The sequence below is a fragment of the Paenibacillus sp. FSL R5-0744 genome, from assembly GCF_037972555.1.
GTDB lineage: Bacteria > Bacillota > Bacilli > Paenibacillales > Paenibacillaceae > Paenibacillus_AQ.
The window spans coordinates 1-57671 of the sequence record NZ_CP150228.1 but is presented as its reverse complement, the minus strand read 5'-3'; the positions used below and the strand labels follow the sequence as shown (position 1 = coordinate 57671).

The following is a 57671-nucleotide window of genomic DNA, read 5'->3' as shown; positions in this document are numbered from 1 at the left end:
TAGCATAGAAAAGGAAACCGCTGCTACCAATGAAACGAGCAGTACTTTCCATGATTTTTTTTTATTTAACGACATTGTGTAGTTCTCCCTTCGATTTAAAAGACTGTTTAGCTTCCTTAAGAAACTGTTCAAGCAAGTCAAGCAGCTGTTTATCACTTAAGTCTTTCGACTTTACTCGGATACTGGCTTTAGCATCTCTATCGAATTGTACACGTCTTTCAAAGCTATTTCCAACTTTGGCGAGTTTGGCCGTATCCAGAGCGCCAAGACTTCCCTCATAGAAATTCAGGGTAACATCATCACCACGTCTGATCATGGAATCAATACCATACATTTTTCCATACACTTTTAGACGAGCCACAGTTAATAGATTAACAACTGCTTCAGGCAGTTCTCCGAACCGATCCAAGAGCTCATCCTCAAGCTCAGAAGCATCATCGAAGGATGTTACTGCCGCAACTTTTTTGTAGATTTCAATTTTCTGGATACTGTCGTAAATATACTCGGACGGCAGATATGCGTCAATCGACAAATCAATGACGGTATTGCCCTCTTTGAGCGAGGTGTCTTCCTCTCCAAGCACAGTAACCTTACGCTTGCGGATCTCCTCCGCCAGCATTTGTGAGTATAGATCAAATCCCACGGATGCAATAAAGCCATGCTGTTCTGCACCAAGTAAGTTACCGGCACCACGAATAGATAAATCCCGCATCGCTATTTTGAAACCAGAACCCAGTTCCGTAAATTCCTTAATAGATTGCAGCCGCTTCTCTGCCACTTCAGTCAGAACCTTGTCCCGCTGGTAGGTAAAATAGGCGTACGCAATCCGGTTGGACCGGCCTACACGTCCACGTAATTGATAGAGCTGAGACAAGCCCATCTTATCGGCATCATGCACAATAAGTGTATTTACGTTAGGAATATCTACACCCGTCTCAATAATACTTGTGCTGACCAGCACATCGTATTCTCCATCAAGAAAATCAAGGATCGTCTTCTCCAGCTCCGCTTCCGACATTTGGCCATGTCCGATGCCTACCCTAGCCTCAGGAACAAGCATAGAAATTTGAGCGGCCATTTCTTGAATGCCCTGCACACGATTATAGAGATAGTAGACTTGACCGCCACGAGCCAATTCACGCTCTACAGCTTCCCTCGTAAGCGTCTGACTATGCTCAACAACATAAGTCTGCACGGGGAAACGGTTCTCAGGCGGCGTCTCAATAACAGACAAATCACGCACTCCCAGCATCGACATATGCAATGTACGAGGAATTGGAGTTGCTGTCAGGGTAAGAACATCTACATTCGTTTTTAACTTCTTCAGCTTCTCTTTATGAGTCACGCCAAATCGCTGTTCCTCATCCACGATCAATAAACCTAAGTCCTTAAATACAAGGTCCTGAGACAATAAACGGTGAGTACCAATAACCACGTCAACCATTCCTGCCCGAACGCCTTTAATCGTCTCATTCTGCTCCTTACGGCTGCGGAAACGACTTAGGACCTGAATATTTAGCGGATAATTTGCGAAGCGTTCCCGGAAGGTCTCATAATGCTGCTGAGCTAGAATCGTTGTCGGTACCAGTACAGCCACCTGTTTACCTTCAATCGCTGATTTAAAGGCTGCTCGTATAGCTACCTCCGTTTTACCATATCCAACGTCTCCACAAAGGAGCCGATCCATTGGACGATTCTGTTCCATATCCTTCTTAATCTCTTCAATCGCTCGAAGCTGATCCCGAGTCTCCTCGTAAGGGAACATTTCTTCAAATTCACGCTGTTCCTGTGTGTCCTTCTCAAAACCATACCCTGCTGCACTTTGGCGTTCAGCGTACAGTTTGATTAGATCATCAGCAATATCCTGAACGGAAGAGCGGACCTTATTGGTCACCCGCGTCCATTCATTACCGCCTAATTTATATACTTTCGGCTCTTTATCTTCTGAACCGACATATTTCTGAATCAAGTCAATTTGCTCAATCGGAACCGAGAGCTTATCGCCACCCGCATATAAAATATGCATATAGTCGCGATGAATACCGCTGACCTCCAGCGTGCCGATCCCCATATACTTACCGATACCATGGTTCTGGTGAACGACATAATCACCAATTTTCAGCTCAGTATAACTCTTGATCCGTTCAGCATTATCTATCCCTTTTGAGATCTTTCGTGCCTTCCGCTGCTTCTGAGAGAACATCTCTCCTTCAGTGATAACGGCTAAATGAATAGAAGGCAGCTCAAAGCCTGAACCCAGGTTTCCTTGTACGATCGTTGGCTCATCAATGCCGTAGTCGTAAAGGACTCTGCGCACACGTTCAATCCGTTCTTCACTGCTCGCAAGCATCATTACCTTTACACCAGACTTCTGCCAACGCTCCATTTCCGATTTAAGCACATTCATCTGACCATGGAAATCCTGCATCCCACGACTAATAAACCCAAGAATGTTCTGTGGTTGAATGTGTGGGACCTGGCGCAAAAAGATCGACATAAACAGGCTTTGGAACGGACGTTTGTACATCACAACATCTGTCTCAACAGAGAGATCCAGATCCGGCAATGTTTTGCCGTTTTGCATCAGATGGAGGTTCCATTCCGATTCATCTCTTTCGAGCTGTTTCGCCGTTTCAAGCAGTCTTGTCGGCTCATCGAGAATAAGGATCGTATCCTGGGCCATGTAATCAAATAAATGAGAGCGTTCAGGGTATAAAAGACTGATATATTTATAGATTTCAGGAAAATAGGTTCCTTCGCGCAGCATTTCTAGCTCGCGTCCAATTTCTTCTTTTAGACGCAACTTAGCCTGCCGATCCGCCATTTTCTCAAGCTGTCGTTCCAGCATAACCGATGCTTCAGCAGAAGCAGATTCCTGGCGAAACCTGCTCGCTATAATCTCTTTAGCCGGTGTGATCTTCACACTTCGTACTTTATCAATAGAACGCTGATCGACTGGATCAAAAGTTCTGATCGAATCAACCTCATCATCAAATAACTCAACACGATATGCCAAAGGAGAAGTCATTGGATAAAAATCAATAATTCCTCCTCTTACGCTCAGTTCACCGCGATTCTCAACCCGCTCTACTCTTTCATAACCCATTTCGATCATGGACATCAAGAATTCATCCAGAGCAAGCGTTCCATCCTGAGAAACCGTAACCTGTGCCTCTGCCATAACCTCTGGTGCAGGGAGCAGTCTGCGCACTCCCGAGTAGGGAACTACAACAATACCACGGAAGCCCTGAGCACATTTGGTCAGTACATCAATACGCTGGGCTAATGTCTCTGGACTTGAGACAGCCGCTTCCGCAGCCACAAGTTCATTAGCAGGATAGAGCAGAACTCGTTCCGGGGAAAGCGCTTCCTGTAAATCATCGGCCATTTTCTGAGCCGAAAACATATTATGAGTCACCACAAGCAAGGGACGAGCTGTCTCTTCATGCAGTGCTGCAAGCATGATCTGTCTAGCTGAACCTGTAAGCCCCGATATGAGCTGCTCTTTCATACCTGCAGCTACACCCTGGGTGATAGACTGGAAATCGGGATCCTTGGAAAAAGCTTCTATAATACCTTGTAACAACAGGCGCACCTCTCTTACTAAACAGGCTAACGGAAGCCAAAGCCACCGTCACCTATTATGATTGGAATCGAAAAGAAGCCTCAGCTGTAACGCCAAGGCTTGCGGATGACGATAGAGACAGGCGCTATCACCTACTGAAGCGGACTCGTCAGCAGGCTAAGCTCCGGATTATGCTCTAAAGCCTCCTTGCAATAGTCGCAAGTCACCTTTACCGTGATCTCACCTTCTGAATTATACGCTATTATATCTCTGCGCTCCGCAGGGGTCAAGGAATGAAGGCCCAACTGCATTTCTGTTACATCACTTCTATTAATGCTGCCTAGAGATGTCTTGCAGTGCCTACATACATAGTTTATTGCCATCTATATGCCTCCTGAAGGTACTATATACCTTCAGTATGTCCGGGGAGCATCATCTTTAGCCTCATAACCAACAGAGTTTACAGATCAACCATTGAATTTAGCCATCGTCTGTTCGAATGAATTCTGTAAGCTGAACTCCAGTGCATCACAAGTATTAAGGATCATCTGCTTCAGAGGATCGCCTTCCTTTTTAGGAAAAGAAGAGAGAACATAATCCACTATTGCAAAACCCGGTTCAGGGCGAGAAATACCCATGCGTACCCGATTAAAGCTTTGTGTACCTACATGCTGAATGATCGATTTAATTCCGTTATGCCCGCCAGCACTACCTTGATAACGCAAGCGAATTTTTCCGATTTCGGTATCCAGATCATCGTAGACGACGATCATATCTTCTAGTTTAACTTTGTAATAATCCATATAAGCGCGAACGGCCTCACCGGACAAATTCATAAAGGTCATCGGTTTAATCAATACGGTTTTGACTCCCCCGATAACCCCTTCACCGATCACGGATTTACATTTGCTTTGGTTGAAGGAAATCCCGTTCTGAGCCGCAAGCTCATCCAATGCCATAAAACCAACATTATGCCTTGTTTTCGCATATTGTGTTCCCGGATTTCCCAATCCGACAATCCATTTCATTATCGAACCTTTCCTTTCCATCGGGCTCTCCGGCAAGAGAAGTCCGTTTTTGGTACAATAGATCTTATCTACATATCTCTGTGCAACCAGAGCGAAATTATACTCCGAAGACAGGTGATAACCTATGCTACATCAAAGTGGAATCTTAACACATCAGCGCGATTTTCAGTACCATATCCAATATGCTGTGCCTGTGGAAATATACAGAGGCGACGTGCACATTGACATTGGTGTATTGACAGCAGTGGACGAAGGATTCGTGGAGCTGCAAGGGACACTCTATAACCGCAGCATATTCACCTTCGTCTCCCGCGCCGGGTATTGAAGCCAGCGCTTCTACCTGCATCACGCCGATAAGGGTTACATCTCCGAGAGTGGAGGTGTAACCCTTTTGTACAATATAAGAATGTATAAGTTTCACGCTATACATTATCCTTATATTTCTCGCATAAACGCTTACCGTCCTTTGGGGACGCCGAAGGCGTTTTTGCTTGCTATTTATTGATTATATTTATTCAATTTCAAACAATTTACTAATCGACAACTCTTCATGAACGCGGATAATTGCCTCACCCATAAGTGGAGCCACGGACAACACTTTGAGTTTAGAAGTTGGGTTCGCGCTGCGAATTGGAATCGTATCTGTCACGATAATCTCTTTAATTGGAGAATTCTCCAGACGTTCATGTGCAGGACCAGACAATACTGGGTGTGTACAGCAAGCGTATACTTCCTTCACGCCGCCTTCCATCAAAGCATTAGCACCAAGTACAATGGTTCCAGCAGTATCGATAATATCATCGATCAGAATGGCTGTTTTACCTTCAATATTACCGATAATGTTCATGACTTCGCTGACATTCGGCTCTGGACGACGCTTGTCTATAATTGCAAGCGGAGCGTTCAGGAAATCAGCAAGCTTTCTTGCACGTACTACACCGCCGTGATCTGGCGATACGACAACTGGGTTCTCGATTTGTTTGGAACGGAAATACTGAGCCAGGATAGGAACTCCCAGCAAGTGATCCACTGGAATATCAAAGAATCCCTGAATCTGCATAGCATGGAGGTCCATCGTAATTACACGGTGGGCGCCGGCTTTTTCAATCAAATTTGCTACCAGCTTGGCCGTAATAGGGTCACGGGAACGAGCTTTCCGATCTTGACGAGCGTAACCATAGTAAGGGATAACCACATTGATGCTTTTTGCGGAGGCGCGTTTGAGTGCATCCACCATAACTAAAAGCTCCATTAGGTTGTCATTAACCGGGCCGCAGGTGGATTGAACAATATACACATGACAACCCCGAACGCTCTCTGACAGCTTGACCTGAATTTCTCCATCGCTAAAACTTGTAGTATGCGATTCACCCATCGGAATTCCGATGTAATCAGCGATTTGACTAGCAAGCTTTGGGTTGGAGTTACAGGTGAAAATCTTTAATTTGGAATCACAATAAGTCATAAAATTTAAACCCTCCGTGACGGAATTTAGCTTTCCAAAGGCGCCGGCGCGGAAATATAAGTCCGTCCGGCGCTTCTTAGCAACGCTTTACGATGGACTCGAGTGGTCTTTCTTCGCTTTTGCACGGGAACGGATCTTCTCTGCATATCCCGGTTTATTCTCCTGCCGTACTCTGGCAACAGCCAGATCGTTCTCTGAAACGGAACGCGTAATTGTCGAACCAGCTACAACAAAAGCCCCCTTGCCCACAGAAACCGGTGCAATAAGGTTAACGTTACTGCCGATAAAGGCATCGTCTTCAATTGTTGTCGTAAATTTATTATACCCGTCGTAGTTAACAGTAATCGCACCGCAACCGACGTTTACATTCTTACCCACAGATGCGTCGCCAATATAGCTAAGATGCGACACCTTAGAACCGTCACCAATCGTAGCATTCTTGATCTCGACGAAATCTCCAACCTTCACTTCTTCTCCAAGTATAGAACCTGGACGCAAATAGGCAAAAGGCCCAACGGTAGTCCGTGCGCCAACTTGTGCTTGATTCAATACGGACTGCTTAATCGTCGCGTCGTCCATGATCTGACAATCTTCGATTTCACTTGCCGGTCCGATCACACAGTTCTCACCGATTACAGTTTTACCCTTCAAGATGGTTCCTGGATAGATCGTTGTATCCGACCCAATGACTACATCTGCTCCGATATATGTGGAGGCAGGATCGATTATGGTTACGCCACCCAGCATATGTTTGCGGTTGATACGTTGACGCATAATACCTTCCGCATCAGATAAAGCTAAACGGTCATTAACACCAATAGACTCGTTAGCATCCTCAGTCTGGAATGCTAGAACAAGATCACCTTGCTCACGCAGAATACTGATAACATCTGTCAAATAATATTCCTGTTGATTATTGCTGTTAGTAACCTTCTCTAAAGCCGAAAATAACTTGATGTTATCAAAGCAATAAATTCCTGTGTTGATTTCATGAATAGCTGCCTGTTCGGCATTACAATCTTTCTGTTCTACGATCTTCATTAAGCCGCCATCTTCACTACGTATAATCCGTCCTAATCCAGATGGATCATCCATTACTGCGGTTAATACAGTCGCTGCCGCCTGACGCTCCTCATGCAGAGCCATCAATCCTATCAGCGTCTCCGATGTAATAAGCGGAGTGTCACCATAAGCAACAATCGTCGTTCCTTCTTCACCACCGAGCAAATCCTTAGCTTGTTTGACAGCGTGACCAGTACCGAGCTGAGTTTCCTGCAGCACGTATTCCGCACTTTTCCCTACATAGGCCTTAACCTTCTCTGCGCCATGCCCAACAACAACAACGGTGCGCTGGCATCCGGTCGCTTCTACTGTATCAAGCACGTGCCCTACCATTGGCTTACCGCAAACGGGGTGCAGCACCTTATATAATTTAGATTTCATTCGCTTGCCTTGACCTGCGGCAAGAACTACAGCCATTCTTTTCAAGAATGCCAACCTCCTACTCTTGAACTCACTACTGAATATATCTCATTCCGGGCAAAAAGAAAAGAGAACCATGAAGTCATGGTTCTCTTTTCTATAAACCCCATGTTAGAAAAGCATTTATCGCTGCCTTTCGAAGATGTCGTCAAATCCTTCACTAGCGCTAGCTTTTCTTGCAAGATCAAGCTGCTTAAGTCATGAAGTATATTCGGTATGATCTTATCAAAAACGGCGGATCCTACGCCACCCAAAAGGTAGCCGTCTTCCGAGGCAGCCTAAGCTCCCTCTTCAATAACTTCTTCTTCTTCAGTAGCGGCGCGATCGTACTCGGCCAGAACCGCGGATTGAATCTTCTCGCGTGTTCCCGAAGAGATCGGGTGAGCGATATCGCGGAATTCGCCATCCGGTGTACGCTTGCTGGGCATTGCAACAAACATCCCGTTATTACCATCGATGACGCGAATGTCATGAACAACAAACTCGTTATCGATTGTAATGGATGCGATTGCTTTCATTCTCCCCTCAGAGTTAACGCGGCGGAGTCTGACATCCGTAATTTGCATGTGTGTGTTCACCACCTTTTTCCATCAGAGACTTGGTGTATAATTCCACACAGCAAAGCGAATTCCTTCTTTTTGATTCCATAAAATACCTAAAAAAGAAATATATTTTTTAGGATCTGTTGTTTTCGACACGCATCGGGTGATTTTCTTAATATCCCTTACGTTTTCGACAATTTCCACGCTTTTTGAAAACAACGAAACGCCAATCTATCAAGAGGAAAAGTAGTTACCCGGATGCGCGGAAATCCGCCGCTCTTTCGAGTCTACCTCGCTTAGTTTCACTAAAGAAACATAGTCATGCAACAGTCGCTCTTCCGTCTCTACTGCACCTGATTCGACCAACACACCCACTCCAGCAACTTCGGCATTGAACTCACCGAGTAAATCAACCATCCCTCGAACGGTCCCGCCTGCCTTCATGAAGTCATCTACAATGAGTACCCGTGATTTCTCCTTGAGTGCTCGTCTAGAAAGAGACATGGTGTGTATGCTCTTATGTGATCCAGATACATAATTAATGCTTACTGCTGAGCCTTCTGTAACCTGATGATCACGTCGTACCAGCACCACTGGCAAGCCGAGCTGTGCTGCAGTTGCATAGGCTAGCGGAATCCCTTTAGTTTCTACTGTCATCACCACATCGATTTCCGATCCATAAAAGGCCGTTGCGATGATCTTCCCTGCTTGCTCCATCAAAGATGGCAGTCCAAGCAGGTCCGACATATACAAATAACCACCAGGCAATATCCGATCTGTCTGTTCCAGCTGCACACATAAACGTTTAACAAAAGAGAGCGCCATTTCTTTAGGCATCACAGGAATATAACGTACTCCACCTGCTGCACCGGCTAAGGTCTGAAGCTCTCCAATGCCCTCACCTTCAAATACTTCTTTTATGATCGCCAAATCTTCACTGATGGAGGACTTAGCCGCTCCATACCGATCGGCAAATATAGACAGCGGCAGTAGGTCATGTGGCCGCTCAAGTAAAAACTGAGTCATGTCTACCAAACGTTGGCTTCTTTTTAATTTCTTCACGGAATGCTCCTCGCCAAAACCGAATATTTTATGAAAAATATATCACTTTTGTACGGGTTTACACAAGAGAAGCATACTAATTGAGTGATCTCACTGCATAGACTTCCTTGCAGAACCCTCGCAGTCCATTATAAATTCTTGCTACTTTAGACTGCTTGGACACTAAACCGAACACTGTAGGACCGCTGCCGGACATTAACACTCCGTCTGCTCCGAGCTTAACCATCGCCTCTTTGAGCTGCTGGACCTCTGGATGCAGCTTTAGGGTAACATCCTCAAGCACATTGCCCAGATGATTACACACGCCCCCAAAATCTCCAGCTTCGATCGCGTCCTGCATCTTTCGAGCCGAAGGATGAACAGCTATATTATTGCTCCGCACACGTCCGTATACTTCCGCAGTCGATACATTGATAGGTGGCTTAGCTAATACTACCCAGCATTGCGGAGGGTTCTTAATCGGCGTCAGCTTCTCGCCACGACCTGTTGCCAAGGCAGTGCCACCTGTAACGCAGAAAGGCACATCTGAGCCAAGCTCAGCGCCAAGCTCCTGCAGCTCCTGCGCAGGTATACCTAGGCGCCACAGTCGGTTCAGACCACGTAGGGTAGCCGCTGCATCACTGCTGCCGCCAGCCAGGCCAGCTGCGACCGGTATTCTTTTATCCAGATGGATATGTACACCACTCTTCACGTTATAACGCTCTTTAATAAGCCTAGCCGCTTGAAAGGCCAGGTTCTTCTCATCTAGAGGAATATAACCCGCTTGACTTGATATTATAATAGTATCCCTTGGCAGCTCAGACAGCTCTAAACGGTCTGCTAGATCTACCATGGTCATAATCATTTCCACCTCATGAAAACCGTCAGCACGCTTGTGCAGCACATCCAGCATCAAATTAATTTTAGCTGGTGCCTTCTCATACATTTTCAAGGCGTTCACCCACCTTCAGCTTTTCCCGTAAAAACAACTTAACATATTATATGAAAAACTTCTAATGAAGTCCAATAATAAAAGGGTGTCGCCAGTTAGACGCACCCTTTTTCGTTAAATAATTGTTCACACGCTAAAGATTAAGATTTCCGGGCAGCCTCTTCAGCGAGCTGAATCGCTCTTTTTACCATATTACCTGCATCCTTCGCCCGTATTCCTCCCCAGCCTTCACGTTCCACAGTTTCGTAAAAACCAAGCTCCTTGGCTAACTCTGTCTTTAGTTCTTCCGACATCATGCCTCGTTTTCTGCGGCTCATTACGGAATTCCTCCCTTATGAAAGAAAATGATAAACCGATTGCTCAATTAGTATGCTTGCTAAGAACAAGGATCATTCACTGAATATTAACCGCCAAAAAAAAAGAAACGGTCGTCCTTTTTGAAGGACAACCGTTTCTGATACAAATAAAAAACAGCCTCCAAAGGAAGCTGCCCGTGAAACATTAAGCTTTAATATACATAATCCGCATCTGCCCATCGTCTTCACATACTGTGATTTCCACAGATTCAGTAAGGATATCGGCATAGCTATAGGAGACTCGCTTGAATGTTTGCTGCTCCTGATCCAGTTTGACAATAAATACAGAAGGGTACGTTTCTTCCAGGACACCGGTGCGTTCTACGGTTTTACGACGACCTCCGTTTGCACGCAACGTGATCTTATGACCGACGTGAGCTTCGAGACTGCGTTTGATTTCCAACAGCGCGTTATTAGCCATTGCCTGACGACCACCTCTTTTCTTGTCCATTATACAACTTCCCCAGGTGTTTGTCAAAGCAAATAAATAATTATAGATGATGAATATTTGGTTGTCAACGGAATTTTTTTGCGGAGAATCAGAGGCGAACTAATAGCCTTGTTATCTGTAATAGGTTTACCACAAAGCAAGAAAAATAACATTGTCGATCTTTAAAGATAACTACCATTTCACACAAGCATAATCGCCTTTGGCGTCCCTATAAGGACGGTTAGCGTTTATGCGGGAAATATAAGGATAATGTATAGCGTGAAACTTATACTTTCTTATATAAAAAAAGGGTTAAGCTCATCGCTCACCCTTTCTTCGCGTTACTCTATTCGGCCACTTCAAATTACCTATTAGCTTTGAAAATAGACCTGTACCTGTCGATTAAATTGCGGAAGGTGTCACTTTTAGTGCTGACAGGTTCTGCAGACGCGGCATCCCAATACGGAAGCTGCCACGGGTCTCAATACCGCCGATTCCCTGATTACCACTAATGGTGTTGTTCAAAACCTCACTCAGATTCACCGTATCCCTAATGGGCGTGAACGACGATTTTGCCGCTACATAAACTGGGTCTAGGGCATGGATCAATATCCGTCCAGGAGAACTGGCGAAGTTCGCCCCTGCCCCCAGCAGTGCTTCAAAATGTGACTGACAAGCACCTGCAACAATCGTCAACGCATCAAAATTTCGCTCATAATCCCTAGCTACCCTAATAGCAGCTACGAAGTTTTGCGAATTTTTATAGCTGCTCAGACTGTGAAGATCGTAAGTATGCTGTTGCTTCAGCACCCCGTCATGACCGGTAATCACCACAATATCTGGACGCACGCGGGGCAGCAGCCGGTATAAAGTGTCAGCCATTGCGGACTCATGAACATGATGACCTTCAGCAGGGATCCGCAATTGCTCGTATAAGCTAAGGCTCTTATTCAAATACGCTGGATCGCCATCCAGATGCAGTACTTTCCCCGGTACTTCAAAATAAGCAGCTTCCTTGGGCGATGGAGCCCATGCTCCTTCTGATAGAGCGCTCCCGCTCCGCTGACTTTGCTCCTGTCGGTCTTTCCGCAGCTGTGTCAGTGATTCATTCGCTTTAATCTGTGCCTGCTGTCCTCGTTCCGTAATTCGGGTAGGAGGCACTTGAACCAAGTCATTCAGAGGAGAATCCGCCAACAGACGGAAATCTGTGCCTTTAATGACGGCTCTGTCCTGCACAATATGATCTACACGAAAAGTCAAATCTCCGCCATAAGATTTACGAACGACCAAGTCTCCTAAATTCATTACAACCACCACCTCTACCCCATCGTATGGGCAAAGGCCTCAGTTGGTTCATAACTAGCTATGTTTTTAGCTTATTCAATTCCAGCAGCCAACAGAACACCGCTCAATCGGGCGTATTCTTCTAGACTTAACGTTTCTCCACGACGGGTTGGTTCAATACCAGCTTCTGCGAGTAAAGCCTCCAGACGCTCACGTCCCTCTTCCGGGAAGTAACGAGCCTTGAGATTGTTAGCAATCGTCTTGCGACGCTGTGTGAAAGAAGCTTGGACGACCTCAAAGAAATGCTTCTCACTCTCAACTTCTACCGGTGGACGCTCTCTTACCTTTAGACGGATTACAGCGGACTCCACATTAGGTTGAGGAATGAACACCGTACGCGGCACAATGCAGACGAGCTCAGGCTCGCTGTAGTACTGCACGGCAATGCTAAGGCTCCCGTATTCCTTTCCTCCCGGAGAAGCGGCCATACGCTCCGCAACCTCTTTCTGAATCATTACAACGATGTTATCAAGCGGAAGCTTCTCTTCGAGCAGCTTCATCAGAATCGGAGTAGTTACATAATACGGCAGATTGGCAACTACGCTTACCTTGTTCACGGATGCAAAATCTTCTTTGAACAGCTCCTGCAGATTTACATTCAGAACATCATCATTACGAACCTTAACATGCGGATAAGGGGAAAGTACGTCCCTTAAAATAGGAATCAGCCTACGGTCGATCTCCACAGCAGTCACCGCACCAGCGGTTAGCGCCAAACGCTCCGTCAGGGCACCAATCCCAGGACCGATTTCCAATGCCCCTGATTCACTATCTAGCCCAGCAGCGTCAACAATCTTGTCCAATATATTTTGATCAATCAAAAAATTCTGTCCTAAGCTCTTCTTGAACTTGAATCCATAACGTTGAATAATTTCTTTCGTCCGTTTTGGAGTCGAAATTTCCTCTCTACCACTCATGAAGTAATGCCCCCCTGATCAATTTGGGCGAGAGCTCCGGCAAATTCCTCCCGCGTAATTCCAAACATCGCCAGCCGCTTGTACAGCTGCTTGCCATTACAATATCCGATTCCAAGCAAATTACCAAGTGCCATACGTCTTTCAGCTGCCCGAGGGTGTACAAGCATTCCAGCGGCCATTAGATCATCAAGTCCGATTAAAGCAGGTGCACCTTCAAAAGAGGTATGTACATTCCGCAGCGCATGACGAATCGCTTCTGGAGAAGCGTTCTCCACACCGATATCTCCCTTGCGGGTTGCGTCCTTCTCCGGAATGAAGGCATGCTTACAGCCCGGCACCTTTGCGGACACGATCTTACGAATTCGTTCACCTGCGTGATCCGGGTCAGTAAGGATAATCACTCCTCTACGCTCCATAGCAAGCGCGATCTTCGCAATTACGGTCCGGTCCACAGCCGAGCCCCCTGTTTCGATCGTATCTGCTTCAACAGCGCGTTTAACAGCGACGGTATCACTCTTACCTTCAACGACAATTAATTCCTTAATCATATCTCTTGACTCCTTCCAAAAAAAGCAAAAAAGAAGAGGTTTCGCTCCTCTTCTTTTGGTTAAAGAATGTATAAGTGATGAGCGGTTGCTCTGCGATCAACGAAATGATCATCTGGCGTTCCTTAACGGTTATCATCACTATAGCTTATCAAAGAATAATTTGCAAAAGCTTCAGCCTAGTTTAACTCCGGCTTCACAGGTCCAATAACATAAACGGTACGTGATTTACGACCGAAATTACGGACATGGCTCAGTGAATCGTAATAGACATCTACTTTATTGCCTTTAATGGCACCGCCAGTATCTTCTGCTCGGCGGAACCCAAGTCCCTCGATATATACCCACCAGCCAATAGGGATTACATTCGGGTCTACCGCAATTGTACGACCTTCCGTTACGCGTGTTCCGGAGGCAGTTTTGGTACCAATACCTGGCTCTTCTGATGAATAAGCTGTCATGGAGACGTTCTTAATCATCTTCTTGTACTCAAAGTCTACGCCAGCCTTGCTTGTGACGTTATTAGTCTTGGCGCTAACCTTAGCCGTTTTTGAAGTGGTGTTTGATTTGGAAGTTGTTGTAGTCTTAGCTACAGCCGGCTTAGGAAGTGCTTTGGTACCAACGGCAATAATCTTATCTTTCGTTACCGTTTGTACTTCCTTACCAATCATGCGCATAGAGGCCAGTTCTCCGTCTTGGTAGATCTTCTCAATATGCTGAATCATGACGCCTGGTTTGCCTGCCTGTGCCACTCTAACTGTTCCCACAGTAAGGGAGGGGTCTGCTGTCTTGATGACTCTGAAGGGTAAGTTAGTTGTTCGCTGTACGGTCTGTTTGTTGATGCGAACAATCTTAACCTCCATGTTTGCAGAAATGGTGGTGTCTAACGAAGGGAAAATCTTATCATGACCTTCTAGGGTAATGCCCATTTTCTCAATTGCTTTACCAATTGTGTCTTCGGTCGTATATAACGTTTTTGTTGCTCCATCCGCAGTAAGACTAATTTTCTGCGCACGATTGATAACGACACGGTCACCGTCTTTTATTTCATCACTCAGACCTAAAGATAGTTCATCATGCGGCTGCAGCGAAATTTGCTCTTTCTCCAACACATCACCAAGAAGCGCTTCCCGCGTTTCAAGCGTCTGTGTTTGCCCGTCTATTACTAAAAATAATTGTTTGTTACTTTGACCGTGTACGTACAGCAGAATAAGTAGCGCGATAGCGACTGAAATCACGCCTGCAAGTAAAAGTACGCGAGTATTTACTTGCTCCCACCGTAATGCGAAAGACCTGCTGGATGACTGCGAATCATGGGATACTTCTGGTTGGAATACGCCCATTCTCTCCATCCTCCTTACATAGCCCCGTCGTCAATTGTATATCATGAGGACTGAATTCCTTTGACGAAACTATTTGAGATTGTCACAGGACACGCACGTAATAACTTAGCGTCTCCTGCTCATGGATCGCCTGCTCGGCACAGCTACTCCCACCCCTGTTATATAACAGTATGTGGGCAACATTCTATTTATTCAAAAATAAAAAAGCCTAAAAAGAGTTCAACTGAGGACTCTTTCGTGGCTTCTCCAATATCAGAATAGAGAATGCTTGTGCACGAGGTTGCCTCTCTTACTTGCGCTTACGGGGTTAGCTGTCGGGTTCGGACGAAAGAGAGACGCCCTATTTCAGGTCACCCGCTCATGGCGGTTGCCCTTAAATTCACCCCAAAGACCACGTGAAGAAATCAAATACTGTCCTACGGCACGTCTAAACCGTATTTAAAATACAGGCATGCGGCAGGTCAATATTGGTTCCCCCGTTCTCCATACGGAGACTCAGCGAGACGATCCATGAATCAATGGCTGTCACTATAACACAGCTCACATCACTGAAAAGATGATATCCTGTTTTGATGCATGTTGTAAAGGACGATTCAACCACGTTTACGCAAAAATATGGTTAAAATATTGTAATATTCAGCCGTTTTTATATTAAAAAAGTTTAATATATCGGCCATTCTCTATTTTTCGCCTGTTTTGCTCCCGTTTTCACTCAATCCCAAATCGTTCCAGTGCGTTCGCATACGTTATTTTAGCCAATTCTTCCCATGTTAACCCTTTAATTTCAGCTGCTGCCTCTGCTACAAGCTTCACATGAGCGCTCTCATTTCGCTTCCCGCGGAAGGGGTGTGGAGTCAAATATGGAGCATCGGTTTCGATCAATAATCGGTCTAGTGGGGTCTGCGCAAGCACTTCTTTTGGCACTCTTGCATTTTTGAACGTAATGGGTCCTCCAAAGGATAAATGAAAACCAAGATTCAAGCACATTTTAGCTGTTTCCCAGCTTCCTGAGAACGAGTGCATCACGCCTCCAACCTCATTTGCTTTTTCCTCCCGTAAAATCCGTACAACATCCTCATGGGCATCACGATCATGAATACAAATCGGCATATTTAATTCACGGGCTAGTCCAATTTGCTTGCGAAAAACTTCATGTTGCACATCCTTGGGAGAAGTATCCCAGTAATAATCCAGTCCGATTTCACCAATAGCCACTACTTTTTTATGACTGCATAGAGAAGCGATCCAATCGAGATCTCCTTCTTTCATATCAATCGCATCCTGAGGATGCCAACCCACTGCCGCATAAATATAATCATAAGATTCCGCCAGCTTCATCGTTGAGGGAATCGTCTCCCGATTAAATCCGATATTAATCATCTTGCTAACTCCTGCTTCTACAGCACGGGCGATAACTTCTTCGCGATCCTCGTCGAATTGAGGTGCATCCAGATGCGTATGTGTGTCAAACAGAAACATTTTAACCCTCACTCCTTGTTCTTTTTTAAATATAAGACAATATAAGTTTCACACTATCCGTTATATCTTATATTTCTACTCTTCTTGTCAAATATCCCATATTTTCTTGTATTATTTTGCAAAAATCTCTGCAATAGAAGCAGGCAATCGCGTAAGCGCATTTCTCAACTTATCCTGAGGAAAATAAAGATGATATCTGCCACGGTGAATGCCGCTAATAGAACGCACAATATCCGACACCTCTGAAATTTCCCGCAGATGATCATGCCGATCAAGCAGCAGAATTTGTTTATTGTCAAAAGCTTCTCCCGGACGGAACACATCATAGGGCAGATCTGTCGGAAAATCAATCTCCAAATCATATTCTGGGTGAAGTCCCGCTGCCGAAAAACTGCTGCGAATTTCAGTAATCATATCTGTATCGAGATTCTCCACCTCAACATATTTATAAAGTTTACGATGAATAAAACGGGTACACAAGTCGCTTAGTAGCTCATCTTTCTCAAGCGTCCACTGCATAAAAGCCGTCTGTACCAGTGCTTCATCTAGCATTAAATATTGCTTCACTGTCACCTCACCACGGAACAAATCCTCCAGCGGATTAATCATGAAACTAAAATTGTACCCCTCTTGGAAAAGCTCCTTGGCTCTACGAAAAATTTGTCGCAAAATAATTTCTGAGCTACGTGTCACCGGATGAAAATAGACTTGCCAGTACATTTGATAACGCGACATTAAATAATCTTCAATGGCATGCATTCCCGATTCTTTTACAACAATTCGACCATTATAAGGACGCAGCATTCTTAAAATCCGATCAATGTCGATAGTTCCATAGTTTACACCTGTATAGTACGCATCACGCAGCAAATAATCCATGCGATCAGCATCTAGCGGACTGGAAACCAGATTTACAACAATTTCGTGCTCATAAGTTTTAGCGATTACAGAGGCTACTTTTCGAGGGAAATCCTCCTCCACATCACGCAAGATCTCAGTAATCTCTGTGTCCTCCAGAATAATTCGACAAGTCCAATCCTCATGATTCATTTCAAAAGCTTCTTCTATAGAATGGGAAAATGGACCGTGTCCCAGATCATGCAGCAAGGCCGCACACAAGGTGAGCAGACTTTCTTCAGGAATCCAATCCTTATACCCGCTTCGTTCAAATTGCGAAATAATTCTACGTGTAATTTCGTACACCCCTAGGGAATGAGAAAACCGACTATGCTCTGCGCCATGAAAAGTAAGATACGAGGTACCCAGCTGGCGAATACGGCGTAAACGCTGAAATTCCTTTGTATTTATTAGTCGCCAAATAATAGTATCCTGCACATGGATATAATTGTGAACCGGATCTTTGAAAACCTTTTCTTCTGTGAGCGGCTGCTTCATGAGATCAACTCCTTTATTAAATTTAATATGATTTTAACCAATATAAGTATATAATAAGTAATTATGTCGTACTTTGTCGAATAGTGACGTTTTTAGTCTTGGTAAATCGACAAAGTTTATTTTTTCACTTTTTTTAGAATTCGTGATTGTTATAGGGAATTCAAAGTTTTCGTGAAAAAGCACTTATTCAACAGATGAAAAAAGGTTGACTGTTTTGGGAATCGTTGGTATTATAAATATCATAAAACAGTGAACAATGTCGAATAATGACGTTTTTGGAACATTGAGAGGAGTAACGATTGTTATGATGAAATCAACAGGAATTGTAAGAAAAGTAGACGAACTTGGACGGGTAGTTATTCCCATTGAATTGCGCCGTACTCTTGGCATTGGTGAAAAAGACGCACTTGAAATTTACGTTGATGGTGAGCGCATTATGCTTAAGAAATATGAGCCTGCCTGCATTTTCTGCGGCAACGCTGAGAACGTAACTTACTTCAAAGGAAAAATAGTTTGTCATGAATGCATTTCTACTATCCCTACCCCTGTGACAAACTAAAATAAATAGTATATAATAGAACTAATCAAATTGTTAATTCTAACCTTTTCATATCTCCTTGACCTCCCGTGACCGCGGGAGGTATTTTTTTTCTGCAATCACCTGTGTTTCCTGCCCAAAAGGTGTCTACAAGGATTAACTCCCCTCATGACACCTAATAATGATAGGGAATGCGGTGAGAGCATGAAGCAAATCGAGTTTTTACCATGATCTGGTCTATCTTGGGCTTCCTTTTGGGAACCACCTTCAGGCTAGAATCTCGTCAGCTTCGTAATACCCCTCCGCACCTTGTTAGCCTCTTAGAATTAGAATCCGTCAATAACACTTACTGCTGCTCCGTTTTATCCAGAAGTGCGTTATAAATATCCCGCTTTGAAACACCACGATCAGAGGCTGCTTTTTTCATAGCTTCTTTACGCGGCATATCTGCTGCTTCGTAATGAGCAACATGTTCTTCAATATTTAACTGGCGCCACCAAGCCGATTCCGCCATATCAGCATCTTCCTTGCTCTCGCCTTCAACGACAATGACATACTCACCAAGCGGTGGATGTTCAGCGAGCCAATCCGTACATTCCTCGATCGTCCCACGTAGGAACTCCTCATATCTCTTCGTCAGTTCACGAGCAAGCACAATTCGCCGATTGCCAAATGCTTCATGGAGATGAGCCAGTGTCTTCACCACGCGATGTGGAGATTCGTAGAACAGTATAGTCCCTTGCGCCGAACGAAGTGGACTTAATACCGCACGGATATCTTTACGTTCTCGAGGTAAGAAGCCGATAAAAGTGAACGTAGTCGTAGGCAGACCAGAGGCAATTAATGCTGACAAAGCTGCGTTAGCTCCGGGTATAGGAATTACTGGTATACCGTGACTTATGGCAAGGGCTACAAGGTCTGCACCAGGGTCGGAAATGGCTGGCAAACCGGCATCGCTGACGAGTGCCAAATTTTTTCCTTCTATTATATAGCGGATAAGTTCAGGTCCACTGGCAGCCTTATTATGCTCATGATAACTGAACAACATAGAGGGTGTAATTTCAAAATGGCTCAACAATTTCCGAGTTTGTCTTGTATCCTCAGCTGCAATAATATCGCATTCCTGCAAAGTGCGGACAGCACGATAAGTCATATCCTCTAAATTACCGATGGGTGTTGCCACTAAAAAAAGTGAACCTGTTGATTCCTGCTTATGTGTATTGTTATTGTTCTGAAAACTGCTTTGGCATGATATTGTCATGATTTACCCTCTTTAGCACCATAGTAGATGTCCATAATTTCTGGACAGTATTGATTGTCCTCATTATATACAATGAGTGGTGGATGTAAACGAACCTCCGGCTTACCATCACGTATCGCTTCAATTAATACCATATTAGCTTCCAGATGCGCACGTGGATGTACAAAGCGAATAATCTTAGGCTCGAGCCTATATTTTCTCATAAGACTAATAATATCGACCAACCGTTGTGGCTTGTGAACCATACTTACCTTTCCACCGGTGCGAACCAGTCTCACACAGGCTTGAATGACCTCCTCCAGCGTACACCCGATTTCATGACGAGCCATAGCCTGATGAGTGTTCAGCTTGAGGTCACTGCCGTTAAGCGGCATATAAGGAGGATTGACTGTTATTGCATCATATACGCCATGCCCTGCAACTTTATATAACTCACGTAAATCGCCTTCATGGATCACAACCTGATCCTGTAGCCCATTTAGAGCCACGCTACGCCGAGCCATATCCGCTAAACGGGGCTGAATTTCAATCCCTTCTATAGAAGCTTTAGTTCGGGTCGTCATCAAAATAGGAATTACACCATTTCCAGTACAAAGATCCAGGACTCTCCCACGAGGTGGAACGCTGGCGAAACGCGCAAGCAGTACAGCATCCATAGAAAAGCTAAATACTTCGTCACTTTGAATAATTCGCAAGTCATGCGTTAATAAATCATCCACCCGCTCCGTCGGCAACAAAGGAACAGATATATCGTTAAAAGAATTTGTCATGTAGTAATCTCCTAAATGTTTTGTTGAGCTAAATTCAAAAAAAACCGTAGGATCAATCTCCTACGGCTGGATATCCTCATTTATTAAGAAAAGAAAGACAGAACAGACAATCACCTTCCGTGCGTAAATGTCCAAAATAAACATTACAGATGTGAAAGCCTTCATGGTAAAGCCGGGCCAAGTTGTCATAACCTTCCCCGACAACCTCTTCTGTTCCCTCTCCGGCAGCTAAAAGAGCTTCCGCCTCCGCAGAATCTACGGTAGGATCCAAAGGTGCATCCCGCTTTAAAATTTTGCGAAGCTGTTCATTCTCCAGAGTTAACCTCTGATTAGCTTCCATCAGTTCTTTTACCGTCTGTTTCCATTCTCCAAGATTGGCGCGCATCGTTTCCATCTGTGCTTCCATATCCTGCATGTGTGCAAATATATTTTTCTTCTCCAAGTTTCCACCCCGAAAGTAACCTTATAATGGTTTACTTGACGACAACATCATCCATTGGAAGTTCCTTAACTTTGCCCACTTCAAACAACTGTACATGAACCGTACGGCTTCCGGCATTAAGTCCTACTACTTTGCCATCACCCAATGAGGTCACGACAATCTTGCCGACCGCTGGCATTTCTTCCTTTACACTCTCATAATTGTCATGCTCAAATTTCAAACAACACATCAGACGTCCACAAAGTCCTGAAATCTTCGTCGGATTAAGTGACAGGTTCTGATCCTTCGCCATTTTAATGGATACGGGTTCAAAATCCCCTAACCAAGATGAACAACAAAGTACTCGCCCACAAGGTCCAAGTCCACCTAGCATTTTAGCCTCATCACGCACCCCAATTTGCCGTAGCTCAATGCGGGTCCGGAAGATACTTGCTAGATCTTTAACCAATTCTCTGAAGTCGACCCGTCCTTCGGCCGTAAAGTAAAATATAATCTTATTACGGTCAAAAGTAAACTCTACATCGACGAGCTTCATTTTGAGACCATGGTCGCGTATTTTATTTAAACAGGTGGTAAAAGCCTCTTTAGCGGCCCCTTTGTTCTCTTCAACTACGCGTGCGTCGGTTTCTCCGGCAATACGCATCACTTTTTTGAGGGGCAAAACTACGTCGGACTCTTCCACCTCTTTTTTGCCTACGACAACTTTACCGTATTCAACCCCACGTGCTGTCTCCACAATAACATGTTGATCCCGTTCAATCGGAAAATCAAGTGGATCGAAATAATATATTTTACCCGCTTTTTTAAAACGGACACCTACTACGCTGTACAAAAATTAACCCCCTTGTTTGCCGGTAAAAGGAATCTATGGGCATGTCCGCTCCCTGATGATCCATGCTTCCTTCCTCGTCTGTTAAAACGATATTTCCAGGTAAAGCGACATCCGGAGGATATATCATAACTAATCCTTTAACTTTCCAGTCGGATTAAAAACTGCTCCAGACACAATTGGGCATTGGCATTGGATCGCAGCTTCTTAGTGCTCTCTGCAGCAAATCCCATATAAGCCACCCATTGTTCCGCACTCCGCTCACGGGCATGCCTGGAAATAAAGTCTAACTGATCTATGAAAACGATACTCTCATGCTTACGATACAGGAAGTAAAGCATATCTTTAAACCACAGATGGAACATGCTGAAGAAGATATCCAAATGTTCAGCGAGTCCGGTCTTGAACAGCTTCTGCCCAGCAGTTGCTACAGCGGAGCTGCCCTTGCCTAAGGACTCCTTAGCTAATTGTAACATTACATTTCTCATTTCTGCAAACCAATTCTGTTCCAAAAGTTTCCTGCAACCATCAAGTCCTGAACTAAGTGATACTGCACATCGAGCTAAGGGTATGGGAACGCCCTCACTTGCCAGAGCTTGGAGCATAATATCCGGGTTTAACGGACTAAATGGAATCCGCTGAGTCCGCGACTGAATAGTTGGCAATAAGGAACGGCTATTATCAGAAATTAAGATTCCAACAGCCGGAGCTGGTGGTTCCTCCAGAAATTTCAGCAGACTATTGGCAGCTTGTACCGTCATTTTGTCTGCTCCATCTATAATATAAACTTTCGGATTCACACCCTCTGACCGATAGGAAAAGACGCGCTGCAGCTCACGGATTTGATCTATTTTAATACTTGCTCCATCTGGCTGCAGCAGTGACAAATCAGGGTGGTTTCCATGCTCTACTTTGCGGCACTCCAGGCATTCCCCACAGGCATCGTCCTTGCTCTGGGTACAAAATAAAGCTTGGGCAAACATCAGCGCCGTTTTCATTTGTCCACTGCCTGCCGGCCCTGTAAATAAATAAGCATGACTCACAGCTTCTTTGCGCAAGGCATTTTGGAGTAGCCGCTTGGCGTTCTCCTGGCCTACTATATCATGAAAAGGCATAATTTCCTCCCAAAACTTTCAAACATAAGCGCCTTTAGCGTCCTTATAAGGACGGTAAGTGTTTAATCGAGAAATATAAGGCTAAAGTATAGTGTAAAGCATATACTTTCTTATATTTTAAAAAGAAAGGTTGATTAACAACCCACGGATTTCTCCAACGCGTCCTAACAGATCGATCCGGCCTTGCTCACTATTCAGCAAATCATCTGCCATTGATAGCAAAGCCGAATCAATTTCCTCAAGCAGCTTGTAACGCTTGCCACGTCCACGTCGATCCCATCCGCGTGTTTCCTTCAGAATGACGCCTCTTCGGGCCGTTTCCTCCAGAAATCTTTTGATCATCATCCGGTAGATGGTAAGCTCACGAATCGTCATAGACTTAGATAAACGATCGCCTTGAGACTGTATTTCTTTGATCTGGCGATTCAGTTCATCTTTGGTTTTCTGCTCACTTTGCTGCTGAAAAACATCAGAGAACGTTTTTTGCTGAACGGGTTTGTTAGCCCCTTCTGCATTTGGCATCTCACTCTTCAAGGGCCTATACCCCGGATTGATCTTCAAAGGTTATCTACCGCCCTTTTTATAAATGGCTTGCTAATCTATATTATACTTAATAATGTTCAAAACGATCTACAGGAAGTACGAATACAGTAGCTCCACCCACTTGTACCTCAACAGGAAGTGGCAAATACGAATCCGTTGTTCCACTCATCGGTGTTACAGGAGTGACTAACTGCTCACGCACTTTACAACTGTTTCGGATTACGGTCAATACGGATTCAATCTGACTGTCTTCTACCCCGATCATAAATGTCGTATTCCCCGCTCGTAGAAATCCACCTGTACTTGCAAGTTTAGTAGCACGGAAATTGGCTTTGACTAGCTCGCTGGACAACCGGTTACTGTCTTTATCCTGGATAATTGCAATGATCAACTTCATCTTCGCATTCCCTCCCAATACTTTTATGGTGTATTACTACTTAGAGTTACTCGTAGTAACCCTTACTTCATAAGCACACGCCTAATTATATGTCACTTCTCTTAGTATATTAGACAAAACACCCTAAAAACCCTTTAATACTCTCTCTTCAAGAGTTCTCACGATATCTTGTTCTACCATATGAATGGGGCGATTAGCATCCAGAACTACTATTCTGTCCGGATTGGCCTGGGCTAATAATTGATAGCCTTCACGGACCTTCTTATGAAAAGAAAGGCTCTCCAGATCCAGACGATTCACTTCCCGTTCTTGATTCGCTGCAATCCGTGACAACCCTATCTCTGGGTCTACATCCAGATAAAAGGTTAGATCCGGCATACGGTTCCCTATCGCAAAACGATTAATACTCCATACCTCTTCTATTCCGAGTCCTCTCGCATGTCCTTGATAAACGAGGCTGCTGTCTACAAAGCGGTCACAGAGTACAGTAAGCCCTTCTCTAAGAGCCGGTTCAACGACTTCGGCGAGATGTTGGCTTCTTGATGCAGCATATAGTAATGCCTCTGTACGCGCATCCATAGCTGTATGGGCAGGATCTAGAATAATGGAACGAATCTTCTCAGCAATCTCAACGCCACCCGGTTCACGGGTAATTCGATAAGGCATGGACCGGTTCTGTAAATAGGCCGTTACTCTACCTAGTACCGTTGTTTTTCCGGAGCCTTCGCCCCCTTCTAATGTTATGAAGAAACCTTCTTTTCCCACTTATGCTTCTCCGCCCTTCTGAATGTTGTATACCTCAATACGCTGCAAGACCGGATCAGCACAAGCCTGAAATTTGGCGCCTCCTTTGGCTAAACCAGCCAGCCTTCTTTGGATCTGATCTGTGATCACTTCACCCGGATATAATACCGGGATGCCTGGTGGATAGGGAATAACCATCTCTGCCGCCACTCTACCCACGCAATGTTCAAGATCAATACTTTCAATCTCATTGGCCGACACCGGCTTCAATGAGAAGTGAACAGGATCTGAGATTTGTAAAGAATGGAAATTGTTCCACGTGGAAATATTGCGAGCGCCTGATAAGTCGGGGGCGTTCGGTGATTCGGAAGGTTCCTCCGAATCTATTTCCCGCAGCGCCTGCAGCAAATGATCTGCATCTCCAGCCTTCGATCCAAGGCTGAACAGCAGCACTACGTGCCGGTCATCGCTCATCTCCGGCACGCAGCCCTTTGCCTCGAGCTTGCGCTGCAGCTCGAAGCCGCTCAGGACCCCGGTGGCGTCATAAATGACGACTTTAAAGGGGTCCTGTGTCACGTACGCCGCCAAAGAATCAGGCGGCGTATTCGGGTGCAGCGGCTCTGCCGGCTGCACTAGTCCGTAGCGCGGCAGCTCCGCGAGTCCGCGCCGCAGAACGTCCACGGCGGCCAGCCCCGCCGTGAAGGCACCCTTGCCCCGGCTGTGCAGCAGCCGCCGGGCAAGATCCAGCGACGCCATCATAGGATATGATGGGCTGGAGCTCTGCACCATGGCGAGCCGCTGCCGGAGCAGGGCGCGGTTGAGCCGCGACCCTTGAACATGCAGCATAGCGCCCATGGTCATCGCTGTGAGCATCTTGTGCGTGGACTGCACGACGCCGTCCGCGCCACAAGCAAGTGCCCCGGCTGGCAGCGCCGGGTGCTGCCCGTAATGCGCCCCATGCGCCTCATCCACAAGCAGCGGTACACCGCTGTCGTGACAAATACTCGCGAGGGGCGCAAGATCACTACCCATGCCGTAATAATTCGGCATGGTAACAAGTACAGCTGCGGCTTCAGGATAGGCTGCAAGTGCAGCCTTAACAGCTTCGGCCGCCGGCGCCACTGCCAAGCCGCTAAGTGGATCAATCAGAGGCTCCAGAAAAACAGCACGTACTCCAGCCAACATCAGTCCATGAATGACTGACTTATGCACATTGCGTTGAACAATCATAATCATTCCAGGCTCGGGACAAGCGGTTAGAATAAGAGCCAGATTGCCGGCTGTGCTCCCTCCAACCAGAAAAAAGCTTTCCTCTGCTCCAAAGCAGTCTGCTGCCAACTCTTGCGCTTCCTTGATAACTCCCTCAGGATGATGAAGATCATCCGTTCCAGAAATTTCCGTAACATCATACTTCATTACCTCATCTAAAAAGCCAGCGCCTTCAACGCCCTCATATGCCTCTCCATTCTTATGACCTGGCACATGATATGATCTATTACCCATAATTCTATATTGTTCCAGCATTTCGTATATAGGCGCCCTACAACGTTGTAATTTATTCATATTAAATTCCTTCCCATAGGGTTCCTTCTATTTTAACGTAAATATTCGCAAACGCCTACGCTTCAGTGTAAAAGCAGCCCTATGGACAAGAAAACGGCTCCTCCCGCCTGAAGAACGAGGAAGCCGTGTATTGAATATCACTAATGCAGCCTTCGTATCTTTCATCCAGACCGCTCTCTTAATTGCATCATTTAACAGAGTTACTCTACTTAAGCGTTCTTTTGCAATCCAATCTTCTTCATCCGGCCGATAAAAAAACGGTACTTGGCATCTTCAGCCTCGGTACGTATCATCTCAGCCTCACATTCCTCACAAATAAAATGCGAGACAATCACAATACCTTCCTCTTTTACCTGTCCACAAATGATACAAGCTTGCCCGGTTTGCTGTTCCATAACCATCCCACCTTGACTCTTTTAAGAACAGTATGATACACCTTCTATCATTTTAAACCTTTTCATAGTTTTTTCATATCCTTCGTATCGTGCATTATATATATTCCGTTGCCGTTATATCGGTGAATTTTCGCCGCAGTTTAATAAAATACATCCAATCGCCGATATTAAGAACATACGAATTCACGAGGAGGTTAGACTATAATCTATGGAACCCACTACCAAAGGTGCAGCTACATTCTATCAATATAAACTAATTAAAAAAGTAAATCTAACGGCACGCCTGCTGCCTATTTATATTATGCTTCCCTTATTAGTCCTTGTGCTCGAAACCATATTTCTTTCCTGGTGGAGCATTCTTTACATAATCATAGCAGCGCCTGTAGCCTTCTGGGTTCAATATGTCATTTCACGCTCAGTTCTTTTAATCTCAGGACACCCCATTTCAAAAAGATGGTCTGTCTCATTTAAACTGCCTTGGTTAGGGTTTATGCCTGATCAACATATTAGTTACCGTATATTCCGTAAAGTACAGCTACATAATTTCTATATCGGTCTTTGTATTGCAGCACTCTTTATTTTCTGGTCACCGCCAGCATTTACTGTATCACTGATCACTTGTCACTTATGGCTCCTACTGCCCCGTCTTTATACTCTGTTCAGACTGAATCGACAGGATCAGGGAGGCATGCTGAAATTCAATCCGACCGATGTATCCTATTACTCTCAATAAAGTGCAGCAGTATGGCTCATATTATTTTCATGTATTAAAAAATAAACCGCCATCCTTAAGGATGGCGATTCTTTATTTCGTCTTAAGGCCTTTAATGGAGGTCTTCTTTTCTTTAGGAATCATCACTACAAAATAATCATCGTGCACTGTTAAATGAACCGTTAACCCATCCTTCAGAAAAACACCCGAAGAATCACTATCATCATCTTCCTGTTCTGTCCATCCCCAGGCTTTAATAGCCTCCAAATAAGGATCCGGAATACCATTCTTCTCCTTTAATCCAGGTAAAGAATAACGTACATAATCCATAGCAACGTTAGTAGTGGTCTGGTCTGGTGAGTTTGCCTCATGGGGGACAGGGAAGCTTTTCTCATTCAGTGCACCCTCAAAAGTATCCCACTTAGGTTCTTTAGCCCCGCAACTTGCCAGTATTAAAGTTAAAATACAAGAAATCATTATTAACTTGAATATTTTTAATTGTTTCATGCCTTAAATCCTCCCTACCTCTACAATGCATCTAAAGACACAAGAAAATTCAAAGTTAGAATTTATGAGTAGTTCCTTCGTATTAAAGATCTGCTAACTATTAGCACTTTTCTATTATACTTGTATCCACCGCAGCGTCGGTAACAAAAATGTCATTCCACAGTAACCTATTCTACTGTCATTACTAGCCTTAAATACTTGCATAATAAAAAAAGAAAAAAAGCCACTGCTGATATTATCAACAATGGCTTAATCTGCTTGGCAACGTCCTACTCTCCCAGGACCCTTCGGTCCAAGTACCATCGGCGCTGGAGGGCTTAACGGTCGTGTTCGGGATGGGTACGCGTGGAACCCCTCCGCTATCGCCACCAAACATGCGTCTGTGAAACAGACGCTGCCGCGTGAAATTTCGTTCATCACCAGATGTGAGAATGAATTTCTAAGCGTGTTACAGGCTTGAGTCGCCTGAAAACTGAATCCGAATTGAATTTGCATTTTAAGTATAGGATAAGCCCTCGACCGATTAGTATTGGTCAGCTCCATGCATTACTGCACTTCCACCTCCAACCTATCTACCTCGTCGTCTTCAAGGGGTCTTACTAATTGGGAAATCTCATCTTGAGGGGGGCTTCACGCTTAGATGCTTTCAGCGCTTATCCCGTCCGTACGTAGCTACCCAGCCATGCTTCTGGCGAAACAACTGGTGCACCAGCGGTACGTCCATCCCGGTCCTCTCGTACTAAGGACAGCTCCTCTCAAATTTCCTGCGCCCACGACAGATAGGGACCGAACTGTCTCACGACGTTCTGAACCCAGCTCGCGTACCGCTTTAATGGGCGAACAGCCCAACCCTTGGGACCTACTTCAGCCCCAGGATGCGATGAGCCGACATCGAGGTGCCAAACCTCCCCGTCGATGTGGACTCTTGGGGGAGATAAGCCTGTTATCCCCAGGGTAGCTTTTATCCGTTGAGCGATGGCCCTTCCATGCGGTACCACCGGATCACTAAGTCCGACTTTCGTCCCTGCTCGACTTGTAGGTCTCGCAGTCAAGCTCCCTTATGCCTTTGCACTCTTCGAATGATTTCCAACCATTCTGAGGGAACCTTGGAACGCCTCCGTTACTCTTTAGGAGGCGACCGCCCCAGTCAAACTGCCCGCCTGACACGGTCCCCGTACCCGATTAGGGTACTAGGTTAGAACCTAGATACGATCAGGGTGGTATCCCAACGGCGCCTCCACCGAAGCTTGCGCTCCGATTTCTACGGCTCCCACCTATCCTGTACAGATCGTACCCAAATTCAATATCAAGCTGCAGTAAAGCTCCATGGGGTCTTTCCGTCTTGTCGCGGGTAACCTGCATCTTCACAGGTATTAAAATTTCACCGGATCTCTCGTTGAGACAGCGCCCAAGTCGTTACGCCATTCGTGCGGGTCAGAATTTACCTGACAAGGAATTTCGCTACCTTAGGACCGTTATAGTTACGGCCGCCGTTTACTGGGGCTTCGGTTCATAGCTTCGGGTTACCCCTAACCACTCCCCTTAACCTTCCAGCACCGGGCAGGCGTCAGCCCGTATACTTCGCCTTGCGGCTTCGCACAGACCTGTGTTTTTGCTAAACAGTCGCTTGGGCCTTTTCACTGCGGCCCCCTCGTGCTATTCACACTACCGGGGCACCCCTTCTCCCGAAGTTACGGGGTCATTTTGCCGAGTTCCTTAACGAGAGTTCTTCCGCGCGCCTTAGAATTCTCTTCTCGCCTACCTGTGTCGGTTTGCGGTACGGGCACCTTCTCCTGGCTAGAGGCTTTTCTTGGCAGTGTGAGATCATGACCTTCGCTACTGTAATTTTCGCTCCCCATCACAGCCCAGCCTTAACGATGTGCGGATTTGCCTACACATCAGCCTCACTGCTTAGACGGACATATCCATCAGTCCGCGTCACTACCCTCCTGCGTCACCCCATCGCTCATAGCGGATTACGGTGGTACAGTAATTTCAAACTGTTGTCCTTCGACTACGCCTTTCGGCCTCGCCTTAGGTCCCGACTTACCCTGAGCGGACGAGCCTTCCTCAGGAAACCTTGGGCTTTCGGCGGATCAGATTCTCACTGATCTTTTCGTTACTCATACCGGCATTCTCACTTGTATGCTGTCCAGCGCTCCTTACGGTACACCTTCAACCCACATACAACGCTCCCCTACCCCAGATACATACGTATCTAGCCATAGCTTCGGTGGTGTGTTTAGCCCCGTTACATTTTCGGCGCAGAGTCACTCGACCAGTGAGCTATTACGCACTCTTTCAATGGTGGCTGCTTCTAAGCCAACATCCTGGTTGTCTGTGCAACTCCACATCCTTTCCCACTTAACACACACTTGGGGACCTTAGCTGATGGTCTGGGCTGTTTCCCTTTTGACAATGGATCTTAGCACTCACTGTCTGACTCCCGGCAATAAGTATATGGCATTCGGAGTTTGACTGAGCTTGGTAATCCTTGCGGACCCCGCACCCAATCAGTGCTCTACCTCCACTACTCTTATACCGAGGCTAGCCCTAAAGCTATTTCGGGGAGAACCAGCTATCTCCGAGTTCGATTGGAATTTCTCCGCTACCCCCACCTCATCCCCGCATTTTTCAACATGCGTGGGTTCGGGCCTCCAGTGCGTGTTACCGCACCTTCACCCTGGACAGGGGTAGATCACACGGTTTCGGGTCTACGTCCACATACTAAATCGCCCTATTCAGACTCGCTTTCGCTGCGGCTCCGTCTTCTCGACTTAACCTTGCATGTTAAACGTAACTCGCCGGTTCATTCTACAAAAGGCACGCCATCACCCATAGATCGGGCTCTGACTTTTTGTAAGCACACGGTTTCAGGTTCTATTTCACTCCCCTTCCGGGGTGCTTTTCACCTTTCCCTCACGGTACTGTTTCACTATCGGTCGCCAGGTAGTATTTAGCCTTAGCAGATGGTCCTGCTGGATTCATACGGGGTTTCACGTGCCCCGCACTACTCGGGATCCGTCTCGGAGAGAACACAGTTTAGGCTACAGGGCTTTTACCTCTATCGCGGGCCTTTCCAGACCTCTTCGCCTACCATATTCCTTTGTAACTCCATGTGAGACGTCCCACAACCCCTAAGAGCAAGCTCTTAGGTTTAGGCTGTTCCGCGTTCGCTCGCCGCTACTGACGGAATCACTATTGTTTTCTCTTCCTCAGGGTACTTAGATGTTTCAGTTCCCCTGGTCTGCCTCTACATCTCCTATGTGTTCAGAGATGAGTAACTGCGAATTACCACAGCTGGGTTTCCCCATTCGGACACCCCCGGATCAAAGCTTGCTTACAGCTCCCCGAGGCAGTTTCGTTGTTCGCCACGTCCTTCGTCGGCTCCTGGCGCCTAGGCATCCTCCGTGTGCTCTTATTAGCTTAACCTTGATTTTTCCTAAGAAAAATCTCACTAATAACATTTACTTGTTTGCACAAGTTGCTAAAAGATGTTCTAAAACGCAAATTCGTTTCGGTATCCAGTTTTCAAGGATCAAGTCTTACTTGAGAGCTTAAACTCTCAAAACTGAGCAACGAGTGAGTTGTGGAAGCTTAGCTTCCGATTTGAATGTCTTCATTGCAGAAGACGATTCTCCATAGAAAGGAGGTGATCCAGCCGCACCTTCCGATACGGCTACCTTGTTACGACTTCACCCCAATCATCTACCCCACCTTCGGCGGCTGGCTCCCTTGCGGGTTACCCCACCGACTTCGGGTGTTGTAAACTCTCGTGGTGTGACGGGCGGTGTGTACAAGACCCGGGAACGTATTCACCGCGGCATGCTGATCCGCGATTACTAGCAATTCCGACTTCATGCAGGCGAGTTGCAGCCTGCAATCCGAACTGAGACCGGCTTTGATGGGATTGGCTTCACCTCGCGGTTTCGCTTCCCGTTGTACCGGCCATTGTAGTACGTGTGTAGCCCAGGTCATAAGGGGCATGATGATTTGACGTCATCCCCACCTTCCTCCGGTTTGTCACCGGCAGTCACTCTAGAGTGCCCAACATTACTTGCTGGCAACTAAAGTTAAGGGTTGCGCTCGTTGCGGGACTTAACCCAACATCTCACGACACGAGCTGACGACAACCATGCACCACCTGTCTCCTCTGTCCCGAAGGCCGCCACTATCTCTAGTGGATTCAGAGGGATGTCAAGACCTGGTAAGGTTCTTCGCGTTGCTTCGAATTAAACCACATACTCCACTGCTTGTGCGGGTCCCCGTCAATTCCTTTGAGTTTCAGTCTTGCGACCGTACTCCCCAGGCGGAGTGCTTACTGTGTTAACTTCGGCACCAAGGGTATCGAAACCCCTAACACCTAGCACTCATCGTTTACGGCGTGGACTACCAGGGTATCTAATCCTGTTTGCTCCCCACGCTTTCGCGCCTCAGCGTCAGTTACAGCCCAGAAAGTCGCCTTCGCCACTGGTGTTCCTCCACATATCTACGCATTTCACCGCTACACGTGGAATTCCACTTTCCTCTTCTGTACTCAAGTCACCCAGTTTCCAGTGCGACCTCAGGTTGAGCCCAAGGTTTAAACACCAGACTTAAATGACCGCCTGCGCGCGCTTTACGCCCAATAATTCCGGACAACGCTTGCCCCCTACGTATTACCGCGGCTGCTGGCACGTAGTTAGCCGGGGCTTTCTTCTCAGGTACCGTCACTCCGATAGCAGTTACTCTACCGGACGTTCTTCCCTGGCAACAGAGCTTTACGATCCGAAAACCTTCATCACTCACGCGGCGTTGCTCCGTCAGACTTTCGTCCATTGCGGAAGATTCCCTACTGCTGCCTCCCGTAGGAGTCTGGGCCGTGTCTCAGTCCCAGTGTGGCCGTTCACCCTCTCAGGTCGGCTACGCATCGTCGCCTTGGTGGGCCGTTACCCCACCAACTAGCTAATGCGCCGCAGGCCCATCCCTCAGTGACAGATTGCTCCGTCTTTCATTCTTCCTTCAGGAGAAAAAAGAAATTATCCGGTATTAGCTACCGTTTCCGGTAGTTATCCCAGTCTAAGGGGCAGGTTGCCTACGTGTTACTCACCCGTCCGCCGCTAAGTCATTTTGAAAGCAAGCTTTCAAAATGACTCCGCTCGACTTGCATGTATTAGGCACGCCGCCAGCGTTCGTCCTGAGCCAGGATCAAACTCTCCAATTAGTATTGAAAAGAGCGATATGCTCATTTTGAAACATCTGACGAGAAAATTAATTCTCTAATTTTGGATATCACTTTCGTGATTTCCTACTCACTCGTTGTTCAGTTTTCAAAGATCAAGTTCTCGTTGTCGCCGTTTAATGTCTCAGCAGCAACTCTTATACTATATCATGTTCAGCCGTTTAATGTCAAGCTCTTTTTTTACTTCTTTTTCGAGCTCGGCATGTGTGTTTCTCGGCCAGAAATAGAATATATCATGTATAGAGATTCATTGCAACACTTTTTTTTACAAAGATTTAAAAACCATAAATCATGTATTAATGAATACACTCTATCTTTATATACTGTTGCCTTATATACATTCCATAATATAAAAGAAAAACAACTGAAAAAGATATCAGTTGTTTTCAGAAGATAGCTTAGACGAATCTAAATTAATTCCGCCTCCTTCGCTCCAGTAATTACGGAAACGATACTGTTTCGAAGTATCTCTGCATTATACGCCTGGTATGGATCGACATTGAAAACAACAGCATCTGCAATAAAACCTTCTGCAATCTGCCCCAGCTCGTTACCGCTCCCTAGAATGTCAGCAGCGCTTTTAGTAGCAGACTGCCACGCTTCTCTGCGAGTTAAGCCATAATCAATCAACGTATCCAATTCTTGAAGGTTATAACCATGTAATGAGGGTGTAGCATAATCTGTACCGAATCCAATACGAACGCCTTCTCTTTTTGCATAATTAATGGCTTTGGAATGCGATTCAGCAGCGCGGGCAGCTCGTTCGCAAATGATCGGGTTCAACGCTAGAACGCCTTTCGGATCTGCGGCAATGCGATAGATGGATGTAGTAGGTACAAAAGCTACCTCCGAATTAGCAAGTCTCCCTGCCTGATCTTCAGTTAGAAACATCCCATGCTCTATAGATTCCACCCCGGCCTGAATGGACCAGTCTATCGTCACTCCACCCCAGGTATGAACCAGTACCTTCTTATCACGGGCATGTGCATTACGAACAATGAATGCAAACTCTTCTTCGGAAAAGATCGGATCTACGACTTTCTCGGTGGGTGCCCCAAGACCGCCTGTGGCCATGATTTTTATCCAGCCCGCTCCTGTAGCAAAGATTTGCGCCATCCGTTGTTCCAAATGCTTAAGTCCACGGGCATCTGCTGCTCCAAGCATATCGCTGCTGGTATGCACTCTTAAAGGCTGCTGATACTGCTGAACAAGATGCTGCACTGTGCTTGGCACAATTCCGCCTGCATCCCGTACAGTCGTTACACCCGTCCTTAGAGTAGCCTCAAAGGCTTGTGCCTGCATGGCTTCGATCTGCTGGGAGTCGCGCTTCAATTGGTCCGCATGATCAAAGTCTGTCCAAGCAAGATGCGTATGAAGATCAATTATACCAGGACTTATCCATAGTTCTGTGCCTGTAGGAGTTGAATTATTTTGTTGCGACTCCGCTTCAGTAATAGATGAAAAATAGCCATCCTTGATCACAACATCAAATCGTTTACCTTCGATGCCAGCTATATGAATATCCTTGAATGTATGCAGCTCTGGATGCTTATGGATCATCTTCATTCCCCCCAAGCCAGCCGAACAGCATGTAATGCCTGATCAGGGTCCTGTTTCAATAACTCAGCAAGCGTTGATATGGCTTCCTCCACACTTTTCCGAGCAGCATTTGTTCCGAAATGATTGATCCGCAAAAGATGGCCAAATAATTCTCCGTCTCCTGGAGCCACAATGCCTATAGGTTTTTCGATCTGCAAATCTTGCTTTCCAGCAATCCGAACCGTTGTAGTCAGTGTAGAATAATGTCTGCTGTCCTTTTGCCAAGGCTCAAGCCCCAAGGATTCTATACCAGCTAATGTAGCAGCTGCAGCCCTTTCATGACGCTGAATGATTTGCTCCAATCCCTCTTCTTCAATTCGTGTCAAGGCCAGGATCAGAGCTCGAGCCTCTAAAGTAGGGATATTTGGAGCAACCCGTAGCGGCGCAGTGCCATCCAGCGAAGGTTTGAGATCCAGCAAGGACAGAATGGAGTTACGCGGTGCATTTTTATTAGACTCAAGAAATTGCCAGCCACGTGGTGAAATACTGACGGCGCTAACACCGTTAGGTCCAGCCAAGGCTTTTTGTGCGCCTATCACAGCAAAATCAACTCCCCATTCATCGACCAGTAACGCCTCTCCCCCAACCGCAGAAACTGAGTCCGTCACAGTAATGAGATTGAACTCCTTTGCAATCTTAAATATTTCTTTAGCCGGATTAGAACCACCTGTAACTACTTCAGCCTGAACAAAGGAAAGGGCACAAGGGCTAAACTCTTTAATTGCGGAAGCAACTTGGTCGCCAGTGACCACTTCATCAAAAGGAACCTTTACTTCAATAACCGTTGCTCCTCCCCGTTCAAGCCACTTTCCAAATAGACTTCCATAGGGACCTGTTACTATATTTACAATGGTTCGACCAGGCGCGGCTATTCCTGCAGCCACTGCCTCGATCCCCAGAATTGCCTCAGCTGGGATGATAACTGGTGGGTGCTCAGTAAACAAGATAGTAGAAATCAATTGTGTAAGCTTATTGTACTCATCCACTGAAAGTGGCACATGTACATTATATTCTGGGCTCATAAGAAACCTCCTGATGTACTTGATTTTGGCATTTTAGGAACTGCCGACAACAGCTCGTAACTGTATTCATGTTTAGGCCGGATGAAGAATTGATCCTTCGGACTCTGCTCCACGAGCTTTCCTTGCCGCATAACTGCTACCGTATCGCTAATTGCATTAATTACTCCTAGATCATGGGAAATAAAAAGCATGGTGAGATTAAGCTCAGCTTTCAGCGTATTGAACAGTTCGAGCACACTAAGCTGCACAGATACATCCAGCGCGCTGGTTGGTTCATCGGCGATCAGGATATTTGGTTCAACGCTTAATGCACGAGCGATCGCTATCCGTTGCCGTTGACCACCTGAAAATTCATGCGGGAATTTATCTAAAGCCTTTTGCTCCAAATGAACCTGGTTCAAAAGCTCTTTACATCTTTGCTCAACGTCCGTACGTCCCACAATTTTATGAAACAATAAGGGCTCGGAAAGAATTTGCCTAATCGAATGCTTTGGATTCAGCGATGCATCAGGATTTTGGAAGATCATCTGGATTATTTTACGCTGCTCACGGCTCCTTTTCTTTTTTAACTCTTGGGTACCTAACAGAATCTTCCCCTCATGTGGGGCAATCAGTCCAGCAATTACTCGCGCCAGCGTAGATTTCCCTGAACCGGATTCTCCAACAAGTCCAAGAGTGGTGTGCTGCTCAAGATTCAAATTGATACAATCCAGTGCAGTAAATCCGCCGTAGTGAACAGTTAAATCTTTTATTTGTAAGGCTAGTTCCATGAGTCTCTACTCCCTTCAAGCTCTGGCAAAGGAAGCACCGAATCAATCAGCATCTGTGTGTAAGGGTCGGATGGATTTTGCAAAATATCAAGGGTAGCGCCATGCTCCACAATCTGCCCTTGTTTCATTACACATAGGCGTGAGCACAAGTTGGCTGCAATCGCGAGATTATGCGTTACAAAAACCATAGCAAATCCCAACTCCTGCTGGAGGTTCGTGATCGTTTCAATAATTTGTCGTTGAACCGTGACATCCAGCGCCGTTGTCGGCTCATCACAGAGAAGAATACCTGGCTTGCACGCCAGTGCCAAAGCGATGACTACCCGTTGACATTGACCGCCTGACAGCTGACTCGGATATCGATCCTTTTTCTTTAAAGAATCAGGGAGACCAAGTCTTTCGAGTAGCTCCAGCGCAATCATTCGTGAAGCCTTTCGACTAACTTTCTGTCTGTAATACACGACTTCAGCCAGCTGATTGACAACCATACAGAGTGGATCAAGCGCACCTCTTGGGTCTTGAAACACCATTGCACTGCTTACGTCACTCTTAATGGTGCCACCTGTCTGTTCAACACCATTTGGAAGTAGTCCCAGAATTGCACGCAGCGTAAGCGATTTTCCTGAACCCGACTCACCTACTAATCCTAGACTCTCCCCTTTGCTCAGCGAAAAGCTAACATTGTTGACTAATCTCTCTTTTGACTTCGCTGCCAGCGATAGTGCGTTTATTTCTAAAATGGGCTCTTTAGACATCATTTTTTCCTCCATATGTCTGCCAAACCATCACCTAGGAGCGACAAAGCTATTCCGGTATACACTACTGCAAATCCTGGGACAGCTGAGAGCCACCAAGCTGTAGTGATGAATGGCTGTCCATCTGAGATCATAGTTCCCCAGTCTGGAGTTGGCGGTGTAATACCGATCCCAAGATACCCCAGTGTAACAATGGCAACAAGCAATCCAATCATGTCTGTCATAAGAACGACCACGGCTTGCGGAAGCACATTGGGCAGCAGATGACGCAAAATAATTTTCACTCCGGGTAGCCCTAAGGTTTGAGCGGATGCCACCCATTCCTGATTGCGAAAAGATGCGCTAAGACCTCTCACTACACGGGCAAAAACAATCCAACCTACAAGGATAAAAGTAATATAAATGCCTCGTTCTCCTGCTCCACTGGCAAAAGCAACGATAATGACGATTAGATAAAAAGGAAAAGCGATCAACGTATCTGACAGCAGCGTAATAACTGTATCAATCCATTTGCCGTAATATCCTGCTAGCATTCCTAGGAACACACCTATGCAAAAGGGAATGATTTCTGCCAAGACCATGATTTTTAAATCAGTCCTCGCAGCATAAATCAATCTAGTAAACAGATCACGTCCCAGCTGATCGGTTCCTAGCCAGTGTTCAGCCGACGGAGGCTGCAGAAAGGCGCTCAAATTTTGCTCGGAGGGATCATAGGGACTTATAAACGGTATGAACACAGTCAAGAGAATAAGAGCTGCAAACATAATCAATCCCACTAGAAGTGAAGGGGTATTCCATATTCGTTTTAAGCCGCTAGTCATTTTGCCAGCCTCATACAATCGTGGTTCTAGTCTTATCGTTTTCATTGTTTTCCCTTCGTTCTGGGATCAAGCCACCAAGAAATGATTTCAATCAAGAGACTGATGATCACAACAGCTAGCGCACAGTAAAGTGCTATTCCTTGAATAACTGGAAAGTCCCGTTTCGAAATTGAAGTGAATAACAAGCTGCCAATTCCCTTTATTCCAAACACCTGTTCAACGACCAATGTGCCGCCGATTAGATATGAAATATTCACACCCATCAGCATCAGTGTTGGAAGAGCCGAATTGCGCAGCACATGTTTAAATAAAATAACCCTGCTTGGTATTCCGGCAGCCTTAAGTGTAACTACAAAATCCGATTCTAACACTTCAAGCATCTGCGCTCTTAACGAACGGACCAGCGTAGGAATCTGTGAGAAAGCAACGGTGATTGCCGGAAGTGCAAGACTGTGCAAAGTTCCAATCCACCCTTCACTTACTCCCCCAACAGGGAACCAGCCAAACCGGACACTAAAGAGCAAAATTAAAAGTAAGCCAACCCAGAAGATTGGCATACCCAAAGTTATTGTAGGAAAAATACGTATTAAATGATCCAGCAGTTTATCCTTATGCGTAGCTGCTACTGTAGCAAGCAGAAGTGATACGAAAATCGCCAACACACACGCCATTACTATGAGCAACAAAGTGACAGGGGCTCTCTGCATAATCAACTCTCTTGTTGATGTACCCATAACAATGGAGTTTCCAGTATCCCCCTGAGTAAATAGCGTCTTCAAAAATCGCATGAACTGCTCCCATAAAGGGAGGTCCAGCCCAAGAGTATGATGCATACTCTTGAGCGCCTCAGGGGTACTGTATTCTCCCAATATCATTTTAGCTGGATCTCCAGGCACAATTCGGATGATGAAAAAGACTGCTATCATTACGCAGCAGATCACTGCCAGCGCCTTTATAAGTGATATTACAAGCCAGTTGTAAGAGTCCTTGCTTCCTCTAGGTTGATTTAACACCTGCTTAAGATTCGTCATTGGCTGATGCGGACATCTTCGAAACGGGCGCTGCCGTTAGGTAGAACAACAAGGCCATCGACTGAAGAACGAATACCTTTCAAAACATCTGGATAATAAAGCGGAATATACGGCACTTCATCAGCAAGTGTCTGCAGCAGCTTAGTATAGATTTGTGCGCGAGCATCGCCGTCCGCTGTTTTTTGGCCCTCATATAGCAGCTTCGTTACTTCATCATTCGTATAATGCGTCCAATATGATTTGCTGAAGCCTTCCGGATCAGTTTGAAAAGCAATAATCGAGTTCGCTTCAGGGGAGTCGGCTTGACCGCTGTTGAGCATTGCGGCGAAATCATATGCAAAGAACCGTTCACGGAAAGTAGCAAGCTCAATCGACTCAATTTCAATTGTAATCCCGATCGTTTGACCCGCTGCCTGAATAATTTGCGCCTCTTGCGCTCTTGTACTATTGCCGGAGGCTACAAGTAATTTGGTAGTGAATCCATTAGGGAAGGCAGATTTAGCAAGCTCTTCCTTCGCTGCCTCGACATTGAAGTTCAGAGCCTTGATTGTATCATTGGAGTTATAAGGAATCGTTGTTGGCAGTAATGAGTTTGCCGTTTGTGCATAACCAAACGTTAATGCTTTGGTCAAGCCTTCACGATCAAGTGCCAGAGCCAGCGCGCGGCGAACATGCACATCCGAGAAATGTTCATCCAGCGTATTAAAGAACAATTGCTCTGTCACCCAACTGCCGTTAGTAATTACTTTAGTGTCAGCTCCATCTTTGATCTCATTGGCATTTTGCAGCGCTAAAGATTCAATAGCATTAACTTCCCCAGCCTTCAGCTGGTTGATTGCTTGGCTATCGTCCTCAATTAACTTATAAACAAGCTTATCAATATATGGTTTACCTTCTTGCCAGTAGAATTTGTTCTTAGTGAAGGTCAGATCACCTGCAGTATCCCATGTTTCAACTACAAAAGGTCCCGTTCCGATGGGCTTCTTAAAGAATTCTTCTTCGGAAGCTCCACCAAAATTGTTAGGCAGGATGCCATTTGAGAAATTGGATAGCTCTGAGATAAATGGTGTATAAGGCTCTTTAAGTGTAATAACAAGCGTTTTGTTATCCTGCGCCTTAATTGTGCCGACCTTTGCCGATATTGCCAGCGGGCCGCCAACCTTCAAGTGCCGCTCAAGGGAGAATACAGCATCTTCTGCAGTCACATCCGTACCGTTTGAAAACTTTACGCCGTCGCGAAGTTCAAAAGTATACGTCAGGCCATCCTCACTGATACTATGTGACTTCGCAAGCCAATCTACAATTTCACCCTTGCTGTCAAAAGCAACTAACGATTCAAATACTTTGTCGATTGCAAAAGCATTGTTGGACGTAATCTGGTTATGCAAATCCAACGAGGTTACAGATGCAGGCCGACCATAGATGAAGGTTCCTCCTACTGCCGGCTCTGCCGCTTGAGGACTCTGAGTTGCTGTTGCTGGACTCGCACTTTCCTGCGCATCTTTATTTGAAACAGCCTTATTATTAGATCCCGAGCATCCTGCAATTACCATCAATAGCAAAACTGCTATCACCCCCAACAGAACCGGTTTCTTAACAGATACATTAAAATATGACATAATCCGCTCCCCCTATAATTCTTATATGTTTAGTATGAATTGTATTATGGATTAATCAATGTGGTCTGTCAAACAAAATTTAAATCTTAACAATCCGTTAAGTAAATAGACATAACAAAAAGACCACTGTCGATTACTCAACAGTGGTCTTGCGTGCTTGGCAACGTCCTACTCTCCCAGGACCCTTCGGTCCAAGTACCATCGGCGCTGGAGGGCTTAACGGTCGTGTTCGGGATGGGTACGCGTGGAACCCCTCCGCTATCGCCACCAAACGGGCATTTACAGCGTAAATGCTCAGACTTAATCGCCTGAAAACTGAATCCGAATTGAATTTGCATTTTAAGTATAGGATAAGCCCTCGACCGATTAGTATTGGTCAGCTCCATGCATTACTGCACTTCCACCTCCAACCTATCTACCTCGTCGTCTTCAAGGGGTCTTACTAATTGGGAAATCTCATCTTGAGGGGGGCTTCACGCTTAGATGCTTTCAGCGCTTATCCCGTCCGTACGTAGCTACCCAGCCATGCTTCTGGCGAAACAACTGGTGCACCAGCGGTACGTCCATCCCGGTCCTCTCGTACTAAGGACAGCTCCTCTCAAATTTCCTGCGCCCACGACAGATAGGGACCGAACTGTCTCACGACGTTCTGAACCCAGCTCGCGTACCGCTTTAATGGGCGAACAGCCCAACCCTTGGGACCTACTTCAGCCCCAGGATGCGATGAGCCGACATCGAGGTGCCAAACCTCCCCGTCGATGTGGACTCTTGGGGGAGATAAGCCTGTTATCCCCAGGGTAGCTTTTATCCGTTGAGCGATGGCCCTTCCATGCGGTACCACCGGATCACTAAGTCCGACTTTCGTCCCTGCTCGACTTGTAGGTCTCGCAGTCAAGCTCCCTTATGCCTTTGCACTCTTCGAATGATTTCCAACCATTCTGAGGGAACCTTGGAACGCCTCCGTTACTCTTTAGGAGGCGACCGCCCCAGTCAAACTGCCCGCCTGACACGGTCCCCGTACCCGATTAGGGTACTAGGTTAGAACCTAGATACGATCAGGGTGGTATCCCAACGGCGCCTCCACCGAAGCTTGCGCTCCGATTTCTACGGCTCCCACCTATCCTGTACAGATCGTACCCAAATTCAATATCAAGCTGCAGTAAAGCTCCATGGGGTCTTTCCGTCTTGTCGCGGGTAACCTGCATCTTCACAGGTATTAAAATTTCACCGGATCTCTCGTTGAGACAGCGCCCAAGTCGTTACGCCATTCGTGCGGGTCAGAATTTACCTGACAAGGAATTTCGCTACCTTAGGACCGTTATAGTTACGGCCGCCGTTTACTGGGGCTTCGGTTCATAGCTTCGGGTTACCCCTAACCACTCCCCTTAACCTTCCAGCACCGGGCAGGCGTCAGCCCGTATACTTCGCCTTGCGGCTTCGCACAGACCTGTGTTTTTGCTAAACAGTCGCTTGGGCCTTTTCACTGCGGCCCCCTCGTGCTATTCACACTACCGGGGCACCCCTTCTCCCGAAGTTACGGGGTCATTTTGCCGAGTTCCTTAACGAGAGTTCTTCCGCGCGCCTTAGAATTCTCTTCTCGCCTACCTGTGTCGGTTTGCGGTACGGGCACCTTCTCCTGGCTAGAGGCTTTTCTTGGCAGTGTGAGATCATGACCTTCGCTACTGTAATTTTCGCTCCCCATCACAGCCCAGCCTTAACGATGTGCGGATTTGCCTACACATCAGCCTCACTGCTTAGACGGACATATCCATCAGTCCGCGTCACTACCCTCCTGCGTCACCCCATCGCTCATAGCGGATTACGGTGGTACAGTAATTTCAAACTGTTGTCCTTCGACTACGCCTTTCGGCCTCGCCTTAGGTCCCGACTTACCCTGAGCGGACGAGCCTTCCTCAGGAAACCTTGGGCTTTCGGCGGATCAGATTCTCACTGATCTTTTCGTTACTCATACCGGCATTCTCACTTGTATGCTGTCCAGCGCTCCTTACGGTACACCTTCAACCCACATACAACGCTCCCCTACCCCAGATACATACGTATCTAGCCATAGCTTCGGTGGTGTGTTTAGCCCCGTTACATTTTCGGCGCAGAGTCACTCGACCAGTGAGCTATTACGCACTCTTTCAATGGTGGCTGCTTCTAAGCCAACATCCTGGTTGTCTGTGCAACTCCACATCCTTTCCCACTTAACACACACTTGGGGACCTTAGCTGATGGTCTGGGCTGTTTCCCTTTTGACAATGGATCTTAGCACTCACTGTCTGACTCCCGGCAATAAGTATATGGCATTCGGAGTTTGACTGAGCTTGGTAATCCTTGCGGACCCCGCACCCAATCAGTGCTCTACCTCCACTACTCTTATACCGAGGCTAGCCCTAAAGCTATTTCGGGGAGAACCAGCTATCTCCGAGTTCGATTGGAATTTCTCCGCTACCCCCACCTCATCCCCGCATTTTTCAACATGCGTGGGTTCGGGCCTCCAGTGCGTGTTACCGCACCTTCACCCTGGACAGGGGTAGATCACACGGTTTCGGGTCTACGTCCACATACTAAATCGCCCTATTCAGACTCGCTTTCGCTGCGGCTCCGTCTTCTCGACTTAACCTTGCATGTTAAACGTAACTCGCCGGTTCATTCTACAAAAGGCACGCCATCACCCATAGATAGGGCTCTGACTTTTTGTAAGCACACGGTTTCAGGTTCTATTTCACTCCCCTTCCGGGGTGCTTTTCACCTTTCCCTCACGGTACTGTTTCACTATCGGTCGCCAGGTAGTATTTAGCCTTAGCAGATGGTCCTGCTGGATTCATACGGGGTTTCACGTGCCCCGCACTACTCGGGATCCGTCTCGGAGAGAACACAGTTTAGGCTACAGGGCTTTTACCTCTATCGCGGGCCTTTCCAGACCTCTTCGCCTACCATATTCCTTTGTAACTCCATGTGAGACGTCCCACAACCCCTAAGAGCAAGCTCTTAGGTTTAGGCTGTTCCGCGTTCGCTCGCCGCTACTGACGGAATCACTATTGTTTTCTCTTCCTCAGGGTACTTAGATGTTTCAGTTCCCCTGGTCTGCCTCTACATCTCCTATGTGTTCAGAGATGAGTAACTGCGAATTACCACAGCTGGGTTTCCCCATTCGGACACCCCCGGATCAAAGCTTGCTTACAGCTCCCCGAGGCAGTTTCGTTGTTCGCCACGTCCTTCGTCGGCTCCTGGCGCCTAGGCATCCTCCGTGTGCTCTTATTAGCTTAACCTTGATTTTTCCGCAGGAAAATATCATACAATGACATCTCTTTTGGAATCATCTCACTAATAACATTTACTTGTTTGCACAAGTTGCTAAAAGATGTTCTAAAACGCAAATTCGTTTCGGTATCCAGTTTTCAAGGATCAAGTCTTGCTTGAGAGCTTAAACTCTCAAAACTGAGCAACGAGTGAGTAACAGGCCTAAACCTGAGATTTTGGAAGTTTAACTTCCGATTTGAATGTCTTCATTGCAGAAGACGATTCTCCATAGAAAGGAGGTGATCCAGCCGCACCTTCCGATACGGCTACCTTGTTACGACTTCACCCCAATCATCTACCCCACCTTCGGCGGCTGGCTCCCTTGCGGGTTACCCCACCGACTTCGGGTGTTGTAAACTCTCGTGGTGTGACGGGCGGTGTGTACAAGACCCGGGAACGTATTCACCGCGGCATGCTGATCCGCGATTACTAGCAATTCCGACTTCATGCAGGCGAGTTGCAGCCTGCAATCCGAACTGAGACCGGCTTTGATGGGATTGGCTTCACCTCGCGGTTTCGCTTCCCGTTGTACCGGCCATTGTAGTACGTGTGTAGCCCAGGTCATAAGGGGCATGATGATTTGACGTCATCCCCACCTTCCTCCGGTTTGTCACCGGCAGTCACTCTAGAGTGCCCAACATTACTTGCTGGCAACTAAAGTTAAGGGTTGCGCTCGTTGCGGGACTTAACCCAACATCTCACGACACGAGCTGACGACAACCATGCACCACCTGTCTCCTCTGTCCCGAAGGCCGCCACTATCTCTAGTGGATTCAGAGGGATGTCAAGACCTGGTAAGGTTCTTCGCGTTGCTTCGAATTAAACCACATACTCCACTGCTTGTGCGGGTCCCCGTCAATTCCTTTGAGTTTCAGTCTTGCGACCGTACTCCCCAGGCGGAGTGCTTACTGTGTTAACTTCGGCACCAAGGGTATCGAAACCCCTAACACCTAGCACTCATCGTTTACGGCGTGGACTACCAGGGTATCTAATCCTGTTTGCTCCCCACGCTTTCGCGCCTCAGCGTCAGTTACAGCCCAGAAAGTCGCCTTCGCCACTGGTGTTCCTCCACATATCTACGCATTTCACCGCTACACGTGGAATTCCACTTTCCTCTTCTGTACTCAAGTCACCCAGTTTCCAGTGCGACCTCAGGTTGAGCCCAAGGTTTAAACACCAGACTTAAATGACCGCCTGCGCGCGCTTTACGCCCAATAATTCCGGACAACGCTTGCCCCCTACGTATTACCGCGGCTGCTGGCACGTAGTTAGCCGGGGCTTTCTTCTCAGGTACCGTCACTCCGATAGCAGTTACTCTACCGGACGTTCTTCCCTGGCAACAGAGCTTTACGATCCGAAAACCTTCATCACTCACGCGGCGTTGCTCCGTCAGACTTTCGTCCATTGCGGAAGATTCCCTACTGCTGCCTCCCGTAGGAGTCTGGGCCGTGTCTCAGTCCCAGTGTGGCCGTTCACCCTCTCAGGTCGGCTACGCATCGTCGCCTTGGTGGGCCGTTACCCCACCAACTAGCTAATGCGCCGCAGGCCCATCCCTCAGTGACAGATTGCTCCGTCTTTCATTCTTCCTTCAGGAGAAAAAAGAAATTATCCGGTATTAGCTACCGTTTCCGGTAGTTATCCCAGTCTAAGGGGCAGGTTGCCTACGTGTTACTCACCCGTCCGCCGCTAAGTCATTTTGAAAGCAAGCTTTCAAAATGACTCCGCTCGACTTGCATGTATTAGGCACGCCGCCAGCGTTCGTCCTGAGCCAGGATCAAACTCTCCAATTAGTATTGAAAAGAGCGATATGCTCATTTTGAAACATCTGACGAGAAAATTAATTCTCTAATTTTGGATATCACTTTCGTGATTTCCTACTCACTCGTTGTTCAGTTTTCAAAGATCAAGTTCTCGTTGTCGCCGTTTAATGTCTCAGCAGCAACTCTTATACTATATCATGTTCAGCCGTTTAATGTCAAGCTCTTTTTTTACTTCTTTTTCGAGCTCGGCATGTGTGTTTCTCGGCCAGAAATAGAATATATCATGTATAGAGATTCATTGCAACACTTTTTTTTAATATAATCTATAAATAAGAGACTGTGCTATCAATCACCCTTTATATATTGGTATATACCTGTTAGCACAGTCTCATTTATGCAGTCTCTTAATACTTCCTTCTCTAAGCAATGATCTCCTGAATATACAATTCTCGCTCCAACATTAGGTTAACAATCGTACCCTCTACCTTAATCATAGGACGTGTTGGATTAGCACGGTCAGTAAATATGATCTCTCCATGACGTCCATCGCTCAGACGTATTCTGGTTCCATTAAACAAATCGGTACTCTTCTGTATAAAGGTCTGTACAACGACTGGGTCGAGCTTACCGAAGCTTTCTGTCATTATCTGCTCTAACACTAAATAAGGAGACTGTGCTTTTCTATAGGCCCTTTCTAGGGTCATAGCATGGAATATATCTGCTACCGCAACTACTTTAGCGTAAAAATGAATCTGGCTACCTTCTAGCTTAAGTGGGTAACCAGACCCGTCAACCTTCTCATGATGCTGCAATGCTGTTAGTCTTACCCCTTCATTAATCGCTGTAACATTACGCAACAATTGATAGCCATATGTAGTATGTCTGCGAACCTCTTCTATTTCAGCACTATTAAGTGACTCCGGCTTATGTAAAAGAGAACTATCTACTTTTGCGTTTCCAATGTCATGTAGTAATCCAGCAAAAGCGATCTGCATCCAATCCTTTTGCGGATACCCGCACCACTGAGCGATCTTATATGATGTTAACGCGGACAGCACGGCATTGTGATAGTTGTAATCCTCGTCTTTTAGCGTACGTGGAGAAAACTTCAACACATGATAATCCTTCAAATGACTAATTAGTAACTCTAATTGACTCCGCAACTCAAAAATAGGAAGTGAAGCTGCCGTTACCGAACGATAGCTAGTCCTAATAAGTGCGATCATTTTTTCATATTCATCATGTAGTGGGGAATTGTTCTTGATCAGCATCGATTCATTTATAATCGCTCCAGCTTTAAGTGCTGTCTGCTTGGCGTTTTTTTTGACAGTATCAGAGTTGGCCTCTCCCTGAACACCTTCGATCTCCACTTGCCCAACCAAAAAAGCTTCTAAAATTTCTAGATCACGGGGGAGTAGTATCTTTCCCTTGGTGAACAAAATTCCCCCCAAAGGTGTAATTACATCTTTGGTTATCTTTGAGCCCGCTTTAACTTCTCCAGCCAATACACTTGGCATATACTCAGCCCCTTAATTTCTATAACAATAAGCTCAGGATTACCGAAATCTAATATGACAGATAATTTCTGAGAAAATAGTACTTTATATACTGATTTATACTCTATCGGCTAATTATAGTACGGATAAAAGGAAGCGACTAGTGAAATGAAAACTATTCTTATAAAAATCCTCATTAAATTTCATTAAATAACTAGCTATTAATTAATCACAGCAAAAAGAGCAAGGGTCTCTGTAATAGAAGCCCTTGCTCTTTATTGAATAAAACCTACTCTAAATTATCTTCTTGATCCTCAGCGATTGTTTCCGGTTGATCAATATCACCAGATTCATCTACTGTTACTTGTTCCTCGAGGCCTTCCATATCTTCAGACAATTCGTCCTCTTCGTTCTTATCTGCTCTGCACAGAGTAGCCACAGCATCATCCTCGCGGATGTTAATTAGCTTAACCCCTTGCGCATAACGACCCATAGTAGAGATTCCATCCATGCTGGTACGAATCAAGGTACCGCTTGTAGTAATGATCATTAAGTCTTCATCGTTCTTAACGACTTTTAGACCAACTACAGGGCCATTCTTCTCAGTGAGATTAATGGTCTTGATTCCTTTACCACCACGAGTCTGGGAACGATAGTCACCGGCTGGTGTCCGTTTACCATAACCCTTGCTAGTAACAATCAGAACCTCAAGCTCCTTATCGACACAATCCATACCGATGACATGGTCATTACTATCAAGCGTAATGCCCTTCACGCCTGTCGCGCTACGACCCATAGAACGAACATCATTCTCTGAGAACGTAATCGACATTCCGCGAGCTGTACCGATAATAAGATTTTGCTGTCCATCTGTCAGCTTAACCTCAATTAGAGAATCTTCTTCACGAAGGTTAATAGCGATAAGTCCGCCTTTGCGGATGTTATTGTAATCCTCAAGCGGCGTCTTCTTCACGATACCTTCGCGGGTAGCAAAGAACAAGTACTTGTCACTATCGGTCTCTTCCACTTGGATTACGGCACTAATCTTCTCACCTTGTTCAATTTGAATCAGGTTGATGATTGGTGTCCCACGTGCTGTACGTCCCAGCTCTGGGATCTCATAAGCTTTAATCCGGTATACCTTACCCTTATCGGTAAAGAACATCAGATAGTTATGAGAGTTACTCACGAAGAGATGCTCCACAAAGTCCTGATCCTTGGTGTCCATCCCCATGACTCCGCGCCCTCCACGCTTCTGACTGCGGTAGGTGCTGACAGGTAGACGTTTGATGTATCCCGTATGTGTAATAGTGATAACAACCTCTTCACGCGGAATAAGGTCTTCATCCAGGATACTTTCTTCACCAACGGTAATCTCTGTCCGGCGTTCATCAGAATATCTATCACGAATATCCTGCAGCTCGTTACTGATGATTTCCAGTACAAGATGCTCATTCGCCAAAATTTCACGGTACTCTGCAATTTTAGCTAGCAATTCGTTATATTCATTCTCGATCTTTTCTCTTTCCAGACCGGTCAGACGCTGCATCCGCATATCGAGGATCGCTTGAGCCTGCTCTACACTAAGGCTAAAGGTGCTCATTAATCCCTCACGGGCTATGTCCGTTGTCCGAGAAGCACGAATTAACGCAATCACTTCATCCAGATGATCCAGCGCAATACGCAGACCTTCTAAGATATGAGCGCGTGCTTCAGCTTTTTTAAGATCAAATATAGTACGACGACGAATAACTTCAATCTGGTGCTGCAAATAATGATAGAGCACATCACGCAGATTAAGAATTTTCGGCTCGTTGTTCACGATGGCCAGCATGTTGATACCAAATGTAGATTGCATAGAAGTATGTTTATATAGATTGTTCAACACAACATTTGGATTCACATCACGTCTCATCTCAACAACTACACGCATACCGTTACGGTCAGACTCATCTCGAAGATCCGTTATACCCTCGATCCGTTTCTCACGTACTAATTCTGCGATTTTTTCAACCAGTCTTGCCTTGTTCACCTGATACGGCAGCTCATGCACAATGATGCGAGCCTTACCGTTATTCTCTTCAATCGTTGCCTTTGCACGCATGGTCACTGAACCACGCCCCGTACGATAAGCCTGACGAATACCCTCACGACCCAAAATATATCCAGCCGTTGGGAAATCTGGGCCTTGAATATACTCCATCAATTCCATAGGGGTGATGTCAGGATTCTTAATCATCGCCTGCACACCATCGATAACTTCACCTAGGTTATGCGGTGGAATATTAGTAGCCATACCTACAGCTATACCAGATACCCCATTAACGAGCAGGTTCGGATAGCGAGCTGGTAATACAACTGGCTCATTCTCTTCACCATCATAGTTGGGTGCGAAATCAACTGTTTCTTTGTTCAAATCTCGAAGCATTTCGCCTGCAATCTTGGAAAGACGGGCTTCTGTATAACGCATCGCTGCAGCCATATCACCATCAATCGAACCAAAGTTCCCGTGACCGTCCACAAGCATATAGCGCATAGAGAAATCCTGAGCCATCCGTACCATTGTTTCATAGACGGCTGAGTCACCGTGAGGGTGGTACTTACCGATAACCTCACCGACGATTCTTGCCGATTTCTTATGAGGCTTATCCGCAGACATTCCAAGTTCCGACATCGCAAACAAAATGCGTCGGTGAACCGGCTTGAGTCCGTCCCGCACATCTGGCAAAGCCCGGCTAACAATGATGCTCATTGCGTAATCCATAAAGGATTCACGCATTTCCACGCCAATGTCCCGATCTTTGACTTGTGGGTTATTTTGTTCAGCCATGAGTTGCTGGACCTCCTTCAGTTAAAAAACCGCTACCCTTAATTATATTACTTTCACAAAAGTAGCACAATTAAACATGATAGCCTTTTATCTTCTAATATTGATTTCTTTTGCGCTGATTAGGGTATTCGCCCTTTCCGCAAATGTCTTTAGTACATAGACTGTAAAGACAAGAAACACGGTTTTATTATCCTAGTATCGTTCGATAAGGCATAACCCCATATCCTTATATTATACCATTGTTTAGGTAGCTTGTCCTGATTTTCAGCTGCCAAAGATTATGCTTCTACAGCAAGTTTTGTACAAGGGAATTCCAAAGAGCAAATGCTGCACAAAATTGTTAAGGAGGAAGATAATGAAGATTCAACGAGTCCCAAGTAAATGGGCTAAAACAAAAGTTATCCTTCAAAATCAATCTCTATCTCTATATGTGCCTGATACTCGTAAATATGATTTAAGTGTTCTTAAAGAAATGCTTGCGTTATATGCTATGGTCTATATAAAACCTGATCGCGGAAGCTTTGGTATTGGTGTAATGAGAGCTGAGCAGCGTACGGTGATTTTAAGTCCTAGCCAGCAGAAGACTGAAATGAATGTCACCGCCAATAACGAGGAGAGAGAACAGCAAGAAGCACAGGTCCTATATATTTTAAGATATGCAAAGACGGCAGAAGTTTTCTTCTCCCCCGAAGAGCTGCATGAGGCCTTACAGAAACGAATTCAGAACCGTACCTACCTCGTCCAAAAAGGAATTGATCTCCTGCGTCACCAAGATCGTCCCTTCGACCTTCGAGTTCTTGCCCAAAAGACTCCATCAGGTGCATGGGAAACAACAGGAATGCTCGGAAGAGTAGCTGCCCCTCAGAAAATCGTCACCAATTATCATAGTGGAGGCAGTATTCTGTCAGTAAATACATTATTAAAAAATCATATGAACCCTTCTGAAACACTCTCCACGATTAATCAATTAAAATCTTTAGGCGTACAAATTGCAGGCCAATTGGAAACCACCTATCCAGGAATTAAAGAAATTGGTCTGGATATTGCCATGGATCAACATATGGATATGTGGCTGCTTGAGGTCAACACGCTTCCATCCATTGTTGTATTCAAGTTATTTCCTGATAAATCTATCTATCGTAGAATACACCGCTATGCTGTAGCATACGGACGTGTAAAAGCTAGAAAATCCCCATATACTACCCGCAATAGGCATTATACTAAAGCCTAAAAAATCAGCTCTGAAACCAAAAAAACCTCCAGCATTCTCATTCCGTTAGGAACAGAAGCCGGAGGTTTTATTAAAATATAAGAAAGTATAAGTTTTACACCATACTTTATGTCTTATATTTCTCGCTTAAACGCTTATCGTCCTTATAAGGACGCCGAAGGCGTTATGCTTGAATGTAATTGTTACACATCAAGGTATCTGACGCTCTTCGCATGCTCATGGATAAAGTCACGTCTTGGCTCAACATTATCGCCCATCAGCGTATCAAAGATACTATCAGCGAGCATCGCATCTTCAATCGTTACTTGTAGCATCATACGAGCCTCAGGATCCATCGTCGTGTCCCACAGCTGGGTAGCATTCATTTCACCCAAACCTTTGTAGCGCTGAACATTGACCTTAACATTCTCACCAAAAGAGGCGATAATCTCATCGCGTTCCTTCTCGCTACCTGCATAACGGATCACTTTGTTGCGTTCTATCTTGAACAATGGCGGTTGTGCGATATAGATATAACCTGCATCTACTAGCTTCCGCATGTAACGGTAGAAGAATGTTAACAACAAAGTTCTAATATGAGCTCCATCGACGTCGGCATCCGTCATAATAACGACTTTATGGTAACGAGCCTTCGATAGGTCAAAATCATCACTGATTCCTGTACCAAGAGCAGTAATAATAGCCCTGATCTCGGCGTTGGATAAAATACGGTCTAAGCGTGCCTTTTCTACGTTTAGAATCTTACCACGCAGCGGTAGAATCGCTTGGAAATGACGATCCCGTCCCTGCTTGGCCGATCCACCCGCAGAGTCACCTTCGACGATATACAGTTCGCTGATAGACGCATCCTTGGATGAACAGTCCGCAAGTTTACCAGGTAGTGCACTGACTTCAAGCGCACTCTTACGGCGGGTTAACTCACGAGCCTTACGAGCGGCTTCTCGTGCACGTGAAGCTGAAAGCGACTTCTCAAGGACACGGCGTGATACTGCCGGATTCTCTTCCAGGAATTCCTGCAATTTCTCTCCGAACAGTGATTCTACTATTCCACGGACTTCACTATTTCCGAGCTTAGTCTTCGTTTGACCTTCGAACTGAGGCTCTGGAATTTTGACAGAAATAATGGCTGTCAATCCTTCACGCACGTCGTCGCCAGTCAGATTTGAATTACCATCCTTCAGCACACCCGCTTTACGGGCGTAATCGTTGATAATACGTGTTAGAGCACTTTTGAAGCCGGATTCATGCGTTCCGCCCTCATGGGTATTAATATTATTCGCAAAAGAGTAGATGTTCTCTGTATACGAATCATTATATTGGAGAGCTACTTCAACCTGAATCATATCCCGTGAGCCTTCCACGTAGATTGGTTCCTCGTGCAGCGCTTCTTTTTTCTCATTCAGATATTTCACATATTCAACGATACCACCCTCATATTTGAACACGTTGGTGACATCGGTCCGCTCATCATGCAGTGAAAGCTCAATTCCTTTGTTAAGAAAAGCTAGCTCCCGAATACGAGTAAGCAGTGTCGCATATTCAAAGACCGTGGTTTCAGTAAAGATTTCAGGGTCCGGATGAAAAGTTGTAGTCGTACCTGTCTCGTCCGTGTCTCCAACAACTTTGATCTCATACTGTGGTGCACCACGTCTGTATTCCTGCTGATAAATATGCCCATCACGCTTAACATTAACAACAACCTTCTCAGACAAGGCATTTACTACGGAGATACCCACACCGTGTAAGCCGCCTGATACTTTATATCCGCCGCCGCCGAATTTACCGCCTGCATGCAGTACTGTCATTACAACTTCAAGCGTCGACTTTTTAAGTTTTTCATTTTCACCTACAGGTATGCCACGTCCATTATCGATAACAGTAATCCCGTTATCCTCATGAATAATCACTTGAATCCGGTCACAATAACCTGCTAGGGCTTCATCGATACTATTATCTACGACCTCCCACACCAAGTGATGGAGACCTTTAGAACTAGTGGAACCAATATACATGCCCGGACGTTTCCGGACAGCTTCTAGCCCTTCCAGTACCTGAATCTGGCTCTCATCATATGTCGGTTGATTCATTGACATGCCTTCACCTACTTCTTTCAGATTATCTCTTTGTTACTAAACGCAAGTTATATTTCGAGCAAAATTTTGGCTCTTTTTTTGAGAGTGGAGGAGGAAATGGGGGAGTAATACACGATATTTTTAGTTACGACAATAGATTTTGCTTCCTCTTCACCAATCCGCTCAAGCTTTTTGTCCTGCTCAGAGTGAATGACGAATTGCTTAGACACCTTGGAAGATTTCTCAATCGAAATATCAAATATTGCAATTAACTCCGAAGAGCGAATAATCTTCTCCCCGCCCAAATGAATATACATGATCTTCCTCCGCTCTTTATAACTCCACTTTTCCATCATGAACATGATATAGGCTGGCGCCCTTTAATTTATCGGCATTCAGACCCTCAATCCCGGTAGCGGTAATGAATGTCTGTACCTTGCTTTGAAAGGTTTCAATAAGCTGGGTCTGTCGGTAAGGATCAAGCTCGGATAAAACATCATCAAGAAGCAGCACAGGATATTCTCCGATTTCTTCATGGATCAGCTCGATTTCCGCCAGCTTGAGCGATAAAGCCGTTGTACGCTGCTGTCCCTGAGAACCGTAGACCTGAGCTTCCCTTCCGTTGATAAAAAAGGACAGGTCATCCCGATGGGGACCCGTCAGCGTCATGCCGCGCCTGATTTCTTGTTCTCTCGTTTGTGATAACTTTAACATAAAATTGTCTAATAAGACAGCTTCATCTTCCTCATCCCGATCGCCGAAAGAGGGGACATAGAGCAATTTCAGTTCTTCTCCGCCGTTCGTAATCCCCCGGTGTATGCTTTCAGCCCATATTTGCAGCTTCTTTATGAATTGTTTCCTTTTTTTGACGATTTTAACACCGTGCTCCACAAGTTGAGCATCCCAAATTTCCAAAAGGTCTTTTCCCGCTGCCTCTTTCCCCCACAACTGCTTCAGCAAATTGCCTCTTTGTAAGAGAATTTTTTGATACTGCTGGAGGTGAAATAGATAACTGGGCTGGACTTGGCCAATCTCCATATCGAGAAAACGCCGTCTGATGCCAGGTGTGCCTTTGACTATCTCTAAATCTTCCGGTGCAAACATGACCACATTGAGTGATCCCACAAACTCACTAAGACGTCGTTGTTCTAAACCGTTAATCTTAGCTTTTTTACCTTTGGCAGATAGGGTGAGCTCTAGCTTGAGATCGCCGTACTTCCGTTCTACCTCGGCAATGATCTGAGCAGCGTCTCCAGGGGCATCAAATGAGATAAGTTCGCGATCCTTCGAGGTGCGGTGGCTTTTGGTCATCGCCAGGACGAACAATGCCTCCATGAGGTTTGTTTTGCCTTGGGCGTTCTGACCCAGAATCAGGTTCACATCGCCCAAGCTCTCCAGACGCAGCAGCCCGTAATTCCGATAATGCTGCAGACCGATATTTTTAACAAACACGAAATGGTTCCTCCCCTAGCCTACTCCTCTTTGACTCCTCCGCCTTCAACCTGAAATGTGCCGTTATCCTGCACTTCAATTTGATCACCCGGATAAAGTTTTCTTCCGCGCCGTTCCTCTACTTCTCCGTTAACAAGTACATGTCCTTCTTGCAGCAAAGCTTTAGCCATTCCACCTGTGGATACACAATCAGAAAGTTTCAGGAATTGATCCAGCTTAATATATCCACTGTGGATAAGTATTTTTTTCATGGTTTTTATCCTTTCAGCCACTTATCCACATGTTCATGAATGTTGGCATTAATTTGTTGTACGGTAAGGCAAAATAATATACAAGCTATTGGTTTGATCGAGCGGCTTCAAAATGATCGGACTCATCATTCCTGTAAATGCTATTACAAGCTGCTCACTCTCAATAACTTTTAAGACATCGAGCATATATTTGGAGTTGAAAGATATTTTGAGCGGTTCACCTTTGAAATCAATGACTTCAAGTTCTTCGCGAACTTTACCAAGCTCAGAAGAGCTAGATGAAATTTCAATACCGCCTTGCTCAAGCGTCTGCATGCGCACAATATTGGTTTTTTCTTCACGGGACAGCAAATAAGCACGATCAATCGATTCGCTTAATTTTTTTGTGTCCAAAGTTAGTTCTGTTTTGTAGGTTGTTGGAATAATTCTAGAAGTATCCGGATAAATTCCATCAAGGATCCGTGAATAGAACAGTACTTTGTCGATTTTAAAGAGAACTTGATTGTCCGCAACCACAATATCAACGAGCATATTTTGATCAGGAATAATCTTGCTTAGCTCATTAAGAGTTTTACCGGCGATTACGATATTTGCAAATTGGACATTCTCCGTACCTTCTAGTTTTGCTGCTCTTGTAGCTAAGCGGTGACGGTCTGTCGCTGTAAACTTAAACTCATTATCAGCCAGATTCCACAGTATACCTGTTAAAATCGGAGTTGTCTCTTGGGTAGAAATAGAAAAAGCGGTTTGTTTAATCATATTTTTCAGCAAATCACCTGGCAGGGAGATAGTATCGTTCTCCTCAATACTCGGTAGCACCGGGAATTCTTCAGGGTCTAAACCTACGATCTGAATCTCAGTGGATCCAGAAGAAATATACGTTTGGAATCCTTCTTTAACTTCCATGTGAATCTCTTTGGAGGGCAGCTTCTTAATAATTTCGACGAAAAATTTAGCGGGAAGAACAACACTTCCTGGCTGATCTATCTTCACGATCGTATGGCTGTCATTCTCTGCTGGAATAAACGATTGAATCGAAATATCGGTGTCGCTTGCAGTTAATGTCACGCCTTGATGGCTAACTTCCAGCTTAATACCGGTCAGAATAGGGATTGTTGTTCTACTGGATATAGCTTTGGATACGTGTTGAATGGATTCGTTGAGTTCATTTTTAAGAATGCTTATTTTCATGATTTCACTCCTAGCTGAAAAATTGGGAATTTCGTTGTATTTGTATCTCTTTATTACGCGTCTTTACATGATGAATTATTATAGTTATTTAATAGTATTAGTAGTAGGGGCGTCTAATATGTGGATAACCCTATCAAATAGCATAAAATTAAGCCTACCCACATGTGTATAGATTGTGTATAGGCTCTTTGTTCCTCTTAGGAAGGATTTTTAATTTTCTCCGCAAGATTATTTACCACTTTGTACAACTCCTGATCGACCTTTAATGACTGTGTAATTTTGTCATGCGCATGAATTACGGTCGTATGGTCACGTCCTCCGAATGCCTCACCAATCTTAGGGAGCGAATAATCGGTTAGTTCACGGGAGAGATACATTGCGATTTGACGTGGAAAAGCTACGGCTTTCGTACGTTTTCGCGCTTTGAAGTCTTCAAGGCGTAAATTGTAGTATTCACCGACTTTTTGCTGAATATCAGCGATGGTAATCATCTTAGGCCGGCTGGAAGGAATAATATCCTTGAGTGCTTCAGCTGCCAAATGAGTAGTTACATCCTGGTTAGTTAGCGATGAGTAAGCAACAACCCGGATTAATGCACCCTCCAGCTCACGAATATTGGTGTCAATCTGGTTAGCAATATACATCATGGCCTCATTAGGGATATCAAGGTTCTCTGCCTTCGCCTTTTTGCGCAAAATCGCAATTCGGGTTTCTAGATCGGGTGGTTGAATATCCGTAATCAAGCCCCACTCGAACCGGGAACGTAGCCGTTCTTCCAGTGTGGGAATTTCCTTTGGCGGTCGGTCGCTGGAGATGATAATTTGCTTGCGTTCTTCGTGGAGCGCATTGAACGTATGAAAAAACTCCTCCTGCGTGGACTCTTTTCCAGCGAGGAATTGAATATCGTCAATAAGCAAAATGTCAACGTTACGATACTTATTGCGGAAGCTTTCACCGCGGTTATCACGGATTGAATTGATAAATTCATTCGTGAATTTCTCAGATGAGATGTAAATAACCTTGTTATTCGGGTTATGTTCTAGAACATAGTGCCCAATGGCATGCATTAAATGGGTTTTGCCCAGACCTACACCACCATATAAAAACAAGGGATTGTATGCTTTGGCCGGCGCTTCGGCTACTGCCAGTGAGGCTGCATGCGCAAAACGGTTGCCGGAGCCGATTACAAAAGTGTCAAAAGTGTACTTGGGATTGAGTAGATGCGTTTGCGCTTCTTCTCGTGATACTACGGGAGTGGGAGCGGATTGTTGAACCACAAGCTCAGGCGGCTTGCTTTCTTCAATCACGAATTTTACATCCACTTGTTTCCCAGTGACTTCGTAGACCGTTGCTCCTACTAGTTTGGTGTAGCGACTTTCCAGCCATTCTACTGCGAACGTTGTAGGTGCCGAGATAATGAGAACCTGGGAGTTGAAGGTTATCGCTTTAGTAGCCTTAAACCAGGTATCAAAGCTCGGCTTGCTTAATTTGGTTTGAATAATCGATAAAATTTGCTGCCATAATTCGGAAGTATGGCTGTCCAC

Annotated in this window: 47 protein-coding genes, 6 rRNA genes and 1 riboswitch (1 of these 54 running past the window's edge); of the genes, 4 read left to right on the top strand and 49 right to left on the bottom strand. The window is 45.6% G+C overall.

Annotated elements, in window-relative coordinates; all coding sequences use genetic code 11:
- The 4 genes from MKY19_RS00265 to pth form a co-directional block, all read right to left on the bottom strand.
- Positions 1-75, bottom strand: the 5' end (the start) of a protein-coding gene (locus MKY19_RS00265; protein WP_042183851.1) for a peptidylprolyl isomerase. 969 nt of this gene lie to the left of the window's left edge; only the first 75 of its 1044 coding nucleotides appear in the window; it begins with the start codon at positions 73-75; its stop codon lies beyond the left edge, outside the window.
- Complete coding sequence (gene mfd / locus MKY19_RS00260) at positions 62-3586, bottom strand: transcription-repair coupling factor (protein ID WP_339799615.1); 3525 nt, start codon at positions 3584-3586, stop codon at positions 62-64. Before mfd ends, MKY19_RS00265 begins: the two co-directional genes overlap by 14 nt.
- 131 nt (positions 3587-3717) lie before the next feature.
- Entirely contained in the window at positions 3718-3948 is a 231-nt protein-coding gene (locus MKY19_RS00255) for an anti-sigma-F factor Fin family protein (protein WP_042123127.1), read from the bottom strand.
- 84 nt (positions 3949-4032) lie between these two features.
- Positions 4033-4593: an aminoacyl-tRNA hydrolase gene (pth, locus tag MKY19_RS00250; RefSeq protein ID WP_042183849.1), complete on the bottom strand. Its 561-nt coding sequence runs from the start codon at positions 4591-4593 to the stop codon at positions 4033-4035.
- A 124-nt stretch (positions 4594-4717) separates the two neighbouring features.
- Here pth and MKY19_RS00245 point away from each other — a divergent pair, with 124 nt between their 5' ends.
- Positions 4718-4918 (top strand): hypothetical protein, encoded by a 201-nt coding sequence (locus tag MKY19_RS00245; RefSeq protein WP_042183847.1) that lies wholly within the window; start codon positions 4718-4720, stop codon positions 4916-4918.
- Positions 4919-5104: 186 nt separating this feature from the next.
- Here the strand turns inward: MKY19_RS00245 and MKY19_RS00240 are convergent, their stop codons facing one another.
- The 13 genes from MKY19_RS00240 to MKY19_RS00180 all read right to left on the bottom strand — a co-directional run bounded on the left by MKY19_RS00240 (position 5105) and on the right by MKY19_RS00180 (position 17884).
- A complete protein-coding gene (locus MKY19_RS00240; protein WP_036678796.1) occupies positions 5105-6058 on the bottom strand; it encodes a ribose-phosphate diphosphokinase in 954 nt (317 codons plus the stop codon).
- 87 nt (positions 6059-6145) lie between these two features.
- The gene (glmU, locus tag MKY19_RS00235) at positions 6146-7546 is read right to left on the bottom strand and encodes a bifunctional UDP-N-acetylglucosamine diphosphorylase/glucosamine-1-phosphate N-acetyltransferase GlmU (RefSeq protein ID WP_339799612.1); all 1401 of its coding nucleotides are present in this window, start codon (positions 7544-7546) and stop codon (positions 6146-6148) included.
- 272 nt (positions 7547-7818) lie between these two features.
- Positions 7819-8106 (bottom strand): septation regulator SpoVG, encoded by a 288-nt coding sequence (gene spoVG / locus MKY19_RS00230; RefSeq protein WP_020425826.1) that lies wholly within the window; start codon positions 8104-8106, stop codon positions 7819-7821.
- A 210-nt stretch (positions 8107-8316) separates the two neighbouring features.
- Positions 8317-9144, bottom strand: coding sequence for a pur operon repressor (gene purR, locus MKY19_RS00225; RefSeq protein WP_042183840.1), 828 nt, complete (start codon positions 9142-9144; stop codon positions 8317-8319).
- A 76-nt stretch (positions 9145-9220) separates the two neighbouring features.
- The gene (gene ispE / locus MKY19_RS00220; RefSeq protein ID WP_042183839.1) at positions 9221-10075 is read right to left on the bottom strand and encodes a 4-(cytidine 5'-diphospho)-2-C-methyl-D-erythritol kinase; all 855 of its coding nucleotides are present in this window, start codon (positions 10073-10075) and stop codon (positions 9221-9223) included.
- Positions 10076-10215: 140 nt separating this feature from the next.
- Positions 10216-10392: a small, acid-soluble spore protein, alpha/beta type gene (locus MKY19_RS00215; RefSeq protein ID WP_042183837.1), complete on the bottom strand. Its 177-nt coding sequence runs from the start codon at positions 10390-10392 to the stop codon at positions 10216-10218.
- Positions 10393-10576: 184 nt separating this feature from the next.
- Positions 10577-10852 (bottom strand): Veg family protein, encoded by a 276-nt coding sequence (locus MKY19_RS00210; RefSeq protein WP_019914493.1) that lies wholly within the window; start codon positions 10850-10852, stop codon positions 10577-10579.
- Positions 10853-11263: 411 nt separating this feature from the next.
- Complete coding sequence (gene yabG, locus MKY19_RS00205; protein ID WP_042183835.1) at positions 11264-12166, bottom strand: sporulation peptidase YabG; 903 nt, start codon at positions 12164-12166, stop codon at positions 11264-11266.
- Positions 12167-12237: 71 nt separating this feature from the next.
- A complete protein-coding gene (gene rsmA, locus MKY19_RS00200; protein ID WP_042183833.1) occupies positions 12238-13122 on the bottom strand; it encodes a 16S rRNA (adenine(1518)-N(6)/adenine(1519)-N(6))-dimethyltransferase RsmA in 885 nt (294 codons plus the stop codon).
- Positions 13119-13670: a ribonuclease M5 gene (gene rnmV, locus MKY19_RS00195; protein WP_042183831.1), complete on the bottom strand. Its 552-nt coding sequence runs from the start codon at positions 13668-13670 to the stop codon at positions 13119-13121. Before rnmV ends, rsmA begins: the two co-directional genes overlap by 4 nt.
- Before the next feature lie 176 nt (positions 13671-13846).
- Entirely contained in the window at positions 13847-15010 is a 1164-nt protein-coding gene (locus MKY19_RS00190; protein WP_149643867.1) for a 3D domain-containing protein, read from the bottom strand.
- Between the two features lie 281 nt (positions 15011-15291).
- Positions 15292-15521: riboswitch (cyclic di-AMP (ydaO/yuaA leader) on the bottom strand.
- A 197-nt stretch (positions 15522-15718) separates the two neighbouring features.
- On the bottom strand, positions 15719-16489 hold the full coding sequence (locus tag MKY19_RS00185; RefSeq protein ID WP_042183828.1) for a TatD family hydrolase: 771 nt from the start codon (positions 16487-16489) through the stop codon (positions 15719-15721).
- Between the two features lie 111 nt (positions 16490-16600).
- Positions 16601-17884, bottom strand: a complete 1284-nt coding sequence (locus tag MKY19_RS00180) for an HD domain-containing protein (protein WP_339268065.1) — start codon at positions 17882-17884, stop codon at positions 16601-16603.
- A gap of 304 nt (positions 17885-18188) precedes the next feature.
- On the opposite strand from MKY19_RS00180, the gene MKY19_RS00175 reads away from it, so the two are divergent.
- Positions 18189-18443 carry an AbrB/MazE/SpoVT family DNA-binding domain-containing protein gene (locus MKY19_RS00175; protein WP_042123095.1) on the top strand — a complete coding sequence of 85 codons (255 nt, stop codon included), beginning with the start codon at positions 18189-18191 and terminating at the stop codon, positions 18441-18443.
- Positions 18444-18768: 325 nt separating this feature from the next.
- Here the strand turns inward: MKY19_RS00175 and rsmI are convergent, their stop codons facing one another.
- The 10 genes from rsmI to MKY19_RS00125 form a co-directional block, all read right to left on the bottom strand.
- Positions 18769-19683 carry a 16S rRNA (cytidine(1402)-2'-O)-methyltransferase gene (gene rsmI, locus MKY19_RS00170; protein ID WP_339268063.1) on the bottom strand — a complete coding sequence of 305 codons (915 nt, stop codon included), beginning with the start codon at positions 19681-19683 and terminating at the stop codon, positions 18769-18771.
- Entirely contained in the window at positions 19680-20453 is a 774-nt protein-coding gene (locus MKY19_RS00165) for a tRNA1(Val) (adenine(37)-N6)-methyltransferase (protein ID WP_042183822.1), read from the bottom strand. Before MKY19_RS00165 ends, rsmI begins: the two co-directional genes overlap by 4 nt.
- 76 nt (positions 20454-20529) lie before the next feature.
- Positions 20530-20895, bottom strand: a complete 366-nt coding sequence (gene yabA, locus MKY19_RS00160; RefSeq protein WP_042123089.1) for a DNA replication initiation control protein YabA — start codon at positions 20893-20895, stop codon at positions 20530-20532.
- A 31-nt stretch (positions 20896-20926) separates the two neighbouring features.
- Positions 20927-21727 carry a stage 0 sporulation family protein gene (locus MKY19_RS00155; RefSeq protein WP_076286882.1) on the bottom strand — a complete coding sequence of 267 codons (801 nt, stop codon included), beginning with the start codon at positions 21725-21727 and terminating at the stop codon, positions 20927-20929.
- 137 nt (positions 21728-21864) lie between these two features.
- Positions 21865-22839, bottom strand: a complete 975-nt coding sequence (gene holB / locus MKY19_RS00150) for a DNA polymerase III subunit delta' (protein ID WP_339799608.1) — start codon at positions 22837-22839, stop codon at positions 21865-21867.
- A 117-nt stretch (positions 22840-22956) separates the two neighbouring features.
- Entirely contained in the window at positions 22957-23400 is a 444-nt protein-coding gene (locus MKY19_RS00145) for a YaaR family protein (RefSeq protein WP_042183820.1), read from the bottom strand.
- Positions 23401-23449: 49 nt separating this feature from the next.
- On the bottom strand, positions 23450-23779 hold the full coding sequence (locus MKY19_RS00140; RefSeq protein ID WP_042183817.1) for a cyclic-di-AMP receptor: 330 nt from the start codon (positions 23777-23779) through the stop codon (positions 23450-23452).
- Positions 23780-23902: 123 nt separating this feature from the next.
- Positions 23903-24544 carry a dTMP kinase gene (tmk, locus tag MKY19_RS00135; RefSeq protein ID WP_042183814.1) on the bottom strand — a complete coding sequence of 214 codons (642 nt, stop codon included), beginning with the start codon at positions 24542-24544 and terminating at the stop codon, positions 23903-23905.
- Positions 24545-26086: an aminotransferase class I/II-fold pyridoxal phosphate-dependent enzyme gene (locus MKY19_RS00130; protein WP_339799606.1), complete on the bottom strand. Its 1542-nt coding sequence runs from the start codon at positions 26084-26086 to the stop codon at positions 24545-24547.
- 209 nt (positions 26087-26295) lie between these two features.
- A complete protein-coding gene (locus tag MKY19_RS00125) occupies positions 26296-26481 on the bottom strand; it encodes a sigma factor G inhibitor Gin (RefSeq protein WP_042123074.1) in 186 nt (61 codons plus the stop codon).
- Positions 26482-26689: 208 nt separating this feature from the next.
- On the opposite strand from MKY19_RS00125, the gene MKY19_RS00120 reads away from it, so the two are divergent.
- On the top strand, positions 26690-27214 hold the full coding sequence (locus MKY19_RS00120) for a hypothetical protein (RefSeq protein WP_339799604.1): 525 nt from the start codon (positions 26690-26692) through the stop codon (positions 27212-27214).
- 72 nt (positions 27215-27286) lie between these two features.
- Here the strand turns inward: MKY19_RS00120 and MKY19_RS00115 are convergent, their stop codons facing one another.
- From MKY19_RS00115 to gyrA, 16 genes are all read right to left on the bottom strand, one after another.
- Entirely contained in the window at positions 27287-27700 is a 414-nt protein-coding gene (locus MKY19_RS00115) for a hypothetical protein (RefSeq protein ID WP_042183800.1), read from the bottom strand.
- Positions 27701-27956: 256 nt separating this feature from the next.
- Positions 27957-28073: ribosomal RNA gene (gene rrf, locus MKY19_RS00110) — 5S ribosomal RNA — on the bottom strand.
- Between the two features lie 130 nt (positions 28074-28203).
- A 23S ribosomal RNA gene (locus MKY19_RS00105) occupies positions 28204-31132 on the bottom strand.
- Between the two features lie 213 nt (positions 31133-31345).
- Positions 31346-32903: ribosomal RNA gene (locus MKY19_RS00100) — 16S ribosomal RNA — on the bottom strand.
- The 16S, 23S and 5S rRNA genes sit together here, the layout of an rRNA operon.
- A gap of 426 nt (positions 32904-33329) precedes the next feature.
- On the bottom strand, positions 33330-34481 hold the full coding sequence (locus tag MKY19_RS00095) for an amidohydrolase family protein (protein ID WP_339799602.1): 1152 nt from the start codon (positions 34479-34481) through the stop codon (positions 33330-33332).
- Positions 34482-34483: 2 nt separating this feature from the next.
- The gene (locus MKY19_RS00090; RefSeq protein ID WP_339799600.1) at positions 34484-35542 is read right to left on the bottom strand and encodes an aminotransferase class V-fold PLP-dependent enzyme; all 1059 of its coding nucleotides are present in this window, start codon (positions 35540-35542) and stop codon (positions 34484-34486) included.
- Positions 35539-36312: an ATP-binding cassette domain-containing protein gene (locus tag MKY19_RS00085; protein WP_076287055.1), complete on the bottom strand. Its 774-nt coding sequence runs from the start codon at positions 36310-36312 to the stop codon at positions 35539-35541. Before MKY19_RS00085 ends, MKY19_RS00090 begins: the two co-directional genes overlap by 4 nt.
- The gene (locus MKY19_RS00080; protein ID WP_256716449.1) at positions 36303-37070 is read right to left on the bottom strand and encodes an ABC transporter ATP-binding protein; all 768 of its coding nucleotides are present in this window, start codon (positions 37068-37070) and stop codon (positions 36303-36305) included. Before MKY19_RS00080 ends, MKY19_RS00085 begins: the two co-directional genes overlap by 10 nt.
- A complete protein-coding gene (locus tag MKY19_RS00075) occupies positions 37067-37933 on the bottom strand; it encodes an ABC transporter permease (RefSeq protein ID WP_339799597.1) in 867 nt (288 codons plus the stop codon). Before MKY19_RS00075 ends, MKY19_RS00080 begins: the two co-directional genes overlap by 4 nt.
- Complete coding sequence (locus tag MKY19_RS00070; RefSeq protein ID WP_339799595.1) at positions 37930-38919, bottom strand: ABC transporter permease; 990 nt, start codon at positions 38917-38919, stop codon at positions 37930-37932. Before MKY19_RS00070 ends, MKY19_RS00075 begins: the two co-directional genes overlap by 4 nt.
- Complete coding sequence (locus MKY19_RS00065) at positions 38916-40538, bottom strand: ABC transporter substrate-binding protein (RefSeq protein ID WP_339799593.1); 1623 nt, start codon at positions 40536-40538, stop codon at positions 38916-38918. The genes MKY19_RS00070 and MKY19_RS00065 overlap by 4 nt, the downstream gene beginning before the upstream one ends.
- Positions 40539-40693: 155 nt before the next feature.
- Positions 40694-40810: ribosomal RNA gene (gene rrf / locus MKY19_RS00060) — 5S ribosomal RNA — on the bottom strand.
- 74 nt (positions 40811-40884) lie between these two features.
- A 23S ribosomal RNA gene (locus tag MKY19_RS00055) occupies positions 40885-43813 on the bottom strand.
- A gap of 263 nt (positions 43814-44076) precedes the next feature.
- Positions 44077-45634 (bottom strand): 16S ribosomal RNA (locus MKY19_RS00050).
- A 389-nt stretch (positions 45635-46023) separates the two neighbouring features.
- Positions 46024-47121 (bottom strand): HD-GYP domain-containing protein, encoded by a 1098-nt coding sequence (locus tag MKY19_RS00045; protein ID WP_339268047.1) that lies wholly within the window; start codon positions 47119-47121, stop codon positions 46024-46026.
- Between the two features lie 268 nt (positions 47122-47389).
- On the bottom strand, positions 47390-49930 hold the full coding sequence (gene gyrA / locus MKY19_RS00040) for a DNA gyrase subunit A (RefSeq protein ID WP_042183783.1): 2541 nt from the start codon (positions 49928-49930) through the stop codon (positions 47390-47392).
- Positions 49931-50285: 355 nt separating this feature from the next.
- Between gyrA and MKY19_RS00035 the strand changes: the two genes are divergently transcribed.
- Positions 50286-51161, top strand: coding sequence for a YheC/YheD family protein (locus MKY19_RS00035; protein ID WP_339799590.1), 876 nt, complete (start codon positions 50286-50288; stop codon positions 51159-51161).
- Between the two features lie 182 nt (positions 51162-51343).
- Here MKY19_RS00035 and gyrB read toward each other — a convergent pair whose 3' ends face one another.
- The 6 genes from gyrB to dnaA form a co-directional block, all read right to left on the bottom strand.
- Positions 51344-53254, bottom strand: a complete 1911-nt coding sequence (gene gyrB / locus MKY19_RS00030) for a DNA topoisomerase (ATP-hydrolyzing) subunit B (RefSeq protein ID WP_149644924.1) — start codon at positions 53252-53254, stop codon at positions 51344-51346.
- Between the two features lie 47 nt (positions 53255-53301).
- Positions 53302-53550: an extracellular matrix/biofilm biosynthesis regulator RemA family protein gene (locus MKY19_RS00025; protein WP_036677731.1), complete on the bottom strand. Its 249-nt coding sequence runs from the start codon at positions 53548-53550 to the stop codon at positions 53302-53304.
- 16 nt (positions 53551-53566) lie between these two features.
- Complete coding sequence (recF, locus tag MKY19_RS00020) at positions 53567-54685, bottom strand: DNA replication/repair protein RecF (protein WP_042123050.1); 1119 nt, start codon at positions 54683-54685, stop codon at positions 53567-53569.
- 20 nt (positions 54686-54705) lie between these two features.
- Complete coding sequence (gene yaaA, locus MKY19_RS00015; protein WP_042123047.1) at positions 54706-54936, bottom strand: S4 domain-containing protein YaaA; 231 nt, start codon at positions 54934-54936, stop codon at positions 54706-54708.
- A gap of 48 nt (positions 54937-54984) precedes the next feature.
- A complete protein-coding gene (gene dnaN, locus MKY19_RS00010; protein WP_339244164.1) occupies positions 54985-56127 on the bottom strand; it encodes a DNA polymerase III subunit beta in 1143 nt (380 codons plus the stop codon).
- 197 nt (positions 56128-56324) lie between these two features.
- Positions 56325-57671 (bottom strand): chromosomal replication initiator protein DnaA, encoded by a 1347-nt coding sequence (gene dnaA / locus MKY19_RS00005; protein ID WP_042183777.1) that lies wholly within the window; start codon positions 57669-57671, stop codon positions 56325-56327.

Bases quoted from the DNA above. Each gene is read 5' to 3' on its own strand.
- MKY19_RS00210 (WP_019914493.1), bottom strand. From the start codon at position 10,852: ATGGCTAATAACGCGCTGTTGGAAATCAAACGCAGTCTCGAAGCTCAC.
- MKY19_RS00125 (WP_042123074.1), bottom strand. From the start codon at position 26,481: ATGGAACAGCAAACCGGGCAAGCTTGTATCATTTGTGGACAGGTAAAA.
- gyrB (WP_149644924.1), bottom strand. From the start codon at position 53,254: ATGTCAATGAATCAACCGACATATGATGAGAGCCAGATTCAGGTACTG.
- MKY19_RS00085 (WP_076287055.1), bottom strand. From the start codon at position 36,312: ATGGAACTAGCCTTACAAATAAAAGATTTAACTGTTCACTACGGCGGA.
- MKY19_RS00165 (WP_042183822.1), bottom strand. From the start codon at position 20,453: ATGACAAATTCTTTTAACGATATATCTGTTCCTTTGTTGCCGACGGAG.
- rsmI (WP_339268063.1), bottom strand. From the start codon at position 19,683: ATGACAATATCATGCCAAAGCAGTTTTCAGAACAATAACAATACACAT.
- rsmA (WP_042183833.1), bottom strand. From the start codon at position 13,122: ATGAGTGGTAGAGAGGAAATTTCGACTCCAAAACGGACGAAAGAAATT.
- gyrA (WP_042183783.1), bottom strand. From the start codon at position 49,930: ATGGCTGAACAAAATAACCCACAAGTCAAAGATCGGGACATTGGCGTG.
- MKY19_RS00190 (WP_149643867.1), bottom strand. From the start codon at position 15,010: ATGGGCGTATTCCAACCAGAAGTATCCCATGATTCGCAGTCATCCAGC.
- MKY19_RS00120 (WP_339799604.1), top strand. From the start codon at position 26,690: ATGGAACCCACTACCAAAGGTGCAGCTACATTCTATCAATATAAACTA.
- MKY19_RS00185 (WP_042183828.1), bottom strand. From the start codon at position 16,489: ATGTTTCTGTTTGACACACATACGCATCTGGATGCACCTCAATTCGAC.
- MKY19_RS00075 (WP_339799597.1), bottom strand. From the start codon at position 37,933: ATGAAAACGATAAGACTAGAACCACGATTGTATGAGGCTGGCAAAATG.
- yaaA (WP_042123047.1), bottom strand. From the start codon at position 54,936: ATGAAAAAAATACTTATCCACAGTGGATATATTAAGCTGGATCAATTC.
- MKY19_RS00025 (WP_036677731.1), bottom strand. From the start codon at position 53,550: ATGTATATTCATTTGGGCGGGGAGAAGATTATTCGCTCTTCGGAGTTA.
- MKY19_RS00240 (WP_036678796.1), bottom strand. From the start codon at position 6,058: ATGACTTATTGTGATTCCAAATTAAAGATTTTCACCTGTAACTCCAAC.
- MKY19_RS00175 (WP_042123095.1), top strand. From the start codon at position 18,189: ATGATGAAATCAACAGGAATTGTAAGAAAAGTAGACGAACTTGGACGG.
- MKY19_RS00035 (WP_339799590.1), top strand. From the start codon at position 50,286: ATGAAGATTCAACGAGTCCCAAGTAAATGGGCTAAAACAAAAGTTATC.
- MKY19_RS00180 (WP_339268065.1), bottom strand. From the start codon at position 17,884: ATGAAGCAGCCGCTCACAGAAGAAAAGGTTTTCAAAGATCCGGTTCAC.
- dnaN (WP_339244164.1), bottom strand. From the start codon at position 56,127: ATGAAAATAAGCATTCTTAAAAATGAACTCAACGAATCCATTCAACAC.
- pth (WP_042183849.1), bottom strand. From the start codon at position 4,593: ATGAAATGGATTGTCGGATTGGGAAATCCGGGAACACAATATGCGAAA.
- MKY19_RS00130 (WP_339799606.1), bottom strand. From the start codon at position 26,086: ATGAATAAATTACAACGTTGTAGGGCGCCTATATACGAAATGCTGGAA.
- MKY19_RS00140 (WP_042183817.1), bottom strand. From the start codon at position 23,779: ATGAAGTTGATCATTGCAATTATCCAGGATAAAGACAGTAACCGGTTG.
- MKY19_RS00255 (WP_042123127.1), bottom strand. From the start codon at position 3,948: ATGGCAATAAACTATGTATGTAGGCACTGCAAGACATCTCTAGGCAGC.
- rnmV (WP_042183831.1), bottom strand. From the start codon at position 13,670: ATGATTAAGGAATTAATTGTCGTTGAAGGTAAGAGTGATACCGTCGCT.
- MKY19_RS00070 (WP_339799595.1), bottom strand. From the start codon at position 38,919: ATGACGAATCTTAAGCAGGTGTTAAATCAACCTAGAGGAAGCAAGGAC.
- yabG (WP_042183835.1), bottom strand. From the start codon at position 12,166: ATGAATTTAGGAGACTTGGTCGTTCGTAAATCTTATGGCGGAGATTTG.
- MKY19_RS00095 (WP_339799602.1), bottom strand. From the start codon at position 34,481: ATGATCCATAAGCATCCAGAGCTGCATACATTCAAGGATATTCATATA.
- spoVG (WP_020425826.1), bottom strand. From the start codon at position 8,106: ATGCAAATTACGGATGTCAGACTCCGCCGCGTTAACTCTGAGGGGAGA.
- MKY19_RS00065 (WP_339799593.1), bottom strand. From the start codon at position 40,538: ATGTCATATTTTAATGTATCTGTTAAGAAACCGGTTCTGTTGGGGGTG.
- MKY19_RS00045 (WP_339268047.1), bottom strand. From the start codon at position 47,121: ATGCCAAGTGTATTGGCTGGAGAAGTTAAAGCGGGCTCAAAGATAACC.
- MKY19_RS00215 (WP_042183837.1), bottom strand. From the start codon at position 10,392: ATGAGCCGCAGAAAACGAGGCATGATGTCGGAAGAACTAAAGACAGAG.
- MKY19_RS00080 (WP_256716449.1), bottom strand. From the start codon at position 37,070: ATGATGTCTAAAGAGCCCATTTTAGAAATAAACGCACTATCGCTGGCA.
- MKY19_RS00245 (WP_042183847.1), top strand. From the start codon at position 4,718: ATGCTACATCAAAGTGGAATCTTAACACATCAGCGCGATTTTCAGTAC.
- MKY19_RS00090 (WP_339799600.1), bottom strand. From the start codon at position 35,542: ATGAGCCCAGAATATAATGTACATGTGCCACTTTCAGTGGATGAGTAC.
- holB (WP_339799608.1), bottom strand. From the start codon at position 22,839: ATGCCTTTTCATGATATAGTAGGCCAGGAGAACGCCAAGCGGCTACTC.
- MKY19_RS00115 (WP_042183800.1), bottom strand. From the start codon at position 27,700: ATGAAACAATTAAAAATATTCAAGTTAATAATGATTTCTTGTATTTTA.